Annotated in this window: 63 protein-coding genes and 2 tRNA genes (2 of these 65 only partly in view); 25 read left to right on the forward strand and 40 right to left on the reverse strand. The window is 61.7% G+C overall.

The window, feature by feature from the left end:
- Positions 1-1122: the 5' portion of a tubulin/FtsZ family protein gene (locus ACYJ11_RS09330; RefSeq protein ID WP_005536054.1), read on the reverse strand. 60 nt of this gene lie to the left of the window's left edge; only the first 1122 of its 1182 coding nucleotides appear in the window; its start codon is at positions 1120-1122; its stop codon lies beyond the left edge, outside the window.
- Between the two features lie 137 nt (positions 1123-1259).
- Positions 1260-2159: a complex I NDUFA9 subunit family protein gene (locus ACYJ11_RS09335; RefSeq protein ID WP_461647586.1), complete on the reverse strand. Its 900-nt coding sequence runs from the start codon at positions 2157-2159 to the stop codon at positions 1260-1262.
- Positions 2160-2298: 139 nt separating this feature from the next.
- Here ACYJ11_RS09335 and tmk point away from each other — a divergent pair, with 139 nt between their 5' ends.
- Positions 2299-2886 (forward strand): dTMP kinase, encoded by a 588-nt coding sequence (gene tmk / locus ACYJ11_RS09340; RefSeq protein WP_461647587.1) that lies wholly within the window; start codon positions 2299-2301, stop codon positions 2884-2886.
- On the opposite strand, the gene ACYJ11_RS09345 is transcribed toward tmk, so the two are convergent.
- Both ACYJ11_RS09345 and ACYJ11_RS09350 read right to left on the reverse strand, forming a co-directional pair.
- Complete coding sequence (locus ACYJ11_RS09345; RefSeq protein ID WP_461647588.1) at positions 2883-3203, reverse strand: hypothetical protein; 321 nt, start codon at positions 3201-3203, stop codon at positions 2883-2885. The two genes, tmk and ACYJ11_RS09345, sit on opposite strands and share 4 nt — an antisense overlap.
- 52 nt (positions 3204-3255) lie before the next feature.
- The gene (locus tag ACYJ11_RS09350; RefSeq protein WP_461647589.1) at positions 3256-3486 is read right to left on the reverse strand and encodes an Lrp/AsnC family transcriptional regulator; all 231 of its coding nucleotides are present in this window, start codon (positions 3484-3486) and stop codon (positions 3256-3258) included.
- 140 nt (positions 3487-3626) lie between these two features.
- On the opposite strand from ACYJ11_RS09350, the gene ACYJ11_RS09355 reads away from it, so the two are divergent.
- Together ACYJ11_RS09355 and ACYJ11_RS09360 are read left to right on the forward strand one after the other, a co-directional pair.
- Positions 3627-4313 (forward strand): potassium channel family protein, encoded by a 687-nt coding sequence (locus ACYJ11_RS09355; RefSeq protein WP_188977785.1) that lies wholly within the window; start codon positions 3627-3629, stop codon positions 4311-4313.
- Positions 4314-4315: 2 nt separating this feature from the next.
- Positions 4316-4546, forward strand: a complete 231-nt coding sequence (locus tag ACYJ11_RS09360) for an Lrp/AsnC family transcriptional regulator (protein WP_170098488.1) — start codon at positions 4316-4318, stop codon at positions 4544-4546.
- A gap of 41 nt (positions 4547-4587) precedes the next feature.
- Here ACYJ11_RS09360 and ACYJ11_RS09365 read toward each other — a convergent pair whose 3' ends face one another.
- The 14 genes from ACYJ11_RS09365 to ACYJ11_RS09430 all read right to left on the reverse strand — a co-directional run bounded on the left by ACYJ11_RS09365 (position 4588) and on the right by ACYJ11_RS09430 (position 17925).
- Positions 4588-5100, reverse strand: coding sequence for a DUF5813 family protein (locus tag ACYJ11_RS09365; protein ID WP_461647590.1), 513 nt, complete (start codon positions 5098-5100; stop codon positions 4588-4590).
- A gap of 358 nt (positions 5101-5458) precedes the next feature.
- A tRNA-Leu gene (locus ACYJ11_RS09370) sits at positions 5459-5543 on the reverse strand.
- 142 nt (positions 5544-5685) lie between these two features.
- Positions 5686-6210, reverse strand: coding sequence for a DUF7529 family protein (locus ACYJ11_RS09375; protein ID WP_461647591.1), 525 nt, complete (start codon positions 6208-6210; stop codon positions 5686-5688).
- A gap of 37 nt (positions 6211-6247) precedes the next feature.
- Positions 6248-6655, reverse strand: coding sequence for a DUF7555 family protein (locus ACYJ11_RS09380; protein ID WP_461647592.1), 408 nt, complete (start codon positions 6653-6655; stop codon positions 6248-6250).
- Positions 6648-7985 carry an ABC transporter ATP-binding protein gene (locus tag ACYJ11_RS09385; protein WP_188977792.1) on the reverse strand — a complete coding sequence of 446 codons (1338 nt, stop codon included), beginning with the start codon at positions 7983-7985 and terminating at the stop codon, positions 6648-6650. The genes ACYJ11_RS09380 and ACYJ11_RS09385 overlap by 8 nt, the downstream gene beginning before the upstream one ends.
- Positions 7978-9189, reverse strand: a complete 1212-nt coding sequence (locus ACYJ11_RS09390) for an ABC transporter ATP-binding protein (RefSeq protein WP_461647593.1) — start codon at positions 9187-9189, stop codon at positions 7978-7980. The genes ACYJ11_RS09385 and ACYJ11_RS09390 overlap by 8 nt, the downstream gene beginning before the upstream one ends.
- Positions 9186-10643: an ABC transporter permease gene (locus ACYJ11_RS09395; RefSeq protein WP_461648428.1), complete on the reverse strand. Its 1458-nt coding sequence runs from the start codon at positions 10641-10643 to the stop codon at positions 9186-9188. The genes ACYJ11_RS09390 and ACYJ11_RS09395 overlap by 4 nt, the downstream gene beginning before the upstream one ends.
- Positions 10643-11683: an ABC transporter permease gene (locus ACYJ11_RS09400; RefSeq protein WP_188977798.1), complete on the reverse strand. Its 1041-nt coding sequence runs from the start codon at positions 11681-11683 to the stop codon at positions 10643-10645. The genes ACYJ11_RS09395 and ACYJ11_RS09400 overlap by 1 nt, the downstream gene beginning before the upstream one ends.
- Positions 11684-11795: 112 nt before the next feature.
- Positions 11796-13643, reverse strand: a complete 1848-nt coding sequence (locus ACYJ11_RS09405; protein ID WP_461648429.1) for an ABC transporter substrate-binding protein — start codon at positions 13641-13643, stop codon at positions 11796-11798.
- A gap of 267 nt (positions 13644-13910) precedes the next feature.
- Complete coding sequence (locus ACYJ11_RS09410; RefSeq protein ID WP_461647594.1) at positions 13911-14252, reverse strand: ferredoxin; 342 nt, start codon at positions 14250-14252, stop codon at positions 13911-13913.
- 54 nt (positions 14253-14306) lie between these two features.
- Positions 14307-15095: an MOSC domain-containing protein gene (locus ACYJ11_RS09415; RefSeq protein WP_461647595.1), complete on the reverse strand. Its 789-nt coding sequence runs from the start codon at positions 15093-15095 to the stop codon at positions 14307-14309.
- Positions 15096-15134: 39 nt separating this feature from the next.
- Positions 15135-15683, reverse strand: coding sequence for a peptidylprolyl isomerase (locus ACYJ11_RS09420; RefSeq protein ID WP_424330166.1), 549 nt, complete (start codon positions 15681-15683; stop codon positions 15135-15137).
- Positions 15684-15849: 166 nt separating this feature from the next.
- Complete coding sequence (locus tag ACYJ11_RS09425) at positions 15850-16782, reverse strand: alpha/beta fold hydrolase (RefSeq protein ID WP_461647596.1); 933 nt, start codon at positions 16780-16782, stop codon at positions 15850-15852.
- Between the two features lie 57 nt (positions 16783-16839).
- A complete protein-coding gene (locus tag ACYJ11_RS09430; RefSeq protein WP_461647597.1) occupies positions 16840-17925 on the reverse strand; it encodes an anthranilate phosphoribosyltransferase in 1086 nt (361 codons plus the stop codon).
- A gap of 109 nt (positions 17926-18034) precedes the next feature.
- Between ACYJ11_RS09430 and ahbB the strand changes: the two genes are divergently transcribed.
- The 3 genes from ahbB (at position 18035) to mptA (ending at position 20771) form a co-directional block, all read left to right on the forward strand.
- Positions 18035-19072 carry a siroheme decarboxylase subunit beta gene (ahbB, locus tag ACYJ11_RS09435; RefSeq protein ID WP_461647598.1) on the forward strand — a complete coding sequence of 346 codons (1038 nt, stop codon included), beginning with the start codon at positions 18035-18037 and terminating at the stop codon, positions 19070-19072.
- Positions 19073-19145: 73 nt separating this feature from the next.
- Entirely contained in the window at positions 19146-19745 is a 600-nt protein-coding gene (locus ACYJ11_RS09440; RefSeq protein ID WP_188977809.1) for a response regulator, read from the forward strand.
- Between the two features lie 96 nt (positions 19746-19841).
- Entirely contained in the window at positions 19842-20771 is a 930-nt protein-coding gene (gene mptA / locus ACYJ11_RS09445) for a GTP cyclohydrolase MptA (RefSeq protein WP_005536020.1), read from the forward strand.
- A 174-nt stretch (positions 20772-20945) separates the two neighbouring features.
- Here mptA and ACYJ11_RS09450 read toward each other — a convergent pair whose 3' ends face one another.
- Entirely contained in the window at positions 20946-21752 is an 807-nt protein-coding gene (locus ACYJ11_RS09450) for a TrmB family transcriptional regulator (RefSeq protein ID WP_005536018.1), read from the reverse strand.
- 76 nt (positions 21753-21828) lie between these two features.
- Entirely contained in the window at positions 21829-23442 is a 1614-nt protein-coding gene (locus tag ACYJ11_RS09455) for a DUF255 domain-containing protein (protein ID WP_461647599.1), read from the reverse strand.
- Positions 23443-23523: 81 nt separating this feature from the next.
- Between ACYJ11_RS09455 and ACYJ11_RS09460 the strand changes: the two genes are divergently transcribed.
- The 4 genes from ACYJ11_RS09460 to ACYJ11_RS09475 all read left to right on the forward strand — a co-directional run bounded on the left by ACYJ11_RS09460 (position 23524) and on the right by ACYJ11_RS09475 (position 27276).
- Positions 23524-24900, forward strand: a complete 1377-nt coding sequence (locus ACYJ11_RS09460; protein ID WP_461647600.1) for a cytochrome P450 — start codon at positions 23524-23526, stop codon at positions 24898-24900.
- Positions 24901-24973: 73 nt separating this feature from the next.
- Positions 24974-25531, forward strand: coding sequence for an FxsA family protein (locus tag ACYJ11_RS09465; protein ID WP_461647601.1), 558 nt, complete (start codon positions 24974-24976; stop codon positions 25529-25531).
- Positions 25532-25612: 81 nt separating this feature from the next.
- Positions 25613-25686 (forward strand) — tRNA-Ile (locus ACYJ11_RS09470).
- Positions 25687-26418: 732 nt separating this feature from the next.
- Positions 26419-27276, forward strand: a complete 858-nt coding sequence (locus tag ACYJ11_RS09475) for a hypothetical protein (protein ID WP_461647602.1) — start codon at positions 26419-26421, stop codon at positions 27274-27276.
- A 145-nt stretch (positions 27277-27421) separates the two neighbouring features.
- Here ACYJ11_RS09475 and ACYJ11_RS09480 read toward each other — a convergent pair whose 3' ends face one another.
- Positions 27422-27850 carry an arsenate-mycothiol transferase ArsC gene (locus tag ACYJ11_RS09480; RefSeq protein WP_461647603.1) on the reverse strand — a complete coding sequence of 143 codons (429 nt, stop codon included), beginning with the start codon at positions 27848-27850 and terminating at the stop codon, positions 27422-27424.
- A gap of 189 nt (positions 27851-28039) precedes the next feature.
- On the opposite strand from ACYJ11_RS09480, the gene ACYJ11_RS09485 reads away from it, so the two are divergent.
- Positions 28040-28201: a DUF7560 family zinc ribbon protein gene (locus tag ACYJ11_RS09485; protein WP_154021003.1), complete on the forward strand. Its 162-nt coding sequence runs from the start codon at positions 28040-28042 to the stop codon at positions 28199-28201.
- Between the two features lie 102 nt (positions 28202-28303).
- Positions 28304-29170, forward strand: a complete 867-nt coding sequence (locus ACYJ11_RS09490) for a DUF4013 domain-containing protein (protein WP_461647604.1) — start codon at positions 28304-28306, stop codon at positions 29168-29170.
- Positions 29171-29212: 42 nt separating this feature from the next.
- On the opposite strand, the gene nreA is transcribed toward ACYJ11_RS09490, so the two are convergent.
- The gene (gene nreA, locus ACYJ11_RS09495; protein ID WP_188977832.1) at positions 29213-30502 is read right to left on the reverse strand and encodes a DNA repair protein NreA; all 1290 of its coding nucleotides are present in this window, start codon (positions 30500-30502) and stop codon (positions 29213-29215) included.
- A gap of 100 nt (positions 30503-30602) precedes the next feature.
- On the opposite strand from nreA, the gene ACYJ11_RS09500 reads away from it, so the two are divergent.
- Genes ACYJ11_RS09500 through ACYJ11_RS09510 form a run of 3 tightly spaced genes read left to right on the forward strand, consistent with a single transcriptional unit; the run spans position 30603 to position 32189 of the window.
- Positions 30603-30998, forward strand: a complete 396-nt coding sequence (locus tag ACYJ11_RS09500) for a hypothetical protein (RefSeq protein WP_461647605.1) — start codon at positions 30603-30605, stop codon at positions 30996-30998.
- A 47-nt stretch (positions 30999-31045) separates the two neighbouring features.
- Positions 31046-31642, forward strand: a complete 597-nt coding sequence (gene rnhA / locus ACYJ11_RS09505; RefSeq protein ID WP_188977836.1) for a ribonuclease HI — start codon at positions 31046-31048, stop codon at positions 31640-31642.
- Positions 31635-32189, forward strand: coding sequence for a DUF7108 family protein (locus ACYJ11_RS09510; protein ID WP_188977838.1), 555 nt, complete (start codon positions 31635-31637; stop codon positions 32187-32189). Before rnhA ends, ACYJ11_RS09510 begins: the two co-directional genes overlap by 8 nt.
- A gap of 84 nt (positions 32190-32273) precedes the next feature.
- Here ACYJ11_RS09510 and ACYJ11_RS09515 read toward each other — a convergent pair whose 3' ends face one another.
- A complete protein-coding gene (locus ACYJ11_RS09515) occupies positions 32274-32633 on the reverse strand; it encodes a PadR family transcriptional regulator (protein WP_004593840.1) in 360 nt (119 codons plus the stop codon).
- 297 nt (positions 32634-32930) lie between these two features.
- Here ACYJ11_RS09515 and ACYJ11_RS09520 point away from each other — a divergent pair, with 297 nt between their 5' ends.
- From ACYJ11_RS09520 to ACYJ11_RS09530, 3 genes are all read left to right on the forward strand, one after another.
- Complete coding sequence (locus tag ACYJ11_RS09520; protein ID WP_004593839.1) at positions 32931-33464, forward strand: inorganic diphosphatase; 534 nt, start codon at positions 32931-32933, stop codon at positions 33462-33464.
- 130 nt (positions 33465-33594) lie between these two features.
- Positions 33595-33720, forward strand: coding sequence for a hypothetical protein (locus tag ACYJ11_RS09525; RefSeq protein WP_268238767.1), 126 nt, complete (start codon positions 33595-33597; stop codon positions 33718-33720).
- 86 nt (positions 33721-33806) lie between these two features.
- The gene (locus ACYJ11_RS09530; protein ID WP_461647606.1) at positions 33807-35150 is read left to right on the forward strand and encodes an alkaline phosphatase family protein; all 1344 of its coding nucleotides are present in this window, start codon (positions 33807-33809) and stop codon (positions 35148-35150) included.
- 47 nt (positions 35151-35197) lie between these two features.
- Here the strand turns inward: ACYJ11_RS09530 and ACYJ11_RS09535 are convergent, their stop codons facing one another.
- Both ACYJ11_RS09535 and ACYJ11_RS09540 read right to left on the reverse strand, forming a co-directional pair.
- Positions 35198-36271: a tubulin/FtsZ family protein gene (locus ACYJ11_RS09535; RefSeq protein ID WP_170098465.1), complete on the reverse strand. Its 1074-nt coding sequence runs from the start codon at positions 36269-36271 to the stop codon at positions 35198-35200.
- 127 nt (positions 36272-36398) lie between these two features.
- A complete protein-coding gene (locus ACYJ11_RS09540; RefSeq protein ID WP_461647607.1) occupies positions 36399-36668 on the reverse strand; it encodes a MarR family transcriptional regulator in 270 nt (89 codons plus the stop codon).
- Between the two features lie 141 nt (positions 36669-36809).
- On the opposite strand from ACYJ11_RS09540, the gene ACYJ11_RS09545 reads away from it, so the two are divergent.
- Positions 36810-37340 (forward strand): SRPBCC family protein, encoded by a 531-nt coding sequence (locus ACYJ11_RS09545; RefSeq protein WP_188977846.1) that lies wholly within the window; start codon positions 36810-36812, stop codon positions 37338-37340.
- A gap of 15 nt (positions 37341-37355) precedes the next feature.
- Here the strand turns inward: ACYJ11_RS09545 and ACYJ11_RS09550 are convergent, their stop codons facing one another.
- Positions 37356-38021: a halocyanin domain-containing protein gene (locus ACYJ11_RS09550; RefSeq protein WP_188977848.1), complete on the reverse strand. Its 666-nt coding sequence runs from the start codon at positions 38019-38021 to the stop codon at positions 37356-37358.
- Positions 38022-38148: 127 nt separating this feature from the next.
- Here ACYJ11_RS09550 and ACYJ11_RS09555 point away from each other — a divergent pair, with 127 nt between their 5' ends.
- Entirely contained in the window at positions 38149-38898 is a 750-nt protein-coding gene (locus tag ACYJ11_RS09555; RefSeq protein WP_188977850.1) for a hypothetical protein, read from the forward strand.
- A 214-nt stretch (positions 38899-39112) separates the two neighbouring features.
- On the opposite strand, the gene ACYJ11_RS09560 is transcribed toward ACYJ11_RS09555, so the two are convergent.
- Together ACYJ11_RS09560 and ACYJ11_RS09565 are read right to left on the reverse strand one after the other, a co-directional pair.
- Positions 39113-39304: a DUF7333 family protein gene (locus tag ACYJ11_RS09560; protein ID WP_004593831.1), complete on the reverse strand. Its 192-nt coding sequence runs from the start codon at positions 39302-39304 to the stop codon at positions 39113-39115.
- 149 nt (positions 39305-39453) lie between these two features.
- Positions 39454-40203 carry a hypothetical protein gene (locus tag ACYJ11_RS09565; protein WP_461648430.1) on the reverse strand — a complete coding sequence of 250 codons (750 nt, stop codon included), beginning with the start codon at positions 40201-40203 and terminating at the stop codon, positions 39454-39456.
- Between the two features lie 78 nt (positions 40204-40281).
- Between ACYJ11_RS09565 and ACYJ11_RS09570 the strand changes: the two genes are divergently transcribed.
- Positions 40282-40587 carry a MazG-like family protein gene (locus ACYJ11_RS09570; RefSeq protein ID WP_461647608.1) on the forward strand — a complete coding sequence of 102 codons (306 nt, stop codon included), beginning with the start codon at positions 40282-40284 and terminating at the stop codon, positions 40585-40587.
- Here the strand turns inward: ACYJ11_RS09570 and dnaJ are convergent, their stop codons facing one another.
- The gene (dnaJ, locus tag ACYJ11_RS09575) at positions 40588-41742 is read right to left on the reverse strand and encodes a molecular chaperone DnaJ (RefSeq protein WP_188851879.1); all 1155 of its coding nucleotides are present in this window, start codon (positions 41740-41742) and stop codon (positions 40588-40590) included. It lies immediately after the preceding gene.
- Between the two features lie 111 nt (positions 41743-41853).
- Here dnaJ and ACYJ11_RS09580 point away from each other — a divergent pair, with 111 nt between their 5' ends.
- Positions 41854-42369 (forward strand): hypothetical protein, encoded by a 516-nt coding sequence (locus ACYJ11_RS09580; protein ID WP_461647609.1) that lies wholly within the window; start codon positions 41854-41856, stop codon positions 42367-42369.
- Between the two features lie 84 nt (positions 42370-42453).
- Here the strand turns inward: ACYJ11_RS09580 and ACYJ11_RS09585 are convergent, their stop codons facing one another.
- Positions 42454-42762, reverse strand: coding sequence for a HalOD1 output domain-containing protein (locus ACYJ11_RS09585; RefSeq protein WP_005535983.1), 309 nt, complete (start codon positions 42760-42762; stop codon positions 42454-42456).
- A gap of 615 nt (positions 42763-43377) precedes the next feature.
- Here ACYJ11_RS09585 and ACYJ11_RS09590 point away from each other — a divergent pair.
- Complete coding sequence (locus tag ACYJ11_RS09590) at positions 43378-44187, forward strand: TrmB family transcriptional regulator (RefSeq protein ID WP_461647610.1); 810 nt, start codon at positions 43378-43380, stop codon at positions 44185-44187.
- 36 nt (positions 44188-44223) lie between these two features.
- Here ACYJ11_RS09590 and ACYJ11_RS09595 read toward each other — a convergent pair whose 3' ends face one another.
- The 9 genes from ACYJ11_RS09595 to ACYJ11_RS09635 form a co-directional block, all read right to left on the reverse strand.
- Positions 44224-44541 (reverse strand): DUF7344 domain-containing protein, encoded by a 318-nt coding sequence (locus ACYJ11_RS09595; protein ID WP_421643367.1) that lies wholly within the window; start codon positions 44539-44541, stop codon positions 44224-44226.
- 461 nt (positions 44542-45002) lie between these two features.
- Positions 45003-46913, reverse strand: a complete 1911-nt coding sequence (gene dnaK / locus ACYJ11_RS09600; RefSeq protein WP_170098453.1) for a molecular chaperone DnaK — start codon at positions 46911-46913, stop codon at positions 45003-45005.
- Positions 46914-47078: 165 nt separating this feature from the next.
- Entirely contained in the window at positions 47079-47759 is a 681-nt protein-coding gene (locus tag ACYJ11_RS09605) for a nucleotide exchange factor GrpE (protein ID WP_188977864.1), read from the reverse strand.
- A gap of 75 nt (positions 47760-47834) precedes the next feature.
- Positions 47835-48026, reverse strand: a complete 192-nt coding sequence (locus ACYJ11_RS09610) for a DUF1328 family protein (protein WP_461647611.1) — start codon at positions 48024-48026, stop codon at positions 47835-47837.
- Positions 48027-48071: 45 nt separating this feature from the next.
- Positions 48072-48692 (reverse strand): hypothetical protein, encoded by a 621-nt coding sequence (locus ACYJ11_RS09615; RefSeq protein WP_461647612.1) that lies wholly within the window; start codon positions 48690-48692, stop codon positions 48072-48074.
- 59 nt (positions 48693-48751) lie between these two features.
- Entirely contained in the window at positions 48752-49642 is an 891-nt protein-coding gene (locus ACYJ11_RS09620) for an RNA-guided pseudouridylation complex pseudouridine synthase subunit Cbf5 (RefSeq protein ID WP_461647613.1), read from the reverse strand.
- Between the two features lie 4 nt (positions 49643-49646).
- The gene (gene cmk, locus ACYJ11_RS09625) at positions 49647-50225 is read right to left on the reverse strand and encodes a (d)CMP kinase (protein WP_004593818.1); all 579 of its coding nucleotides are present in this window, start codon (positions 50223-50225) and stop codon (positions 49647-49649) included.
- A 45-nt stretch (positions 50226-50270) separates the two neighbouring features.
- On the reverse strand, positions 50271-51161 hold the full coding sequence (locus ACYJ11_RS09630) for a DUF106 domain-containing protein (RefSeq protein WP_461647614.1): 891 nt from the start codon (positions 51159-51161) through the stop codon (positions 50271-50273).
- Positions 51162-51248: 87 nt separating this feature from the next.
- Positions 51249-51899 carry an adenylate kinase gene (locus tag ACYJ11_RS09635; protein ID WP_461647615.1) on the reverse strand — a complete coding sequence of 217 codons (651 nt, stop codon included), beginning with the start codon at positions 51897-51899 and terminating at the stop codon, positions 51249-51251.
- Between the two features lie 104 nt (positions 51900-52003).
- Between ACYJ11_RS09635 and ACYJ11_RS09640 the strand changes: the two genes are divergently transcribed.
- Positions 52004-52456 carry a peroxiredoxin gene (locus ACYJ11_RS09640; RefSeq protein WP_421643372.1) on the forward strand — a complete coding sequence of 151 codons (453 nt, stop codon included), beginning with the start codon at positions 52004-52006 and terminating at the stop codon, positions 52454-52456.
- A 36-nt stretch (positions 52457-52492) separates the two neighbouring features.
- Here the strand turns inward: ACYJ11_RS09640 and ACYJ11_RS09645 are convergent, their stop codons facing one another.
- A complete protein-coding gene (locus tag ACYJ11_RS09645; protein ID WP_170098445.1) occupies positions 52493-53368 on the reverse strand; it encodes a homoserine kinase in 876 nt (291 codons plus the stop codon).
- 123 nt (positions 53369-53491) lie between these two features.
- Here ACYJ11_RS09645 and ACYJ11_RS09650 point away from each other — a divergent pair, with 123 nt between their 5' ends.
- A protein-coding gene (locus ACYJ11_RS09650) for a sensor histidine kinase (RefSeq protein WP_461647616.1) crosses the window boundary here: on the forward strand, positions 53492-54433 show its 5' portion. The gene runs 1287 nt beyond the window's last position; only the first 942 of its 2229 coding nucleotides appear in the window; the start codon lies at positions 53492-53494; its stop codon lies off the right edge, out of view.

Consider the following 54433-nt stretch of genomic DNA (forward strand, 5'->3'; position numbering starts at 1 on the left):
GCTTTGGTTACGGATATCGTCGATGTTGTCCTGAGCCTCGATGGCGACCTGCTGGAGTTCCTTGATGCGGGGAACGTTGTGGACGCCGGCCAGCAGGATGGACGCGGCCACTTTCGGGGCGTTGGTCGGATAGTCGCCACCGCGGACCTCCATCGAACCGGTCTGCTCCTCGAGCCACTTCCGGCCGCGCTCGATTCCCTTCCGGTTCAGGTGCTCCGGCGGCCCTGCCATCACGAGCAGGGCACGCTCCGCACCCTCGATCTCACAGGGAAGCGTCAGCCGGCCGAGTGCGGCTTTCCGGACGAGCGATGTGATACGGTTCGTCGTGTTCGCCGTGTCCATCCCGTCGTCGGACGAGTCGTCGCCCTTGAACCGCGAGAGCAGACCGCCGCCGCCGGAGGATACCTCGACGTCCTCGGAGGCGTAGCCGACGGTGGACACGCCGCCACCGTCGAGCGTGTTGATGATCTCGGAGGAGTCGACGACGCTTTCGGCGACGTTGTCACCGGCCTCGATCTCGCCGGCCCCGAACAGCACGCCGAAGCGCCGGACGATCTCCTCGTTGATGTGGTCGTAGCCGCCCTCGACGGATTCACCGGTCTGTCGCCAGGCGTCGTTGTCGAACACCATCAGGTTGTCCACCTCGCGCACGAACGTCTGGAACGAGCGAGCGGCGTTGAGGGTGTAGATGCCACCCTCGTCGCTGCCCGGCAGGACGCCCAGCCCGTACACCGGTTCGGTGTAGATGCGCTTGAGGTGTTTCGCGACGACCGGCGATCCGCCCGACCCCGTCCCGCCGCCGAGCCCGGCGACGATGAGGAAGGCGTCGACTTCGTGAACGGGGATGTTGTCGATCGCACCCTGCACCTCGTCGATGTCCTCTTCGGCGATCTCCGCGCCGAGTTCGTTGTCCGCACCCACGCCGTGGCCCTTGACGCGAGCCTGACCAATGAGTACTCGATTCTCTTCCGGAATGTGTTCTAGCCCAAGCAGGTCTGCTTTTGCTGTATTGACCGCAACAGCAGAGCGGACGATTCCCGAGCCGGTCTCTTTGTCGTACTCGAGGAACTTGTCCACAATTTTGCCACCGGCCTGCCCGAAGCCGATCATCGCCAGTTTCATTATATAGTTCTCCGCTTAAAGGGTCAAAGAGCGATAGCGAGTATAAGTGTTTTGCCCGGATCTCAGCCCTGAAAGCCAGGATTGAAAATCAATACTAGCTAACATAACTCCATTTAGGGGGTGACTACTGCCGACACTTATCCGCGGAGGTATCCGCTGAGTGTCGTTAGAGATCCACTACTGGCGCCGAACGCGTCGATTTCGTTCGTTGCCGGAGTGTTATCGAATTTGAGTGAGCGGTACTGGTCGGCACCCATCGGGAACCCGACGCTCCCCAGAACAGAGAGACCGACCTTCGCTAGCGGCATCGGGAGCGGGACGATGCTTACCGACGATCCCTCGGCATCGTACACCTGATTGGTCACGTCCCTGAGCGTCAGCACTTCCGGTCCACCGACCTCGTAGGTCTCGCCGACGTGCGCCGCGGATTCGATGCTATCGACGAGCATCGGCACGAGGTCACCGACCCAGATGGGCTGGAACTTCGTCTGTCTGCCGCCGCCGGGAAGCGGATACAGCGGGACGCCGGGCGCGAACATCCCCTTGAGACGCTTCGTGAACGAGACGAACTCCCCGCCCTCACCGAAGACGACCGATGGTCGGAAGATGGTCCAGTCCAGCGAAGACTCCGTAACGACCTGTTCGGCCCGGCCCTTCGACCGGATGTAATGCGTGTCGCCATTGGGGTCTGCACCCAGTGCGCTCAGCTGGACGAACCGTTCGACGCCGTGTTCCTCCGCGGCCTGCACGCTGTTTTCGGTCCCGCCGAGATGGATGCGTTCGTGCATCTTGTCCCCGCCATCCGGCTTGAACAGGGGCGACAGTGCGACCAGGAAATACACCGCGTCCTGATCTTCGAACGCCCCCTCGATGCTCCCGTAGTCTGTGACATCTCCGGCGACGGTTTCGACGCCGTCTGGTAGCGTCGCGTCCTCCGGTGATCGGGACAGCGCAGTGACGGTGTGTCCTCGCTCATCGAGTTCGCGGCACAGGTGTTGTCCGATGAAGCCAGTCCCGCCGACGACAAGTACATCCATAGGCTCCAGTACGGTCGGTAGAACCGTAAAGGTGGGCGTATTTCTTTGCCCGACCGGCCCGCAGTCCGGTCACTTGTGTCAGCTTACGGATACACTGTCGGGTCGGGGCGCTTACGTCCCCCCACACGGATTGTGAGGTATGCTCGTCACGCTCGAAGGACTGGACGGGAGCGGCAAGACGACCGTGTGGGAACGGCTCCGAAGCGACGACACGGTCCCAGATGACGCCGTCTTCACGCGCGAACCGACCGACACCTGGTACGGAGACGCCGTCCAGCGCTCCATCGACGACGACGACGCGGACTCGCTGGCCGAACTGTTTCTCTACACGGCCGACCACGCCGCGCATCTCTCGAACACGGTCCGACCTGCGCTCGGCGAGGATCGGCTCGTCGTTTCCGACCGCTACAGCGACTCACGGTACGCGTATCAGGGTGCGACACTCGATGCGAGCGAGACGTTCGACGACCCACTGTCGTACGTCCGGGAAGTTCACGCCCCGTGGACCCGTCCGCCGGACCGGACCGTGTATCTCGATCTCGATCCCGAAACCGCCGCACAGCGAAGCGGCGCGACGAACAAGTTCGAAACCGCTGACTACCTTTCAACGGTTCGGGACAACTACGAGCGACTCATTGACGCCGACCCGGAGCGGTTCGTACGCGTCGACGCAACTGCCGATCCGGACACCGTGTACGAACGGGTCCGAGCGGCGATTCTCGATTAGTCCATCGACGCCGGCAGTTCGACCTCGTCAGGGGCGGGCATCCAGAAGTAGTCGAACGTCATCCCGGTGGCGAGTGGAATAACGACAGTCACGAGCATGACGGCGGTCGTGGACCCGAGGTTCGCACCGAGACTGAACACGCCACTCAACACCAGCAGGATGACGACCATGACGACCGGACAGAGGAGCAGCGAGTAGAGAATACTCCCCCACTGCGTGTGCAAGCGGACGCGGAAAAAGCGCGTCATGAGCGCCGTCACAGCACTGTTGACCAGCACGATGACGAGCAGACCGATAATACCGGCGACACTGACCATGTTCGCCGTAGGGCGGCAAGTCCCTTTGCGGTGTCGGAACAGCGTGGGGCGCTCACTCCAAACAGATGTACGTGCGCGTGTCAGCGACGCCGTTGAGATCCCGGACGTGGCCTGAAACCGACTGCATGATGTCGTACACCTCCGTGCCCGTTGCTTCGGCGATAATGTCGTACTGTCCGGCGACAATGTGTGCCTCGGTGATGCCTTCAGCGTCGCGAACTGCCGCAAGGAGTTCTTCGGATTTGCCGGCAGCCGTCTTGACCATAATGAACGCGCTGACCATATTGTGGTGTGTTGTGTCATGGCACGAAAAAGCTTCCGTCAGGGAAAAACAACGGCTGTATTGTTTGATAGCGTGGTCAAGGCGTCCGGTGGTTCCACCGGGTGGGTACTTTTATTCACCCCCGACTCATAGGGGTGTGTATGCGATTCGTTATCGTGGGTGCAGGTCGTGTCGGACTGCGGACGGCTCGCGTCCTGCAAGAGAGTGGCCACGAAGTTGTCCTCATTGAGCGCGATGAGAACGCAGTTGAGCGCGCACGAACGGCTGGCTTCGAGGTGATCGCGGGCGACGGCGCTATCGAGGAGACGCTCGGCAACGCCGATCTCGAAGCTGCCGACGCGCTCGGCGCGCTCACCGGCGACCTGAACGACAACTTCGTCGCCTGTATGATCGCCAAGGAACACGGCTGTCGAACCGTTATGCGTATCGACGAGGACTACCGCGAGGAGATTTACCGACGCTACGCCTCCGACGTTGACGAGATTATCTACCCCGAGCGGCTGGGCGCTATCGCCGCCAAGAACGCGTTGCTGGGCGGAAACATCCGCGCAGTCGCCGACATCGCACAGAACCTCCAGCTCGTGGAATTCACGATCCAGCGGCAGTCGCCGATGGAAGGGTACACGCTGTCCGAACTGGAGCTTCCGTCGGATTCTCGGCTGATGGCTCACGGGAAAGGCGAGGCCCCGCTTGCCATCCCGAATCCGGACGAAACGCTGGAGGCCGGTGACAGAGTCGTGATACTGGCCGACTTCGAGACGCTCTCGGATGTCCGAAGTATTGTCGTTGGCGAATCAGAGCCCGCAACCGCGCTCGGAGGTGCCTGAATATGGTCGTTGCCTACGTGATGGTCAAAGCCCACACCGGTGACGCGGACCGTCTGAAAGACGACATCGAAGCCGTCGACGGCGTTGTCGAGGCCCACATCGTCGCCGGTGACGTCGACTTTATCGCAAAAGTAAACGTGGAGACGCCCGCCGAAGTCAAGGACGTCGCAGCGACACATATCCAGGAAATCCAGGGCGTTGAAACGACACAGACCTATATCGCGATGGATTGAGACGGAGCGCTCTCTCTGTTTCCGTGCCTGGAACCGTACAGCTACAGCGGCGTCCCGCCACGAGAGCCCTCGCTCCCGCCGGTACTCGCAGAGTTGAGTAAGTCAGCCACGACGCCGACGTAGTCGTAGCCGGGAATGACGCCCTCCACGTACGTCCCCTCGACGTACTCGACGAAGGTCTTGGCGACGTCCCCGGCCTGCCGTTCGCCACCCATCGTGTACTCGAACGTGACCACGACCTGCTCGCCGTCTTCGACGACGCTGTAATCGTCCAGTTCGACGGCAGTTCGGGTCGCTTTCGGCGCGTCTTCCAGCCGTCGTTCCAGCGTTTCGAGCCAGCCGTCGACGACGGCATCACCGACTTCGTCGCTTGTCGCGGCCTGTAGCGACGGCGCCTTGACCGTTACCTCGTAGTTCGTTCGCCACTCTTCGCCCTCGGTCGCAGTCACGCGGCCGTCGAAGTTCGTCGTCTCGACAGCGTAGCTATCTCCGGCTGGGACGAGCGCATCGTGTCGGCCGAACGCTTCGGCAACGTCGTCTGGCACATCAGTCATTACGCCAGCATAGGCCACAGACGTGCAAAAACGCGTCGTGTCCGGACACTCTCTGTCGTGTCACTACCGCACCCGAATCTGTCACCTACACAAGCTATGCCATATCTGTGACATGTCGGACCACTGTGCGTGTCTCCGGTGAGCGATCAGCGTTGCATCTTGTGACCGTTTGCGGCGAACTGCTTCCGAGTTCTGCTGGACGGTGGGTCGCACCACGCTTGCACTGGTCTTCGTGTCCACTTGTCGCAGAATGCGAGGGATGGGATTCGAACTCGAATGCAAACGCTCGCGTTGCTCGCGTTTTCGTAGTTCGAATCCCACTACGACATTCGCTGCTCACGGATTGTTCGCAACAGAATGCGAGGGATGGGATTCGAACCCACGGACCCCTACGGGAGCGGGTCTTAAGCCCACCGCCTTTGGCCAAGCTCGGCTACCCTCGCGCAGATTGAACTCTGCGGGGGCTAGTGAATGGTCCTTTCGGTCTTGGACTGCGAGGTGGGCACCGCCCCCCATCACAGTTACGTCGGTGAGACTCGACAGCGATCGTGACACACTGATTCGACTGTCACCTCCTCCGGGTCCCTACTCTTCGACCGGGAGTCTATCGATCGGAAGGAACTTCGTTCGGTCCGCGTGGTCGAACGTTGCGACCGGTGTCCCGTCGAGTTTCCTGAGCAACGTCTGGAACGTCGCACCGTCGTTCGCAGCGGTAACTGCGTTTCCGGCGTCTCGGAGTTCGTACGCGCCAGCGATGAACAGCGACGCGGCGTCCGGGTCGAAGTACTCGACGGCCAGAAACACCTGTTCTCCGACTGTCCGCCGGTACACGTCGTACGCTTCGAGGGGATTCGATTCGACCAGCCGCGTCACGTCCTCGGCCTTGTTGCCCGGAATGACGAACACGAGTTCGAGTCCGTCACCGTCGTCGACTGTCTGCAGGCCCGCATCCCCGGCTGGGACGACGACGGCCTCACGGCCGTTAGAACGCCGCTGGTCAGCCAGTGCCTGTGTCTCTTCTAACGTCTGTTTCCACGATGCCTTGCGGTCGTCCGAACCGGCGGCAAGCCGTTCGAGGTCGTCCGTCCCCTCGCCACCTGTCTTTACCATATCCTGTCGTTACGCCCGCGGGAGGTAAATGGTGGTGTCACTGGACGCCGAAGACGACCTCCATGCTCAGGGAGAGCCCGAGGACGAACAGACTCGCAACGAAGAGCTTCACCGGCGGCGAGAGTCGATCTTCGGGCGGGGCGAGCGTATCGAGCGGCGGGGCGACACGGGCCAGCGCTGACTCGAACGGCGTCCGCTCGCGCGCTGACACGCCAAACGACACGTCGGACCCGTCTGGCTCGTCGGAATCGATAGAGGGCGCACGCCACAGCGTGACCGAGGCGTAGCCGAACAGCGCGAACCCGATAAAAAACAGGACGAACTTCACTGTCACCCAGCCACCGCCACGGAGCGGCGAGAGCACGCCACCGATAAGCGTAGCTGTGAGCGTTACACCGAGGGCGTACCACAGCAGATCGAGTACCTTTCCCGCCAGGTTATCCATCGTGCGTGTCGTAGCCACGTTGGCGGAGTTCGTCGCCAGGGGAGACGTGCTCCTGTGCATGCCGGTGACAGAAGCTCATCTGCCTGTCGTCGACATCGTAGTACTGCGGCGTTTCGGTGTCACACTGACTGCCGAACACTTCTCTGAGGTAGGCACGAGCGGCGTCGGGGTCGCCATCACTGAGATACGTCGCCGCCTGCTCGACGTGCTCCTGTACGTCTGGCGGAAGGGTCACGTCGTCGAACTCCTCTTCGACGATCTCCTCGCTGTCGGCCAGCGCGGTGTCGAACCCGAGCCGCTCCTTGAGCCGCTCACCGACCGACTGCTCCGCGCGGGACCGCTCGCGAATGACGTCACGGAACTCTCGGATCCGATCCCACACTGCATCGCTAGCGTCTATGTCCTCTGGCCGAATCCGGACGGGACACCGCGTTGCGAAGGGACATCCTTCCGGCGGGTCCCGTGGACTCGGTGGTGATCCCGGCAGGGTAATCCGGTCCACCTGAACCGTGGGGTCCGGTTCCGGAATCGCCGACAGCAATGCGCGCGTGTAGGGGTTTTCCGGGCTTTGGAACAGCTGTTCCGTCGGCCCGACCTCCATGAGGTTCCCGAGATACATCACCCCGACGCGGTCACAGATGTGCCGAACCACGCTCAGGTCGTGCGCGATGAAGAGATACGTGAGGCCGAACTCCTCTTGCAGTTCCTCTAGCAGATTGAGTATTTGGGCCTGAACGGACACGTCGAGTGCCGAAACGGGCTCGTCGAGGACGACGAACTCCGGTTCGAGTGCGAGTGCGCGAGCAATGCCGATTCGCTGTCGCTGTCCGCCGGAGAACTGGTGGGGATACCGGTAGTAGTGCTCCGGCATGAGCCCGACCTGGTCGAGCAGTGTCCGCACCTTCTCCCGACGCTCGCGGGCCGTGCCCTGTTCGTGAACGTCCAGCGGTTCGCGGATGATCTCGCCGACAGTCATCCGGTCGTTGAGGCTCGACTCGGGGTCCTGAAACACCATCTGAGCGTTGCGGCGCCACTCCTTGAGGTCGCCGCCGCTGAGTTCGGTTATATCCGTTCCATCGAAGGAGACCGCCCCGGACGTGGCCGTCTCCAGTTGGATGAGCGTCCGACCGAGAGTCGTCTTGCCACAGCCGGATTCACCGACCAGTCCGAACGTCTCGCCGCGTGCAATCTCGAAGTTCACGCCGTCGACGGCTTTTACCGGATCGCTTCCAAGCAGCCCGCCGTCTTCGTAGTACGTCTTCAGATCCTGCACATCAACCAACGTTTCGCCGGTCTGGTGGGACACAGTGTCGACGACTGATTCACTCATCTGAGCCACCCCCCTCACTGTGTCCGCCGGTGTCACCGGCACTGTGGCCGTGGCCGCCATCGGCCCGTGCGTCGCTGTCTTCGGGACCAGTATCCTCACTAGCTTTTCGGCGCTCAGCCGGCCAGTCATCCGCCGACAGTGCTTCGTCTGCTTCGACGCCTGTCTGGTCCGCGTTCTCTTCGTGCTGTGTCACAGTGTCGTCGGTAGGCATATCTTCGGGGTACAGGAGACACGCGGCAGTGTGGTCTGCTGATTCGCCGACCTCGACGTGGGCGGGATGGACCCGCTCACACTCGTCGAAGCCCTTCGGGCACCGACTGACGAACCGGCAGTACGACGCCGATTCGTGCGGCGTCGGTACGTCCCCTTCGATAGTGGGTAGCCGATCCGTACTGGGGTTCCGGCCAGGAATGCTCTGCAGGAGTCCCTGCGTGTATGGGTGGTGTGGGTTCGCGAACAGTTCCTCTACGGGTGCTTGCTCGACGACTTCGCCGGCGTACATCACGGCGACGCGGTCGGCGACCTCCGCGATGACGCCCATGTCGTGCGTAATGAACATGATACCGATGTCACGCTCCGTCTGGATTTCCTGTAACAGGTCCAGTATCTGGGCCTGAATGGTGACATCGAGTGCTGTCGTCGGCTCGTCACAGATGAGCAGATCTGGGTCACAGGCCAGTGCCATCGCGATGACGGCTCGCTGACGCATCCCGCCGGAGAACTCGTGTGGGAACTCATCGACACGCCGTGCCGCGTCGGGGATGCCGACTGCACGCAGCAGTTCGATGGCCTCCGACTTGGCCTCAGCGCCCTCCATATCGCGGTGGAGCTCCAGCGCCTCAATGATCTGGTTCCCGACAGTGTACACCGGGTTGAGCGAGCTCAGTGGGTCCTGAAACACCATCGCGATGTCGCCGCCACGAACTGACCGGTATTGCTTCTCCGAAAGCGTCGTCAGCTCTCGCCCGTCCAACCGTATGGACGACTCTTCGCGGATTTCGCCCGGACTGTCGACCAGTCCCATTATCGAGCGCGCGGTGACGCTCTTACCCGAACCGGATTCGCCGACGATACCGAGCGTCTCGCCGCGTTCGATATCGAATGAAACGCCGTCGACAGCGCGGATCTCCTCTTTATCACTGTGGAACACGGTCCGGAGGTTGTCAACGGCCAGCAGCGGCTCGCCGTCTTCGGTGTGGCTCATCCGCCACCACCTCCGGCGGCCGCGCCAGCTGCACCGCCTTCAGCACCCTCGCTCTGTGGGTCGATAGCGTCACGAATCCCGTCGCTCAGCGCGTTGAACCCGGTGACAACCAGCGTAATCAGGAGCCCCGGAATGAGCGAGATGTGCCAGGACTGGCTGGCGACGTACTGTTGCCCGATGTTTATTGCTCGCCCCCACTCAGGAGTCGGGGCGGTAATCCCGAGTCCGATGAACGAGAGGGCAGAGACGGAAATAATGACGCCACCGAGTGTCAGGGAGGCGTAAACCAGGAGATAGCCGAGGATATACGGAGCCATATGTTTCCGCATAATCACAGTGGGTCGCTGGCCGTAACTCTTTGCCGCGTCGACCCACTCCTGTTCACCGACCTGTAACGCAGGGCCACGTACCGCTCGCCATAGTCCCGGCCAGCGTATCAGCGCAAACAGGAGGATGAACAGCATTGCTCCGTTGTACAGCTCCGCTATCCAGTGGTTCTTGAACACCACTGTCGCAAGAATGACCAGCAGTAATGCTGGCATTGCCTGCACGGAGTCACTGGTCAGTACCACGATGAGGTCGGCCACCCCCTTGTAGTAGGCGGTAACTAATGCCAGCGTCGTCGCGATAAAGCCTGCAATCGCCATCGACCCGAGGCCGATGAACAGCGACACCCGTGCGCCAAAGGCGAGGAAGGTGAACAGGTCCTTACCGCTGACGAGCGTTCCGACAGGGTGGAACCGCCCGAAGTCGTCGTAACTCCAGATCCCGACGTTGCTGTCCCCGCTACCGCGGGAGGCGGAACCGAGGTTCGCCTCGCCGATAGTAATCGTTTCGACCGTCTCCGTGTCCTCGTTGTAGTACTGCATATCGTAGGAGTACGGTCCTTCAATATTCTCTTCGGCCGTCGTTGGGCCGATAACCGGTGCGAACGCGGCCATCGTAACGAAGAAGACGACGACAGCGAGTCCGAACAGACCCCAGTAGTGGCTTCGAAGTCGGTCGATGACGTCGTCAGTTGGCGTCCAGTCAGCAGCACGATAGTGCCGACGGAAGAGCACGTAGCCGTACCACAGCCAGCCCAGCAGGACTGCAACGTATGCATACACCAGCAGGAAACGGATGAGCCATGCGTACTTCGGCTCGAGGCCGAGGAACGTGCCCTGCCAGGCGCTCCCGTCGTAGTACCCCCGGTTGGGTATCAGTTCTCGGCTCAGCAGATGTGGCAGTTCGCCGAAGTAGGCTGAGGCACTGGCGAACGCCTCGGCGCCGGGTGCTCCCGGGAGCAACCCGAGCCCAGCGCCTATCGCGCCAAGCAACCCATCGAGGTACGTTGGTCCCTCAAGCAGTAACAGGACACAGAGGATAGCACCCCACAGCAGCGCCGGCCCGGGGTGTGCCTTGAGCCGGTCCCGCAACGGCTGATCGATGTCTTCGGTGGGTTCTGTCTCCATCATGCGTCGTACCCCACGCGTGGATCGATGATTGTGTACGCGAAGTCCTGTACGATATTCAGCCCGACGATGAGGAGGATGAACAGATACATCAGTGTTCCAACAAGCGGCAGGTCACCCTGCTTTGCCGCCTTGACGAACAGCAGGCCGATGCCATTAATCGAGAAGACAGTCTCGACGAGCACTGACCCGCCGATCAGGATGAACGCTTCGGCAGTGATTACCGGTACGAGCGGAATCAGCGCGTTCCGGAAGATGTGCTTCCAGACCAGCACCCGCGGTGAGACGCCTTTGGCCTTGGCTGTTTCGACGTACTTCGAATTGATCGTTTCGAGAACGGCAGTTCGGCCGATACGCATCTCCGTACCCATCGACGCGGACCCGAGCACCAGTGCGGGCGGCAGTATCTGCTTTGTCGCTTTCGCGAGGTTGGTCCATGCCTGTCCCGGGTCCGTTATCAGCCTCGCGGGATTCCTCAGCACGGCGAGGTTCGGCGAGGTGACGACGTTCGTCTCCACGATGAAGCTGGTCCAGCTGAACCCAAACAGCTGTTCCGACTGCGAGAGTACCGTCACCAGAATGACCGCGAGCCAGAAGTTCGGCATCGCTCGCCAGACAATCCCACCGAAGGAGGCGAAGTAGTCCGAGAACGTATTGGGATTCAGGCCGGCGTAGAAGCCGAGCGGAATGCCGATTCCGAGGGCGATCAGGACTGCCCAGAATCCGAGCCAGATCGTCCGCGGTGCGTAGCTGATGATGAGGTCGACGGCCGGCGTGCCGGAGTTGATCACCCACGACTGGCCCAGATCGAACAGGAACAGGTTTCCCATAAAGTCGAAGTACTGTTCCCAGAGCGGCTCATTCAGCCCCAACCGTTGCTCGATCTGTTGAATCGCGCGAGCGTCACCTTTCGGACCGAGGATCGCCGCTGCAGGACTGAGCGGCCCCAGCCGGATAATTGCGAACGTTACTGTCGTTCCGAATATAATAACAGGGATTGACAGTACCAAGCGCTTGAGCATATACGTAGCGCGGCTCATGGCTTAGCTTGTCTCCGTTGTACGGGTACTTGTGAGTTCATAATCTCTGAGGGCTGCGAAGTTGTTCCCGCCACCAACCGTGACGGGGACGATTACGCCAGCAGGGACGCGATTACTCTCTGTCTCCGAGCGACACAGTGTTCATCTTCTGTCGGCTCGGTCCCATCCCGGCTGGCGGCGTAAAGTCGACGTGGTCGTACCAGAACAGCTCAGTCAGCTCGTGATACACCGGCAGCATTGCGACGTCTTCCCAGTTCGCGTTCTCCATCTCGACGTACGCTTCGTTCCGGGCGGCCTGGTCCTCCTCCGTCGGTGCCGGGTTGTCGGCGATCATCTGGTACGCCTCGTTAGCCTGCTGGGCGGCGTCGCCGTTCTCCGGCTGCCAGTTGACGTACGAAATCGGGAAATCGAGGCTCGTATCGGTCTGCGGCGGGTTCAGCAACTGGAGGAAGTTGTCCGGAGCGGGCCAGTCGGCGACCCAGCCAAGCGAGTACATCTCTAGCTCGCCGTTGCGACCGCGTTCGAGGAGCGTGTTGAACGGTGCCTGATTGACTTCGAGGTCGATGAAGACGCTCTCAAGCTGGTCCCGAAGAATGCTCGCGGTTTCGCTCCAGACGCCGGACTCGTAGATTGTCAGCTCGATAGCGACACGCTCGTTTTCGCCGTAGCCAGCCTCTTCCATCACTGAGCGGGCCTCTCCGAGCCGGCTGTCGTCGTAGCCGTACGGGTACTCGTTTTCGGCGCGGTCGTTGTAGTTCTGGGGGCCGCCGGGGAAGATGGATTTCGGCGTGAAGTTGTATGCGGGTTCGCCGCGCTGTTTGAACACCTGCTCGACAACGGTGTGCTGGTTCATCGCGTACGCGACCGCCTGACGGACTGGCTTGGGCACGCTGGCCATATTAAAGCCGAGATAGAACACGCCGATGTTCGACACACCGGAGTAATTGGCCGTGGCGCCGTTGCGCAACTCACCGTAGGTTCCGTTCTGACGACCCTGGTCGTCTTCCTCCTCGACGGATACCTTCCCGGGGTCGTACTGCGCCGTGGGGAGTTCGAAGATGTCGGCGTTGCGGTTCATCGCGTAGTTGTACTGGGCCGAGTCGTTCTCGATGACCGCAAAGTGGACGCCGTCGACGCTCGGGCTCTCGCCGTAATAGTCGTCGTACGCGCTTACCCTGGCCTCAGTGCCGGAGTCCCACGTATCGAACTCGAATGGCCCGTTCCCGACCGGGCTCGAACTGGAGAACTCGGCCTGTGTCATCTCGCCATCGTACCCTTCGATGTCGCCGACAATGCCCTCAGGAACTGGGGCGAAAGAGGTGTACGCAAGCATTTCCAGCGTGGACGCAAACGGCGATTCCAGCTGGATTTCGAGCGTCGTTTCGTCGACAGCTTCGACGCCAAGCGTCCCCGGCTTGTACACTTCCTGCTCCTCGCCGTCGACCGTCTCGGTCGTCGTTTCGTGTGTCACGCCCAGCGAGTCTAGAACGAAATAGGCACGACTGGAGTTGTCAGATGCAGTCAGCCGCTCGAATGAGTAGACAAAGTCACTGGCGGTTACGGTGTCCCCGTTGTGGAAGGTCGCATCTTTCAACTGGAACGTGTAGGTCGTGAAGTCCTCAGATACTTCATAGTCTGCAGCCATGAGCCCCTCTACAGCGGGCTGCGCGTCGGGATAGTTCATCAGTGGGTCGAACATTTGCTGGATGACAATCCCTGACGCGGTGCCCGTCGACTCGATCGGGTCCATCGTCGTCATCGTACCCGTGTTGATCCGCCAGAGGTCCCCCTCTTGTTTCAGGTCGGTCCCGACGTCGCCCCCGCTGGAGTCCGTTGAGTCCATACCGCCGCCAGTTCCTTCTTCTGCTCCCTCAGTCTCCTCACTATCACTGGAACATCCCGCCAGCGCTGCGGCCGCCGCAGCACTGCCCGTTGCTTTCAGAAACGATCGCCGTTCCATGCTACTTGAACGTGGCATATTGATACCCAAATTGCCCCCTACAAATAGAAGTTATGTCATACAGTAGCTTGAAATATTAAACTGCTCGCATGAAGAAATTCAGTTTATTATCTATAGTAATCTTACATGATATATCCTGTAACGGCTATTCTCTGGATAGGGAAATCCACCCCCGCAGAACCGATTTTTCGGAGTCTCTGACCGCACGCACGGGATACTACGTGGATTGATAGATAGCAGTAACCGCTGTCGCGAGCAGCAACTGTGCTACCAGTCGACGGAGAGTGACCCGTCGCCGTTCGGGTCCGGGGCGATTTCTTCGTTCGTTCGCCGGTCGACGACGTGGATGATGCCACGGTCTTTCTTCGCCGGGCAGGCCTCCGCGGCCGCGACGTTGTGATCGAGATCCTCCTCGTCGATGAAGTAGGTCTCGGGCTTGGCGATGCCGGTGTCCAGATCGAGCGTCCAGTTGCGCGACTTCTCGGCGCACTTGCCCGCGCCGAAGCACTTGTTGGCCTCGAAGATGATCTTGTACGGTTTCTCCTCGATTGGGGGGCCGTCCTGTTCGCCGATTTCGCTCGGGTCGACGTGGTCGTCCGCGTCTGCCATTACACTCTGTTCGAGGCGGACCGCCTTTCGATTGTCGGTCTCGCTGCCGCTCCTTCACGACGTTTCGACTGCCGGCACGACCTCGACAGCGTCTCCGACGCCAAGGTCCGAACCGCGGTCGGCCTCGGGAACGCGGGCGATGAGCATTAGCGTGTAAAAGTGATCGAAGGCGTCGCGGTCGGCCCACTCCGGAAACGTCTCTTGCCGGCGTTCGATGAACTGTTCCCGGAATTCCGGTGTTTTCTCGCCGGTGTCGGGGTCCCGCTGAGGGACCACGCAGCGACCGCAGGGAGTCACCCCTTCGAAGCGAACGCCGCCGGCCCGGAAGGCAGGAGCGTCCGCGCCGACGAAGCGGTCCTCCCAGAACGCCGGGACCCCGCCGATTTCCACGTTCGCCCGGAGTCGCCGTCGCAGCCCGGCAACGGTCACGTCGTCGAACCACGACGCTACGGTTTCCAGCGTCGCGGTGCTGATGACTGACGGCCCCATCTCCCGGCGGTCGACGTAGCCAAGCGTCTCGTCGCGCTCGACGGTCAGGTCCACGTCGAAAAACGCGCTGAGCCACTCGGTTGCCCGCGAACGGCCGCGCTCGTCCCGAAGTTCAAATGACGCGCTGTCGTCGTCGATGGTGACCGACAGCGTTCCTGTTTCGGGATCGTAGCCGGTGTCGATGTCGTGGACGCGGTCGGTCCGCTTCCCGTTGACCACGTCGCCATCGGCGTCGAACATGGCGAACTCGCGGTCGTGCGCCAGTGTGCCGCCCGGGCGGATCGATACCGATTCGCAGTCCATGCCGTCCAGCGCCTTGACGGGGTAGACGGTGAGTCGCTCGACGTGTGCCACTATCGGCTACTCGGTCGGAACGACGAAAACGTTGTGTGGTTACCGGTGAATCTCGACGGATTCCAGAAGCATCTCCTCGGTCGGCGCGTCGTTGCGGTCGGTGTCGACGCTACCGATGGACTCGACGACCTCCATCCCGTCGATGACCTTCCCGAAGACGGCGTGTTTGCCGTCGAGGTGGGGCTGAGCGTCGAGGGTAATGAAGAACTGCGAGCCGTTGGTGTTCGGGCCGCTGTTGGCCATGCTGAGGACGCCCGGACCGTCGTGGCTGAGTTCGTCGTGGAACTCGTCGTCGAAGGAGTAGCCGGGGCCGCCGCGGCCGGTGCCGGTCGGGTCGCCCATCTGGATCATGAAGTCCTCGATGATCCGATGGATGTCGATGTCGGTGTACAGCGGATCGATGCGTTTCTCGCCGGATTCCGGGTCTTCCCACGCGCCGGTTCCCGGGCCGATTTCGGTTCCGTCGTAGTCGTCGGCACCCTCGGCCAGGCCGACGAAGTTCTCGACGGTGGTCGGCACGCGCTCGTCGTACAGTTCGACTTCGATCTCGCCCTCTGTTGTGTGGAGGGTCGCAGTCAGGTCACTCATACTCAATCGGAGGGAAGCCCGGCAGAAAAGCCTGCCCACTGACCGAGAGTTCAAGTACTGAAACGAGGCCATCGCCGCCATGGCTTGAGTAGCTGTCGCGTGGCGAGTCGCGGGAGTCCGACACGTCGCCACGCGAGCGAGAGTGTCGGCTGTTCGCTATACCGAGCTACGGCAGGTGTGACAGCAGCAGCTCCGACACCTGCTCGGGGGCGTCGAACTGGACCCAGTGGCTCGCCGCCGGGAGCCGCTCGACCCGACAGTCCGGAATCCATTCTTCGAGGTCCTGCGTTAGCGCGAGAGAGAGTGCGTCGTCCTGCACACCCCAGACAAGGAGCGTCGATGCTGTCACCGGACGGTCGCCGACGCCCCCCTTCGTGACAGTCAGCTTTGCGTTCCGCCGGACGAGCGCCCGGTAATAGTTGACTGCGGCCGTGCGTGCGCCCGGCTGCCCGAGCGCCCGCTTGTACCGCCGCACGTCAGTCTCGGTGAACGCGTCGGGACGAGTCGGCCCATCAGTGAGAATCCGTTCTAACATGGCGAAATCGTTCCAGCCGAGGCTGGCCTCCGGCAGCACGGGAAGCTGGAAGAACAGCACGTACCAGGACCGGAGCAGCTGGTCGACAGAGCGGCGGAGCTCTCGCTCGTACGCCGTCGGGTGGGGTGCATTCAGGACCGCGAGCTGGTCGACGACATCTGGCCGGTCGATGGCGGTCTGCCAGGCGATTACACCGCCCCAGTCGTGACCGACGACATGGGCCTGTTCGCGGTCGAGGGCTGAGACGAGGCTAGCGACATCGGCGACCAACTCGTCGATATGATACGCGGCGACGCCGTCGGGCTTGTCAGAGTGGTTGTAGCCCCGGAGATCCGGTGCGACCACGCGGTAGCCGGCGTCCGCGAGCGCCGGAATCTGATGTTTCCAGGCGTACCAGAACTCCGGAAAGCCGTGTAACAGGACGACGAGGTCACCGTCCGGCGGGCCGGCGGTCACGGTGTGGAGTCTGATACCGTTGGTATCGACCAGCTCGTGGACCCCGGGCGTCTCCGACGCGGGTACCGTCCACGCAGTGCTGTCACGAGCGCTAGCGTGTTGTCCCATCAGAACGACTTCGCCCGCTCGGTAGAAGTGGGTTCCGCTCTGCCCGCCGTCGCCGGATTAGAAGGCCCGAAGCTCGTCGAGTGTCGCCGCTGCGCTACCGTCGGCAATTGCCTCACGGGCCTGCTCAAGACCGTCCTGAATGCTATCAGCGTCCTCACGGGCATAGATGCGGAGCGCGGCGTTGAGCGCGACAGCGTCGGCGAAGCCGTCCTCGCGCTCGCCGGCCAGCACGGCCTCGGTTATCGCCGCCGACTCCTCGGCCACGTTCTCGACCTGCAGGTCCTCGCTCTCGATGTCCATTCCGTACTCGCCGGTACGGATCTCAAAGTCCGCGATGTCCTCGTCGTCGGACTCGTCGCCGGCGACGGGCCATTCGGCAACGATGGTCTCGCCGGGGCGAACGTCGTCGTAGCCCTCCATGCCCTGGAAAAACAGGGCACGCTCGACGCTGCTGGTCTCAGATTGGGTGAGCGTACGGACCATCTTCTTCGCGAAGGCCAGATGGTAGAAGCTGCCCAGATGCACGCTGGCGTTAGCCGGGTTCGCGAGCGTTTCGACAGTGTTGACGAAGGTCCGGACGCCCATGTTGTCGCGGCGCTCGAACAGGGCGTCGATGCCGGGGTTGAATTCCGGCTGATAGTAGAAGCCAAAGCCGACCTCATCGACCATGTCGGCGCTTTCGCTTGGCTCGATTTCCGTTCGGACTCCCAGTTCGTCCAGTACGTGCTTGTAGGCGTCCTGCTTCTGTGTCGGGACGCGGTCGCCGGAGTGGACGACAACGGGCGTGCCCGCGGCGGCAGCGACGACACCTGCGCCGACGCCGAGAATCGCGGACCGGCCCTTGCCGTCGTAGTTGGCCCCGCAGTCGACTGGGTCGGCGTCCGGCGTGGCTGTCTCGACCGACTCCTCGGACATCACGTCGACGTACGCACCCAGCTCTTCGGGGGTGTTGCGTTTCCAGCGGTTGGCGAGCCAGAACGCGCCAAGCGTCGTGTGGTCGGGTTCGTCGCCGAGGATGCGCTGGAACGCCTCCCGGGCCTGTGTGCGGGACATATCGTCGGCCGATTTGTGACCGGAGCCGACGACTTCCGTCATGAGTCGTTTGAGCGGCCATTCGCCGTACTCCCGGGTCGCTTGCGCCATGGAAACGTGTTCGGGCCAGAGTTCAAAAGCCCCTGCGTTTCGTTCTCAATCTGTGGGAACCGACCGCCTTCCCGAAAGGGATACACGACTACGCTCCTAATCGAACACAATGAGTCTCAAGTCGGGTGAGTGGCGCGAGCAGATCGATGGGGTAGACGCTGCGCTCATCGACGAGTTCCAGAGTGACTTCCCGATTCAGGAACGTCCCTTCGAAGCTGTCGGTGACGCGCTGGGAGTCCCGGCAGGGGAAGCACTCGACCGGGTCAAAACGCTCCGCGAGGACGGTATCTTCCGTCGGTTCGGCCCGGTCCTCAATCCGCCGGTCATCGGCTCTTCGACGCTGGCTGCCGTCAGTGCCCCGGAGGACCGGTTCGACGAGGTGGCAGAGATAATCAATGGGTATCGACAGGTGAACCACAACTACGCTCGCGACCACGAGTGGAACATGTGGTTCGTTGTCACTGCAGGCTCCCGACAGCGGCGCGACGAGATCCTGTCCGATATCGAGGAGCGAACCGGCTGTTCGGTACTCGTCTTGCCGATGTTGACCGACTACTACATTGATCTGGAGTTTCCTGTTGTCAACGGTGACCGGTTCGCCCGGGAGAGTCTGGAGACGACCGACGCTACTGCGACCCGAATAAGCGAAGACGCCGCCGCGGACCTCTCGGAACTGGACCGGCGGTTGTTACTCGAAATTCAGACCGGCTTCCCGCTCGTCGCGACGCCCTACCGGGACGTGGCAGACGCTGTCGATGCCGATGTCTCCGAAGTGCTCTCGGCCATCAGGCGGCTCAAGAAAGCCGGCTGTATCAAGCGTATCGGCTGTGTCGTGAATCACATCGTCACCGGGTTCGACAACAACTGCATGGTCGTCTGGGACGTGCCGGACGACGCTCTCGACGAGCGTGGACAGGCAGTTGGCGAACTCCCCTATGTCACGCTCTGCTATCACCGGCCACGCCGCCCGGAGCAGGACTGGCAGTACAACCTCTTTACAATGATCCACGGACGCGAAGCGGACATCGTGGACGAGAAGATAGACGAACTCGCGACCGACCACCTCCCGTACGACCACGGCCGGCTGTACTCGACGGAGACGCTCAAACAGACTGGGGCACGATACGACGACATCGTCGGCCAGTAACCGTTCTCAGTCAGGGTGTCCCGGGAACGGTGGCCGGAACCCTTTTCCAATTATACTGTAAACATGCTAGCTAATGACAAAGGGTCGGCAAGCGACAATCCTCGTTGTCGACGACGAACCAGCCGTGGCCGACGTGTACGCGGACCAGTTAGGGGACCGGTACACAGTCGAGACGGCATACAGTGGTGAGGCCGCCCTTTCGAAGCTAGATTCCGCAGTCGATGTTGTCCTGTTAGACCGACGGATGCCGGACCTCTCCGGCGACGAGGTACTGTCGGCGATCCGTGAGAAACGCTACGACACGCGCGTAGCGATGGTGACCGCAGTGGACCCCGATTTCGATATCATCGAGATGCCCTTCGATGACTACGTCTTGAAACCGGTGTCGAAAGAGGACCTCTTTCAGACGATCGAACAGTTGCTCCTGTACGCCGATTACGAGGAACGCCTGCGTGAGTGCTACTCGCTCACGGCGAAATACGCTGCACTGGAATCGTCGAAACCACAGACGGTTCTCGATGAGAGTGAGGAGTTTACTGCACTGGAGGCTGAACTCGCGGAGGTCCGGGCGGAGCTTGACGAACTCACGGATTCGTTCGACGCCGCGGACTTCGAGTTGCTGTTCCGGAATTTCGAGACGGACAAATCAATGCCGGACAACACGCAGCTTTGACCCGGTTCGGAGCGGGTCGTCTCTGCGGTGGCGATGCTCACGGCGACTTCCCACCCTTTCGAAAGCACTAACCGATTCTCTTCCATAGGAAGGGCAATGAGTCAGCAACTCCCGGACGTGCAGGCGTCGAGTCCGGACGTAACGGTCGGTCTCAATCGCGTCGGTGTGACGGGCGTCGAGAAACTCGTCAAGCTGGGGCGGCGCGACCGCGACCCCATCGTACTCATGGCGGAGTTCGAAGTGTTCGTGGATCTGCCGTCCTGGCGAAAGGGGGCCGACATGTCCCGCAATATGGAGGTCATCGACGAGACGCTGGAAACCGCCGTGTCCGAGGAAGCCTATCGGGTCGAGGATGTCTGTGGCGACGCCGCCGAACTTCTGCTTGAGAAACACGATTACACGACGAAAGCGGAGGTCCGGATGGAAGCTGAGTACGTCACCCACGAGTCCACGCCGGCGTCGGAAATGGCGACACAGTCGACCGCCGACATCATCGCCTCGGCGACGGCTACCGAAGACGGTACGAGCGAGGAAATCGGCGCTCGCGTCACTGGGATGACTGTCTGCCCGTGCTCACAGGGGATGTCAGCCTCCCGCGCCCGCGAGACGCTCCAGCAGCTCAACGTCGATGACGACGTCATCGAGGAGTTCCTCGAAACCAACCCACAGGCTGGCCACTCACAGCGGGGCCACGCCACGCTCACCGTCCAGAGCGATGGCGCGCCCGAGGTTGACTTGAACGAACTCATCGAGGTCGCCCGGGATTCGATGAGCGCCCGCATCTACAACCTCGCGAAGCGGCCCGACGAGGACCACATGACCTACGAGGCCCACAAGGACGCCAAGTTCGTCGAGGACTGCGTTCGCGCGCTCGCCGAGGGCGTCGTCGACACGTTCCCGGATCTGCCCGACGATGCCGTCGTGACGATGAAACAGTCCAACGACGAGTCCATCCACCAGCACAACGCCCACGCCGAACGCGTAGCGCAGTTGGGAGATCTGCGGCAGGAAGTCAGCGAGGACTGAGCGCAGCGAAATCCTCAGAACGTCGAAGGGGCGGGAGACGCTACCCGTCTCGGTTGCAAACGCCGAAGCCGTGAGCGTAGCGAAGTTTTCGGACTCTTGAGTGGAACACGCGGAGATCCGCGGGAGTGCGAAGGCTGTTTGCGGCCCGATTTCTCCCCGCCTCCAGTGTTCCAACTACGGCGGCCCGACTGGTTTCGCTTCGGCCCACTGTTCTTCGAACGCCTGGCTAATATCGGCAGTGAAATCGGAGTCTTTCATGTCGATGACACCGAAGGTTTCCTCGCGGCCAAGCGGGTGCGGGACCTCGATACAGACTTCGACCCCATCGAGTAGCTCGAACGTAGTCCTGATGTTCGGACTGGCGCGGGCGCTGTAGTTGTCGTAGTGGAAGAGGCGCTCGTAGTACTCGCGGTTGGCCTCCTCAGGAAGGCTCTCGAACAGGTCCGGTCGGACGAGCAGGGACACCTCGACGCCCCGTTCCAGCGCCGCTTCGAGTTCGTCGACGATGCGCTCGGTGCCGGAGAGAATGTCCACCTGACGAGCGGGTGCTGAACCGACCATGATAATCTCGTCGTCGGCGGCGGCCAGCCGTTCGAGTAACAGGTCAAGCGAGTTGTCGGGGCCGACGGCGGCCGTCCAGAACGGTTCCTCGACGGGATCTGCCGACTCTAGCTGTGAGGAGAGGTCGTCAACGATCTCCTCGTACTGGCCGACCTTCTCCTGAAGTTCGCGCTTCTTGTCTTCGAGTAACCGATCGAGGGCCGTGTCCGGCTCGACCGCGACGTATTTCTTGGGCCGGCTGGCGGTCTGGCTGCGGACCAGATTGTACGTTTCGAGGCTGTTTAGCACATCGTAGATACGGCCCATCGGCACGTCGCTGGCCCGTGATAGTTCCTTTGCCGTTGTCGGTCCTGTTTCCAGAAGTGACCGGTATGCTCTGGCTTCATATTCGGAGAGTCCGAGATCTCTGAGACTGGACATACCCATACATCAGGGTACGTGTGCAAAAACTTGTCGGGGGTTTACCGTTTGTCCACGTTTGCGGCCGTTGTTCGTGTCAGCGCTCGCCAGTTAGCGAGGCTTCGAGGTCGGTCGGTGTCGTCCCCTCGGCGACGATCGCGTCCCCGTCGAGGAGCCGTGCTGTGCCGTCGCCGTCCGGCTCCGGGACAACGGTGGTCTCGTGGTCGGCCAGCCGTAGCGCCGCACGGTGGAGGTCCGTTCCGGCTTCGGTGCCAACCGTGAGCGTCTGTGGCTGCTGAAGACGGGCTGCGACGCCGGCGTAGCCGGCGACCTCAACGCCCATCCGTTCGGCTGCGCCGGCGAAGGACTCGACGGCCGAAAGCGCCGCATTACGGTATCGGTCCTCGCCAGTGAGCGCTGCGAGGTCGACCAGCGCGTCGGCCAGTTCCACCGTCGCGTCGAGCGGGTGGAGCGAGTGGTCACAGAGCCCAGCGCCGCTGGTGGGACCATCGCGGAACGCACCGCCGTCCTGCTGGCGGTTTTCGATTGTCCAGTCTGCGATAGCTTCGGCTGGCCCCGGCTCACCGAGGACCTGCCAGCTCGTCGTCAGGCCCTGGAGGAGCTGAGCCTGGTCCAACAGCAGCCCGGTGTCGCTGTCCGCGCCGTCGTAGTGGGCGACCTCGCCGCCGTCGACGAGAGTATCACAGACGGCGTTCCGGGCGCGACTGGCGTACTGCTGGGCGCGCTCGTCGTCAGTGTAGGCTGCGACCCACAGCAGGGCATCGATGGCGAGCCCGTTCCGGTCGGCGAACACCGTCTCGTCGACGTTGGGTGACACTGTCCCTTCGCGTTCAGTCGGCTCCAGCCGGTAGTACTCGTCCGAGCCGGCCTGGCTCGCGGCGAACGCGTCGCCGGCCCACAGCGTCGTTGTGAGGTAATCGACGGTCCGCTGTGCGGCGTCCCGGTACGCTTCAGTCCCGGTGTACCGGTAGCCGTGAGCGAACGCCCGGACCAGAGCGGCGTTCTCGTCCAGTAGCTTCTCTCTGCGGGGATTCCCCCAGCTACGCTCCGTCGAGTACCGGAAGAAGCCGCCGTCGTAGGTGTCCAGCAGGTGTGTCCGAATCGCTTCGAGGGTCCGGGTAGCCTGGTCTCGCGCCCGGACTAGGGCAAACTCCACGGTCCGCGGGAGCGGAAACTTCACATCGGTTCCCCAGCCGCCGAACTCGTCGTCGAACGCGCCAAGCAGTTGCTCGACCATGTGTTCCTCAATGCGCGGACGGAGCTCGCCGGCCGGCGGCGATTCGTCCTGTAGCTGCCGCGGAATCGAGCCCGCCGCTGCGCCCTGTGCGTCCCACGACTCCCGAACGGAGTCCAGAATACCGCGGAACCCGTCCGGCCCGAGGAACGTCGCGCCGGTGATGACCTCACCCTCCGGGGTGAGAAACACTGTCGACGGGAACCCGCCCATCGTGTACCGCTCTCGGACGCGTGGATTGCGGTCAGCGTCGACGCGGACCGGGACGAACCCGTCGTTGATGTTCGCCGCGATGCGCGGTTCACCGAACGTACCCCGGTCCATCGCCCGACATTCCGCGCTCCACGGAACCGTCAGCGCCAGCAGTACTGGCTTCCCCGACTCGGCGGCGTCCTCGAAGGGGGCTGTGCCCCACTCGCGCCACTCGACCTTCGTGTCGCGTGCGTATTCGTCCATACCGGGTGTGGGCGGTGGGCGTACAAAGGCCCTCTCACTCTCGGCGAAAGACCGATTGGCGGCGCGGTCCAAGCGTGGGCGATGGATACCCAGCAGGCGATTCGCGAAACCCGGGAACCGGTCACGCCGGGCGACCGGCCGCCCCGTCTCGGTCGTGTCCCGTTCATCGACAACACCGCCGCGATGTTGCGTGACCCGCTCGGGTTCTATGACCGCGCCGGTGCTCACGAGGCCGACGTGGTGGGGTACAGCGTCGCCGGGACGACGGGCTGTTTCGTCTGCCATCCCGATCTGGTCGAGCAGGTGCTGGTAACCGATGCCGACGCCTACGAGAAGGGACAACTTCTTCAGGACACCCTCGGCCAGTTCATCGGCGAAGGGCTGTTCCTGCTGGAGGGCGAGGAATGGCAACGCCAACGGACGGCGCTCCAGCCAGCGTTCTACCGGGAGCGAATCACCGCCTACGGCGACACGATGACCGAGTTCGCCGATCGGACGGCGGCGGGCTGGAGCGACGGCCAGCGTCTCGACGTACTCCCACATATGCAGTCGCTGACGCTGAACATTCTCGGCAAGACACTGTTAGACGTGGATATCGAGACCACTGCGGACGCGCTGGAACCGCTACTCGACGCGTTACGCAAGCGACTGGACCCGCGGTCGCTGTCGGCGTACCTCCCGCTGTGGGTCCCGACGGCGACGAACCGCGCTGTCAACAGCTCGCTGGCCGAGTTCCAGTCCACGCTCGACGATGTTATTGCTGCCCGCCAGCGCGAAGACGAGAACGCTCGCGAGGCGCGCGACGACGTACTCTCCCTGCTGCTCTCGTTCGATGACGAGACGATGGACCGCGAGCGACTGGGTCACCAGCTCCTTACCTTTCTCGTCGCCGGCCACGACACGACGGCGCTGACCCTCACGTATGCCTGGTTCCTGCTGGCGAACAATCCGAAGTGCCAGCAGCGCCTGTACGAGGAACTCGATGCGACGCTGGGAGAGCGCCAGCCGACGCCTGAAGACCTGTTTGAACTGCCGTATCTCGATGCGGTGCTGAACGAAGTCCTGCGGCTGTATCCGCCCGCGTTCACGGTGTTTCGACAACCGACGGAGCCGGTGACTCTCGGCGGATACGAGCTCTCGACGGACGCTCAGCTCACCCTCCCGCAGTGGCTCGTCCACCGGGACGAACGGTGGTACGATGCGCCCGACGCGTTCCGCCCTGAACGGTGGGATGACGACCTCGAAGCGTCCCTCCCGGACTACGCCTACTACCCCTTCGGTGGCGGCCCGCGCCACTGCATCGGGATGCGCTTCGCCCGGATGGAGGCCAAACTCGCCCTATCAACTATCGCCCAACAGTACGCTGTCGAAGCGGTCACCGAACCGCCGCTCTCGCTGGCGATGCAGATTACGCTGAGTCCCACAGAACCGATCGAAGTCCGACTGCGGGAGCGCTGACCCGCGCCCTCGGCGGTCGACAGCCCGGTCCCGCTCTCGAAAGGCGTTTGGGGGCGGGCCTGCAAGCAGTCGTATGCTCCGGGTCATCGGGCTATTGCTGCTCATCCCGCTGTTCGACATCGTGTTGCTGGTGACGGTCGCGATACCGTTCCTCGGCCCTTACGTGACGGTCGCCCTCGTCGTCCTGACGGCACTGATCGGCATGCTGTTGGTCCGTGCCGAAGGCCGTGCGACGCTTCGGAAGATCCAACAGCGGCTCGCCGTTGGTGAACTCCCGACCGACGAACTCATCGACGGTGGCCTCCTCATCGCCGCCGGCGCGTTCTTCCTCACTCCCGGCCTGGTGACGGACTTCGTCGGCCTCCTGCTCGCGGTGCCGTTCACCCGGTACCCCGTCCGCGCCGCCACGCGTCGCTGGGTCGTCCAGCCGTACGTCGACGCCAAGACCGGTGGCTTCGCCAGCGGTCAAGTGTATGTTGGCGGCTTCCCTGACGACGAAAACGGCCCAGCTGGCCCCGGTCCGACTGGCCCAGAGGGTGGCCCTAGTTCGGGCTCTGGTTCCGGTCCCGGCACCTCCTTCGACCCAGACGAAGCCACTGACGTCGACTTCGACGACAGCGACGAAAACTGAAGCCCTGACGCGGTTTCACATCCCCAACCGGCCGCGAAACGTTACCCTTTTCAATACCCCTCGGGTACAAAAGAATGCGTTGGGCCAATAGCTCAATCAGGTTGAGCGCTCGGCTGATAACCGGGAGGTTCGCGGTTCAAATCCGCGTTGGCCCATCCCGAGTTCTTCCCGTTCCTTGCTTTACCAGAACCGAATCTACAGTGTTGTAGATTGTCTATTTCGGCGGAATTGAAAGATGCCGTTGAAGCAAGTTTCTGTCCGCTCGCAAGGGAACCTTGCGGCCGCCGCAGTCTAGCGGTCACTCCGCATCTATCCACAAACGAGCATTGACAAGAGCAGATGCACGTGGAATAAACATGCCCTCCACTCGACGCGGCTTTTTGACCGGGAGCGGTGTGATCATAGCGTCGCTATCTGGCTGTGCCAACTTTGGCTCCAGCACACCTCGTATCGCCAAGTTAGCGGTCACGCTCGAAAACCGAACGAGCGAAGACCAAGTGTTTCATTTCGCTGTTGAGACGAGCGAGGGGCTTCGGGAACGGGTAACACAGACGGTCGCCTCGAACACCAGCGAGACTGTCGTGAGAGAGCCGGAAGAGAAGTTCGAACCCGTAGCCATTCACGGTGTCGTCGATACTCACACAGCCCGTGGCGAGCTCCTCAGCAGCAGTGAAGCTGGAATACGCAAAATATGTCTACGGGTCACCTTCAGATGTAGCGCGGCCACGGAACCGACATTCCTGCAAGACACGGACATCCGTTGCTGACGGATCGATGGGGCGGTGAAGTTCACATTCACCGAAGCGGCATACAGTAGCGAATTATCCACGATCGCCAGAGAAACCTCATCCAGAAAGCTTTCCTTCCGATTGGCTGTCAGTAGCTGTATGCGACGACGCCAGTTCCTCGCAAGTGGAACAGCCCTCCTCTCGGTCGCTGTCGCCGGCTGTGGTCATCCCTCCGTCGTGCTGGACATGGATAACGCGACAGCGGCCGATATCGCCGACGAAGTTTCGATGTCGCCCGGCCCCGAGTCGACGGAGTACACGGTCGCTTCGGAGGCCATCGAAAACGGCTCTGCGACGCGCCGAGGGCGACACGAGCTGTTCGACCAGATTGATACCGTCCGGATCGACGATGCCTTCTACGACGTTTCGGAGACGGCACTCGAGAGTAGCGACGTGACGGTGTACGAGGTACGGATCGATTTCGATCCGGATGATTCGACGGCTGAGATCGGCGAAATCGCCTACGAGGAGCTACCGGCGGTAGACCGCCAGCGCCTTGACCCGATCATTTCGGACGACGACCCGCCCAGCGGGGACGGGTACGACGTGGGTGTCGGGTACGGCACTGCCGAAGAAGTGGGGAACGGCTCGGTGTTCGTTCCCGAGCAGCAGTACGATATTCTCGTCCACGACGGCGACCGCTACCGGGTGACGGTCAGCACACGAACGACGACGGAGACCGAATACCGATACGAGGCGACGGAAGTCGCGTCGGGTGTCGACTCGTTTGCTGACCAGATTCGAGACCAGTACTTGTTCACCCTCTCAGGCCTTTCTGAAGCCGAGCGAGAAGTCGTTGAAGAGGCGATTGACGGCGGCTACTTCGAGGATGACGAGGCCTTTCGGTCGGTCACTGACCGCATTCGGGAGCACGAGGGAATCGAGGTCACGGATAGCTATGGGACGTGGCTCCTGAGCTACGAACAGGTCGAGTATCTTACGTACGTTGAGTGGTAGTCTGCTGTCAAGGGCTGAGGCTATTCGGCCGATGCGTCGGACCGCTCTAACTTCAGCGTCTGCAGCAGGTATCGGTTATAGTAGCCACTGAAATCCAATGTACACCAGATCGCACGAGAGCAGTGCGCTCAGTGCGTAAATCGTTTCAATTGGTACTGCTGTCGGTGAACTCGTCGAACAGGTCGGCGACACGCTTCTCGATCTCATCACGGATTTCCCGGACCTGTTCGATTGGCTGTCCGTGCGGGTCCTCTAGCGCCCAGTCGCGCACTGCGACATCGGCGTCGAGTTCGAGCGTCGAACACCCCATTGTCGCAACGACAGTACACTCGTTGAGTTCGTCGTCCGAAACCGCTTGTGGGGCCCGGTCAGAGAGGTCGATGCCGAGTTCAGCCATCGCATCGACGACCCCCGGATGCACTTCGTCCGCGGGGTCTGTGCCGCCCGTCAGGATTTCGACCGCATCTTCGAGTCCGCGACGGGTGCGTTCCCGCTCGGCAAACGCTGCGGACATCTGGCTCCGGCCCGCGTTCTGGACGCAGACGAACCCGAACTTCAGCGGCGTATCAGTCATCGTGTAATCGTACCGAGCGAGTGGAATAATCCTTCCTAAGACAGCTATTGTGGGCTATATATGAGATCCTCCATCGTACGGCAGTAGCGGTTGGCGAGCTGACCCGCGAGCGGGACGCTCCCACGTACGTATAGCCCCTCCACATTGAGGGGGCAGTTCCTTGGTCTATCCAAGTCCGTGCCTGAATACATGCCGGAGTACCGCTTCACATGCCCGAACTGTGGTGCGTGTGCAACGGTCGACGATGGCGTCCGGGAGCGCCTGTTGGTCGTTGGATGCCCGGTTTGTGCCGAAGAAGTCGATGCCCCGGCGTTTGTCGAGGTTCCGCCACACAGCACCGATCGAACCTGAGCCACGCCGTTGCCCGTACTGAACTGGTCCAAGAACTGGGATGTCTGGCTCGTTTTCAATTATTACACAACTTATTTGAACCTATCTTAAGACTGACTGAACATGATAGAGGACGCACTTCGCTATCAGACACAGGGCGATGACTGGGCCAAACGCGTCGCACTCGGTGGGGTTGTACTGTTTTTCGGCTTTTTGCTCGTTCCATTGTTCACGTTCCAAGGATATATGCTCGAAGTAATGCGCCGTGTCCTCAGGGGTGAGACTGACACGCCGCCAGCCTGGGACGAACTGGATCTGGTCGACATCACCGTTGACGGGGTCCGACATACGGTCGTCGTTATTGGATACGGTTTGCTGCTCACTCTCGCACTTGCTATCCCGGGCCTGCTGGTGATCGGCGGTGGACTCGGCGGCTCGGAGGGGTTGCTGCTCGTCGGTTTTCTCGTCGCTGCTTTGCTCTACTTTATCGGAGTTCTTGCAATGGCAGTGATACTACCCGTTGCGACAGGGAACTTCGTCCGGGCTGACAGTATCGCTGCGGGCTTTGACCGTGATGTTCTCTCGTCTGTCGGGACAAGTCGAACAATGCTGATGGCCGTGGTGATGGCGTTTGCGGTCAACATCCTCGTCTCCGTTGGAGCGACCGTCCTGGGATTCACCATTGTCGGCTATCTCGCCGTTCCGTTCCTCGCGTTCGTCGGCCAGTCCGCGATCATGTATATCTGGGGGCGTGGCTTCGCGGACGCATACGAGGAGGCGTACGGCGAACCGCCGCTCACACCCACCACTTCGACTGGCGGGACACACGGGTCTGGCCCATCCACGACAGAGACCGTCTCGGGTGTGAACGATCCGGTGGATGATAGGTACGCCGACGATTCGGGCCGGAGCGACGACACTGACGATAGCGGATTCGGCACCTCAGCCTGGGACGATACCGGTGACGGTGACAGCGGACGACGCCGATAACGGTTGCTGGACACAGGTCGTTTACCACACCGCGAGGCGCTGTTAGAAATCGCTTAACTGCGACTGGAGCCCGGCGACGAGCTCGGACTTGCGACGTAACTGCCCGAGAGTGACGGGGAGCTGGTCGGCGATAGCCGTCAGCGTCTCCCGGAAGGACTGGGCGGTCCCGGGTTCCCCGTCGAAGGCATTCCGGACGCCCTCACGCACCTGCCAGACGCCGACCGGTGCCCAGTAGTCGTCGGTGATTTCCCGTAGCACCAGACACTTCGCCTGTTTGTCGCGCTCCTGTAGGTGTTCGAGGACGCCGAGTCGTGCCGCGTAGTACGCTCCCGCAGTCTCCTCGACGTAGGCGGTCCGTCCCTCGTATCCCTCGTGAGCGCTGGACATGTAGTAGCCCGTCTCCGGGCGCGGGTTCCAGACGCTCTGGGGCGCTTTCATCTCGACGAGTTCGAACTCCCAGCGACCGGGTGCGAGCACGACCCAGTAGCGGTTCCCCATGTACTCGTTGTACCACAGCTCCGGCTTGTCGATGGTGTCGGCGTTGCGCAGCGTACCACGGACGTACTGCCCGACCGTGTCGTCGACGGCAGTGATCGACCATCGCGTCGGCACCAGCGAGCGCTCGCTGGCCTGCCCGAGCGCACCTGCCGAGAGGATGGTGTTGATGTCGTACACGTCGAACCCACGGCGGTACAGGTACGCCATCGCGCCCTCAGCACGCCAGTCGTCGTCCGACAGCGTCTTCTCTACGGGTCGGGGCACGTGTGGGTTCTCCGCTAAGTCGGCACCAGTCGCGTGGGCACGCGGCCCCGTCGGCGTCCCAACGTCGTCGAAACTCACATCCATCTCGGGAGTCCCGTCGAGACCGACCTCCACGTCCACGGGATGATCCGCGATGGCGACTTCACGCTGGACGCCGACGAAGCCGTTCCAGACGTCGTGGACTCCGCCACCGCCGCGCCCGCCACCGGCGCTGACGGAATCGACTGATGTCGTCTGGGTGGAGTTCACCATACCGGTCCGGCGCTGGAGCACGTCCTCGATACCCAGTCCCTCCTGGTACCAGTCGCCGCTGGTCGCGAACCCAGCAGCGGCGGCGTCGGTATCGACCGGAGAGAGCAGGCCTGTCGAGACGTTGGGATACCCCGACCGGCCGACGAATATCTCTGGGGCCGTCGATCCGAACAGCGAATCACCCTGCACTGCTGCCTCGAACTGCTGCTCGACGTCTTCGAGGTGGTCGGTGATGGCGTAGGATTTCTCCGCCGCGAGACGCCGCCGCTGTGCGGCTTCATCCTCCTCGAACCCCTCGATGAACTCGTCGAGTTGCATCTGTCACGCCTTCGGTCCTCCCCGATAAGAACCTTTCCAGCGGTCCGTGGGAGAGCAACTCTTACAGGGTTGGATTGAGTAACAACAGGTGATATAAATCATGGTAAATACCACGAAGTGGTTCCTGCTCGGCGCAACGCTGGTCAGCATGGTTGTCATATTCGTCTCGGCGATCATTCCGGTCGCGTACCAGCAGGCACTTGTCAACCTTCTCGTCGGGGAACTCGCAGCCCTCACGCTCGCTCATTCCACCTACCGTGTCTCGTCGGGAAAACAGGTAAGCCCGCTTGCAGCGGCGATAGCCATTCTGTCCGGGATTGTCCTGTTTCTCTCACCAATCCTCATTGAGCCTGTCGACCCAATCCTGTCAATAATGTTTGCCGCCGGAACCGTTGTCACCGTTGGCGCGCTGGTCGGCGTTCTAGGTCGGTTCCTTGGTGGTGAAGAGGGTCGACAGACCGGTGCCGAGCGAATCAGCAGGAACGCCGGGAACTGACAGGCCGACCACAACGTCTATACCGACGGGTCAGCCACCCTCGGACAATGCCGGTCATCGAATGCGACGAGACGACGGCCCGCGAGCGCCTAGCGGATGCGGGACTCGACATCGAAGCGGGAAACACCGATCACGAGCGCTGGCGCGTCGACTACGGCGGCGCGACGGCGGTTGCCTACGACGGAAAAGTCGTCGTGCAGGGCGAGGAGTCCGCACAACTTGAGGCCCTGTTACGCGGCAATGACGGCGGGCGAGTCCATGCGTATTTTGATGGCGCATCGCGTGGCAATCCAGGGCCGTCCTCGGTCGGCTACGTGCTGGTCGACGACAGCGGGATTGTCACGGAGGGTGGGGAGACGATCGGTACAGCGACAAACAACCAGGCGGAATACAGAGCGCTCATCCGTGCGATCGAAGTCGCACGCGATTACGGATTCGACGACGTCCATATCCGGGGTGACTCAGAGCTTATCGTCAAACAAGTCCGTGGTGAATGGGATACGAACGACCCGGAACTGCGCGAAAACCGCGTCCGCGTGCGTGAACTGCTGACTGGTTTTGACGACTGGCAGATCGAGCACGTTCCGCGAGAAATAAACGACCGTGCGGACGAACTAGCAAACGACGCACTCGACGATGACTGACCTGCCGACAGACGTGACCGAACGGGCCGAACGGCTGACCAGACTCGCTCGCGAGGCAGTCGACGATGCCGAGGCCGACGCCTACAGGACCGAACGCGACGAAATCCTCGCCGAGTACGACTACACCGCTCGCATCAGGAACGACGGGACGGGTGACGTACTCGTCTGCCATCCCGTCGAATGGGTCGATGATGGCGTCATCCGTCCCGAGCGGGTCGACGATATCGACCGTGGCGTCGAGATACGACTTTCGGGTCCCGGCGACCCGGACGAGTGGGAAGAGATCGACGCTGCAAACCGGGCTGTCGTCGAAGCTGTGACCGAAGCGCACGGTGAGATACACGGCGCCAACGCGGAGCTGCTCGCCGATTTCATGGGCAACCACTACGCGAAACCGATCTCGGAGGCGACACCGGACGAAATTCAGGAGTTTCGGGACGACTACGTCCGACGGAACGCGTGGCCAACTGCGGAACAACAGTCAGTCCTCGACCGGTCGATCCGTCTTACTATCGAAGAAGCTGGTGGCCGCGCTCCCGACCTGTAACTGTCCGGTACACCTGCTGGTAATCAGTGTCTGTTTCGCGTTAAGAATTGATTAACAGTAGTTCGCAGGTGCCCAGGTGCGAGTCTACTGCTGTGCCGCGATCAGATCACGGAGTTCGTCGGCTCGACCGTCGTCGGAGATGAACTTCCCGAACACCCATCCGAGCTGGTCAAGGACTGCGTCCTTGCCCGACTCTGTCAGGGAGTACTGGTTCGTTCGCTTGTCGAGTTCGCTCTTCTCGACGAGTCCCATCTCGACGAGGTCGTCGAGGTTCGGGTACAGGCGACCGTGGTTGACTTCGTCGTTGTAGTATTCTTCTAGTTCGCGCTTGATAGCGAGACCATACCGCGGCTCTTCAGCGAGTATTACCAGGATATTCTGCTGAAAAGCGGTAAGTTCTTTTGCGATGCCCGGACTGTCAGTAACTGTTTGTGCCTCTGACATAGTTGAGTAAATGTCAGCAAGCTATTTAACACTTGTTAACCCTGGCGCACAACGCCTGCTGTGGGGCATTAACCCCCACACAACTAGCAGGTACAATAATATCGAGAAAGTTATATTATGTGGCTTCAGTTGAATTGAGTTTCCGATTAATCTGCTTTCAGATTGTCGTTTACAGGTAGTAAGTGTAATCTAAGAATATATCTATAGTTAGATATTATTGGGTTATATAGCGCATAATACCGAATAGCTACGGCTATTACGAAAAGATTTTTTGACGGCGTCGCGCAGTCGCCGGTGATGACGAACCTCTGGGAAGACCTGGAAACTGGACCGAACCCACCCGAAGAGATCTACGCTGTCGTCGAGTGCCTAAAAGGCGAGCGTAACAAGTACGAATACGAAAAGGACATCCCTGGTGTCGTCCTCGACCGTGTTCTCCACTCGAACGTTCACTACCCGTCTGACTACGGTTTCATTCCGCAGTCGTACTACGACGACGAGGACCCGTTCGACGTGCTCGTTCTCGTCGAAGACCAGACGTTCCCCGGCTGTGTCATCGAGGCCCGCCCCGTCGCCCTGATGAAGATGGACGACGACGGCGAGCAAGACGATAAGGTCATCGCAGTTCCGATCGAGGACCCGCGCTACGATCACATCGAGGACCTTGACGACATCCCGCAGCAGACCCTCGACGAGATTGACGAGTTCTTCTCGACCTACAAGAACCTCGAAGAGGGCAAAGAAGTCGAAACGCTGGGCTGGGAGGATAAAGAGGCTGCAAAGGACGCTATCGTCCACGCTCAGGAACTGTACGACGAAGAGTTCAACTGACGCTTCCGGTACCACTTTTTGCGGTTTCGTTCCACCGCCGCCGTATTTCCAGAAGTAATACCGGCAGGCGTCTCCGATTATGTATGAGCATGGGTAATTTTTTGCCCGTGTAACCACTATCGATACACGTATGACTACTGATGACACCGACGCGGCGCTGGACCACACGACTGTCGTTCCGCGAGTCGAGCGGCGGTCGACACCCGGAATCGCACACCTAACTGTGGTTCCGGAGAACGCGGACCAGCCGTCTTGACCTTGGGCTGTGTCGATGATATTGCCGCTTTCGATGACGCGACTCCGAAAAGAAGTTTCTTGTTCCTGACCTGACTAACGGGTTGTATGGGATTATTCGACCGATTGAAGGGCGACGATGCACCGCGTGTTGCCTTCTTCGGCATCGACGGCGTACCGTTCAGTCTCATTGACGAACACCCTGACGTGTTTCCGAACCTCACGGAGATGGCGTCGGACGGAAGCGCCGGCCCCATCGACAGTATCGTTCCTCCCGAGTCTAGCGCCTGCTGGCCGGCGCTGACGACCGGCGTTAACCCCGGACAAACGGGCGTCTACGGCTTCCAGGACCGCGAGGTCGGTTCGTACGACACCTACGTACCGATGGGGCGTGACGTGCAGGCAACGCGACTCTGGGATCGCGTCACTGACGATGGCCGCAATGCCACGGTGCTCAACGTACCGGTCACCTTCCCGCCACAGCGGAACGTCCAGCGGATGGTGTCGGGCTTTCTCTCGCCGGGCGTCGACAAGGCCGCCTATCCGGATGAACTCCGTGACCATCTTCAGGACAGCGACTACCGGATTGATGTCAACGCCAAACTCGGCCACGACGACGACAAGAGCGACTTCGTCGAGGACGCCCACAAGACGCTCGAAAAGCGTTACGAGGCGTTCAAGCACTACGTCGAACAGGACGACTGGGACCTGTTTTTCGGGGTGTTCATGACCACTGACCGGGTCAACCACTTCCTGTTCAAAGATTACGAGCGCGACGGCGAGAACCAGGAGGCGTTCTTCGAGTTCTACAAGCAGGTTGACGCCTATCTCGGCGACCTGCGCGACCGACTCCCCGACGACGTGACGATGGTCGTCGCCTCGGACCACGGCTTCACTTCCCTCGACTACGAGGTCCACTTCAACGAGTGGCTCCAGCAGGAGGGGTGGCTCGACTACGCTACCGACGACCACTCCGAACTCGGCGATATCAGCGAGGACACGAAAGCCTACTCGCTCATCCCCGGACGGTTCTACATCAATCTAGAGGGCCGAGAGCCGAACGGCAGCGTTCCCGAATCCGAGTACGAGTCCGTCCGTGCGGACCTCAAGGAGAAACTCGAATCGCTGGAAGGCCCCGACGGCAAAAAGGTCGCCGACCGTGTCGTGACCAAGGAAGACGCCTTCCGTGGCGACCACGACGACATCGCACCGGATCTCACCGTCGTCCCGAACCACGGATTCGACCTCAAGGCTGGATTCAAAGGCTCGGAGGACGTGTTCGGTGTCGGGCCGCGAAACGGGATGCACAGCTTCGACAACGCGACGCTCCTGGTCGATGACCCGGACGTTCGCATCGAAGATGCCGACCTCTACGACATCACACCGACGGTTCTCGACCTGCTTGACCACGACTTCGACCGCGCGAAGTTCGACGGTAGTAGTCTCGCCTGAGGCTGCCGTCCCAGTCGAGTGGTCCCGGTATCTGCGCCGAAAACAGTTTAGAACAGTCCGTCCAGTTCGTCGCTTGTGAACTCATCAGGGTCGGTCGTCCCGCCCTGTGAGTTCGCTGCTTCTGTGGCACGTTCCATGAATTCGTCGACCCGTTCGGACCGTTCGACGCCCGAAAGGACGATCAGCGACGCGACTTTGTCCGACCCGAGCGGGAAGTCCCCGCCCCGGACCTCCATACTCCCGGTCTGATCTTCCACCCAGCGGCGCGCTCGTTCGACACCTTTCCGCGAGAGACGTTCGGGGTCACCCGCGACGACGAGGAGAGCCGAGTCGGCCTTGACCGCGTTGGGCAGGCTCATGCTCGTAAGGAGGGCTTTCCGGGTGACGCTGGTGATGGTGTTGACGTTCTCGCTGGCGTCCTCGCTGGCTTCGGCGCTGGCGTAACCGATAGAGGCGATGCCGCCGCCCCTGAGCGTGTTGATGATCTCGGAGGAGTCGACGACGCTCTCGCCGACTCCCTCGACTGCCTCGCCGGAGGCGAACAGCAGGCCGACGCGCTGTGAGATGGCGTCGTTGACGCGCTCGAAGCCGGCGGCGACGCTGTCGCCGCTGCCCCGCCAGGCGTCGTTGTCGACGAGGAGGAGGGAGTCGGCCTCGCGGGCAGCGGTCTTGAGCGAGCGACCGGCATTGGCCTGATAGAGGCCACCTTCGTCTCGGCCGGGGAGAATACCGAGGACGTACACCGGCTTCTCGTAGATGCGCTTGAGTTCGCGGGCGAGCATCGGTGCGCCGCCCGAGCCGGTGCCGCCGCCGAGTCCGGCGACAACGACGATGGCCTCGGCCTCGGTCGTGATGCGACCGTCGAGTTCGTCGAGCACCTCGGTGGCGTTCTCTTGCATAATCTGTGCCCCGAGCTCGTTGTCACCGCCGACGCCGTGACCTTTCACCCGGTCCTGTCCAATGAGGGTTGTGTCGATATCGAGGTTCTGGAGGTCGGCCCGCGCCGTATTGACGGCGAGAGCACCCCGGACAGCGTCAAACCCCATGTCGTAATCGAATTGGGCGAGCGACTGGGTTACTTTCCCGCCAGCCTGCCCGACACCAATCAGGACGACTTTCATACCAGATGTCTTGTGAGGGTGACTAATCAACGTTGTCCTCACACTGTGAACGGACGACAAAGAGGATGAAACGGCCCTTGGTGTGGAATGCAGGACCCGGTTGCTAGACGTGAAGCGTGTTGGCTGGTTACTCGACCCGGAGCGTATAGATCCGTTTGCGCGCGTCGGCGAAGGAAAACCGGGAGTCGATGACGCCAACATCTTCGAGACGAGAGAGGGCGTACCGGACGGTCCGCGGCGGCAGCAGCGTCTCCTCGGCCAGTTGGCTCTGGGTCAGAGTCTCGTTGTACTCCAGGACTTTCGCGACGAGTTTCGCGCTCGGCGGGAGATCGCGGACTGCCTCCCATCCACTGTTCTCGCTGTCGGCATCAGCGGACTGGATATCGGATGCACTCATGGTACTACCACTGTATCCAATACAGAGTGATAATATTTACTGTTCGTAATTATGCTCTGTGGAAATCTTTCGGCAAAAAACGCGGCCGCGGACGGAGTCTATGCCCGAAAGTTTACCTTCGGTACATCCGGTGTCACAGACGTGGACGAAGTCGAGGTCAGCACGGTTGTGTATGTCCCACCCGAAGAGGTCTACGAGTTTCTGCTGGACTTTCCGGGCTACGCACGATATTCCGAATACCTCGACCGCGTGGTACAGGACGGCGACGGCTCGCCGGGGACGAACTACGACCTCGTGTTCTCGTGGTGGAAGCTCTCCTACACCGCTCGGTCGGAGGTGACTGACGTTTCGCCGCCGACGTGCATCGACTGGCGGATCGTCAAGGACATCGACGCCGAAGGGTACTGGGCAGTCGAACCTGACCCGGACGGCGTCCCAGCGGACGTGGAGACGGCGTCACGGGTGCGGTTTCACGTCGCGTTCGACCCCGGGTCGGCTTCCAGCAGTGCCGTCGACCTCCCCCGGCTCGTTTCGATGGACTGGGTTATCGAGAAAGTCAAACCGCTCATCCGCAAGGAGGCGACCAAAATCGTCGAACGTGTCGTCGAGGATCTCGAAGGGCAGGAACGGGATGTCGACCTGGAGATTCACGCTGGCCCGGATTCGGTGTAATGCGGCGACGGAGTGTTACTCGGGCGTCTCGTAGTCGCCGCCGTACCGGATGAAGAAGTACCCAAGTCCGAGCGTCGCCACCATCACGAACGAGGTTGCGACGCCGAGCGTCTTCGCGCTGTTTGGCACTTCCGGCGGGCCGGAGCTCCCGCCACCACCGCCGCCGGAGGACTTCGTCGGGTAGTCCGTCCCGACGACGATGGCTCCCTTCATCCCGAGGCTCTGGTGTGGCACGCAGACATAGGGGTAGATGCCGTCCTCCTCGAAGGTGTGCTCGTAGTTGACACCGGCGCTAGAGACGGCGCTCCCGGAGTCAAGCGGCCCCTCTCCGTCCGAGACGACGTTGTGGCCGCCGCCGTTGCCCGTCCATTCCCACTGGACGGTCGCGCCGTTGTCCACGTGAATCGCTGGCGGGCCGAAGCCGAACGATCCCCCGTTCGCATTCACGCCGACTTCTACTGTCGCGGTGTCTTGTCCGGTCGCATCGGCGACCGAGCCATCGAAGTTTCCAACCTGGTCGAGGAACCCGCCGAAATCCGGCGGCCCACCGCCGCCACCACCGTCGCCGCCTTCGGTACCTTCCTGTGCGGTCGCGGTGCCTGCTGCGGCCGACGCAGCCGTGGCCCCTGCCGCCGTCCGCAGGAAGCCCCGACGGGACACGTCCGCTCTACCGTCTGTCATACCTGACCGTTTGTGACTCCCCGTCCTGAATATGTCGGTTTCGGATCGGGCAGTACTCTTCACAGCGATATCACAACGGTCACGGCTGCCGTGAAACATTTAACGCCGGTAGAACGAAACCACCGGTATGTCTACCGGAAGCCACGGGGTCGTCGGCGGGGTCCGTATCGACCTCAACCGATTACACGAAACGTGGATGGAACTCGTGTATCCACGTCAGCGAAACGCCAACGACACCGTCCTCGGGACGTGGACGCCGGACTCTGCGACCGGGTTGGCTCTCTATCGACTCTGGTCTGCGCTCGGTGTCCCAGTCATTGCGCTGGTGTATCCGCTGGTCCTGTGTGGCGTCGTCCTGCGGTACCAGACTCGTCGTATCGACGGCACCGCGACGCGGCTTGGCGTTGTCGGCGTCATTCTCCTCTCTGTGCTTGTCTGGGGCGGCTTAGCGGCGCTCGCCCGGTTCGAGCCCGGGAGCATCGACCTCGTGTCGGGTGGATTCACCGCTGTCGCTGTCGCCGGCGGCGTCGCGACGCTGTCAGCCGCGCTCGCCGTCACGTTCCGGCGCGTCGGCGGCCGCGGGACGACGGTCGCGCTGGCATACCCGTTCGCTATGACGGCCATCTTCCTGCCGCCGGTCGTCGCGGCGCTGTACTCGACGACGGTCGCCTCGGTCGTCATTCCCGCAAGCGACTCCCTGTCTCGGTGGTTCCTCTACGAAGTGCTGGCCGCTGTCGGTGTCGCGGAGTTCTTCATCGAGAACTTCGACCGGGAAGGCATCGCCTACGTTATTATCTGGCTTGGTATCTCTATCCCGCTTGGGTGGGTGCTCGGTCTGCTGGTGACGCTTGCGGACTTCGTCCGCCCGACTGAGTGACTGCAATTCGACGACTCCGGCTCCGGCGACAGACCTATTCTGAATCCGACGGGAGACTCACCGAACACGGTCAATTTGTCGTTTGATAGAACCCCCTCACACACAGCCGAACCAGCCCGACATACAGCCGTGCTGGTAACCGAGTGAAGTTGAAATAGGAGTGGTTTAGGGTAGTGATTCCGTGACCATGCAGACCGTGTGGACCGAGAGATTGTTACGGACTGGCGCGGAACTCGCCGTGCTTCATCCCAAAGAAGAACGCGATGACCGAGAAGACGATCATCGAAGGCAGCACCATCATGAACACTGTCGAGCGACCCATCACACCCATAGACATGAATGCCACCGTCGCGACGGCGACAATTACAACGAGTGGGGCTACCGCGGTCTTGAAGTCAAAATCCATACGTTTCCTTGTAGCCGGACAGATAAATTCTTTAAGAAAGCAACAGCGTCCATCAGCTGACTGACCAGCGATTCCGCTTTGCATCCGCACCAACACGGCGACTACCACGTACCCGCTACGCACATTGGTGACGAACGTCTGCCGGATTGCTACGACGGTGTCGCGTCGCCCGGCCGAACAACGGTTTCCTCGGGCGCATCCCCCTCGGAAACGGCGATATCCGAAGCCTCATCGCCACCGAATACAACCGTCGCACCGGTCCGCATCGGTGCAAGCAGTCCGGCGACGACCGCGCCCGCAGTTGTCATCGGTGCCCGGAGCGCGACGGTCGTCTCCGCGTCGATATCGTAGTCGGCGACGACCCGGCCGCTCTCGGCCATGAGTTCGCCGTGCGTGTACGTTCTGTCGGCCGCCAGTACGTCGTCCTCGGGCGAAACTTCGCCCGGCGGCTGGAGCGGGTTCTCGCTCCACAGTTCCCGCTCGAACTGGGCGATGGTGGGGTCATCGACCGGGCCGCCGTAGGCCAGCCCCTTCGTTCCCGGTCCCTGCGTGTAGCGGTCGAGCCACGCAGCCGGTGCGATAAGTGCCGTCGCGTCGACCGCATTCGGCGGGTCCATATCCACGACTGCGCCGTCAAGCGCCGCCGCGAGGAAGGCAAGCAGTGCGTCCGGCGCGTCCCGGAGGTAGCCCGGCCGATCTTCGTCGGTCGGCTCTTTGGGACCGACGACGACGGCGACCCGCGTTCCGTGTCGGACGCCATAATGTCGCAGCAGATTCCCGCCTTTCCAGGCGTTCGTGGCGAAATCGGAGTAACTGTACGGCGCCGATCGCTCCGGGGAACGAAAGAGGACACCGTCGCGGTCGCGGGCCTGCGCGACAAGGTCACCGAGTACCTGCATACGTCGTCGTTCGGCCCCACCGATAAAAAACAGCGCGGCCACAAAGCCGATGTCGGTGGCCTCGTCCACGCTCTAGAAATGAAAAGACAGAAACAAGTCGCCGACGTGCTCAGGCACAACGACATCGACACACCGCCCGCCCACCGGCTGCTCGACGTGGTAGCTGAACTCGGCGATATCGCGGCCGAAGTCAACGAGACGACCGGCTATGGTACCGACTCGACGGCACTGTCGATACGGGAGGCGGAACTCGGCGACGCCCTGTTCGCGCTGCTCGCACTGTGTGAACGACTCGACGTCGACGCTGATACCGCGCTCGCAACGGCGCTTGCAAAATACGAGGGGCAGTCCGGGTCAAACGGGACGCCGGCGAGCGGCAACTGACTACAGCGAGTTCTTCAGTTTCTCGAAGAAGCCTTCCTCGACGTCGACTTCCTCGCCGCCGGCCTCCGCGAACTGCTCGAGAGCCTCTTTCTGTTCGGCGTTGAGGCTGTCGGGCGTGACGACCTGTACCTGAACGTAGAGATCACCCGTGCCGCGTCGGCGGAGTCGGGGCATTCCCTTCCCCTCTAAGCGGAACACCTCGCCGCTCTGGGTACCGCTTGGCACGTCGACTTCCACCTCGCCGTCCAGCGTCGGGACGGTGATGGTGTCGCCGAAGACGGCCTGCGGGAACGAGATGGCCTGCTGGTGTTGCAGGTCGTCGCCGTCGCGCTCGAAGTCCGGGTGATCGCGGACGCTCACCTCGATGAGCAGGTCGCCGTTCGGGCCGCCGTTTTCTCCAGGCGCGCCCTCGCGCTGCATCCGGAGCGTCTGCCCGTTGGCGATGCCGGCCGGGATCTCGACTTCGAGGCTCGCGTCGTTCTGGACGACGCCGTTGCCCCGACAGGTCGAACACGTCTCGTCGTACAGCGTCCCCTCGCCGTCACATCGGCGGCAGGTCGTCGTTTGCTGGACCCGCCCCATCGGCGTCTGCTGGACCTGCGTCGTCTGACCCTGCCCGTTACACTCCGGGCAGGTCTCCGAGTCGGCCCCCGGCGGATGCCCGGCCCCGTCACAGTCATCGCAGGCTTCCGGGCGGGTGACGTCCAGCTGCTTCGTCGCGCCGTTGTAGGCCTCTTCGAGGTCGATTTCCAGTCGCGTCTGGAGGTCCTGGCCCTGTCGCCGTCGGCTACCGCCGCGCCCGCCGCGGCCACCACCGCCGAAGAACTGGTCGAAGATATCCTGCATATCGAAACCGCCAGCACCGCCGCCGAACGGGTCCCCACCCATCCCGCCGCGGCCGCCGCCACCGCCAGCGCCGCCGCGCTTCTCGGCCTGCTCGAAGCGCTCATGGCCCATCTGGTCGTACATCTGGCGCTTCTCCTCGTCGGTGAGGACCTCTTTGGCCTTCTTGGCCTGCTTGAACTTCTCTTCGGCGTCGGGGTCGTCGCTCACGTCCGGGTGGTATTCCCGGGCTTTCTCCCGATAGGCCTCCTTGATCTCGTCTTCGGAGGCGTCCCGAGAGACACCCAGTATCTCATAGAAATCCTGACTCATTCGTTGTACAAGGCTTAGACGATTGAGCTACTTCAAAAGAACGGGTTGCCGACTAATCGTGTTCGACCCGTACCGGGGCGCTTATTTTCGTCCCGGGAGAGCCCTCCAGCAATGAGTCTCGAGTCGTCGCGCGGTCGAGGTCTCGTCACGGTCGAGCGAGTCGCAGTCTGGGGACTCGCGGCACTGGCCGTCGCCGGGTTGGTCGCACTCGTCGTCGGTCCGGGCGCTGACCTGCGGACGGCGTCGCCGTCGGTCACTATCGACGGCCAGTTCGACGCCGAGACGGGGTCGGTGACGCTTACTCACGCCGGTGGGGACCGGCTCATGGACACCAGTACGCGCGCGCTGGAGCTCGTCGTCACCGACGCGGACCGGAACCGCTCGACCACGCTGACGTGGGCCGAGGCGGACCAGTTGCCCGTCGGCCCCGGCGATACGGTCGTCGTTGACGACCCGCGCGTGGACTCGGACGGCGACGGGAACTACCTCGATGGCGACGTCTCGGTCGGCTTCTATCTCGACAGCGGCGACACCGTCGCAGTCCGCTGGACCGGCCGGCCACTCGGTGCGCCGGACGAGCGGACAACGACGCTCGACACAGTAACGCTTGGGAACGAGACTGGCTGACCGTTTCCTCTCACAGGTGTCCGCTAGAGCATCTTCGGGAAGCGTCTCCTCTCGTTGGCGGCGGTGCTCCTGTCCCGTGTGCAGTCACAAATGAACGGATCCGGTGCGGACATACACGTCCCCGGTTCCCGTTACGGTCACTGCGTATTCGCCCAGTTGAAACGAGAGCGAGACGGCACTGTCTGGCTCTGCCGAATGGACAAATAGTTGATCGAGCGCGTCCGGATCGAGCGTTTCAATGAGGGGCGATAGCTCTATCGCCTCTTGCTCAGCCGCAATCGCGACCGTTTGTACGACCGCCACTGACGGTGATATCGAGCCCCAGTCGAACTCCGCGTGGAGCGTGTCCGGGCCATCAGATGTTCGGTCGGGCCGCCTATCGGACCCACTCATTATTAGAGATATATCGATCAATCATATTAATTCTACTGTCAATTTATCAGTCGGAATAGTGACGTATAAAATAGCTATCTGATTATCGAGTAAACAGCGGTACTGAGTTTTCAACGTCGGATGTGAACTATCATTTATGACTAAAATCTTATATACTAGCTATCGGCTAAACTTGTGTTTCAATGTAGACTGTTTCCACGAGACGTACCGCTGCAGATGGCGAAACAATTGCTGTGGTGTATCTGGGACAATTGTTCTGGTGGACTCTCAGTCTAGACATACTGCTTGCGGACAGCGTGTACAGCTTTCGTGAAAGTGGCACGCAGCAGATGTGGTTGGGACACATAGGATGCCGCGTGCCAACTATCTCTACTCCGGACCGATGTATAACAGTTGTGTGATTAACTGAGTAAACAAGGTATGGGACCGAAGCACCGACACACAGATGAGCACTTGCGATAGCTGACATCCGGATCGCCATAATACGCTACGGAACTGTACTGAGAACAGCTAATTCGGTCGAGAGACGACAATGTGGTAGTAACAACGTCTTTTACCTGTGAGCATCATCTTCCTACATATCCTCGGCTTCCACCGAGATGAAGGTTGGGACACATGACATCTGATGCAACACACGAAGAAGCGATAAGTTTACTCCAGGAGTTGGGCCTGAAAGAATACGAGGCGAAGTGTTTTGTGGGACTTTCTCGGATGTCCAGCGGCACGGCCAAAGGATTGAGCGAGGTAACTGAAGTCCCGAGAACGCGCGTCTACGACGCCGTCCGGATTCTCGAAGCGAAGGGGCTGGTCGAAGTCCAGCATTCGAGTCCCCAGCAGTTCCGAGCCGTCCCACTCTCCGAGGCCACCGAAACGCTCCGCGATCAGTACGAAGAGCGTGTCGAGCGCCTCCAGTCCGCACTGCGCGAGATGGGACGCATCGAACCCGAAGACGACGAGGCCGAGTTACAGGAAGTCTGGTCGCTCTCCGGGTCCGATGCTATCGAGAACCGCGCCGCGGCGATCAGCGAGGACGCGACCGACGAAGTGGTTCTCGTCATTGGTTCCGAAGCGGTCCTCACCGACCCACTGATTGCGCAACTCAACTCGCTCGACCCGGGTGCAGACCTCATTATCGGGACTGGGTCCGCTTCGATACGGGACCGCGTGGAACAGGAAATTCCACACGCCACCGCATTCCTGTCGGAACTGGACTGGCTCCACGGCGAAATGATACCTGAGGAAGACGCTGCTGTCGGACGACTCCTGCTCGTCGACCGGTCGGCAATGCTCGTTAGCTCAATCGACCCACAGACTGGTGACGAACAGGCAATCTTCGCGACCGGACTCAGGAACGGACTCATCGTCATCGCGCGCCGCCTCCTCTCGCAGGGCGTCGTCGAAATGACGCCAACCGAACAGGACTAGCGAACGACGGGATTGAATCTTTGCCCTCCCTCTATCTCACTCGTCGTAGCTCTCGGACAGAAACGCAAGGAGCGGTCGGACCTGCTCGTACTGCGGGCCACGCGTTACCCGGTGGGTTTCCCGGTCCCATTCGATGAGCCCCATCTCCGCCAACTTCGGGAGATGGCGGTGATAGAGATTCGCCGGGATTGCCGGCTCTCCCACTGGTGTCCGACTGCCGTCGAACTCCGAGATGGACGGCCGCCATCGCTCCGTGTCACGTATCGCTAAGAGTATCCGCCGACGATCCTCGTGTCGCACCGCGTCGAGATGGGAACTCAGCCGCTGCGCCTGAGTCTGCTTCTGGTCGCACACTGTGCCGTCGTACGCTCGACTATCTGATATATATACACTATTTTCATTATCTTGTACTGTTCTGATTATGAGGGTCACCATCGCTAGGCTAACCCTACTAATGCTCCGATCGCTGGGCTACAAGCATCGTCACGGCGATGTGTCCACTTACGGCGATCACCGATTCAAAGTGATGGAACCCAGATATGTGATGGATAGATGACCTTTCTGACCCAAGCCGCTCGTTTCGCGAGTTTGCTACTACTCAGCACACTCGTGGCCCTGCCTCAGTACTTTCGTCCGAGCAGAAAATACGTGCCGATTGCTGTTGAACGTCCGTCAGATCACGTCTGACGGGCTGATGAAAACGACTTATTCGTCGTCGTCTTCGTCGAACTGAAAAATATCGCTTCGCTCGCTTTTTCAGACACCGATAGGCTCACTACGTTCGTCTATCGAGCCGACGACCCGGACTCGGCCTTTCAGTCCTCGTCCTCGTCGTCGACGTCTTCGAAGTCGGCGTCGACGTACTCCTCGCCCTGCTCGGCCGCGCCGCCCGCTGCGCCGCCCGGACCGGCAGCACCGCCGGGGCCGGCCCCGGCTGCGCCGCCCGGACCAGCGCCCGCAGCACCACCTGCGGCCTGCTGGGCCTGATCCTGATACATTTGTTTGCCGATCTCCTGCAGTTCCTCGCTCAGGGTCTCGGTGACCTCCTCGTAGTCCTCCTTCGTGGCGTCCTCGTCTTCGAGGACTTCCTCGACGTCCTCGATTTTCGCCTCGATATCAGACTGGAGGTCGTCGTCGATTTCCTCCTCGTTTTCGTCGAGGAGCGTCTCGGCACGGCGGACGGATGCCTCGGCCTCGTTGCGCGCTTCGATGCGCTCGCGGCGCTGCTCGTCCTCTTCGGCGTGCTGTTCGGCCTCCTGTTGCATTTCCTCGATCTGGTCGTCGGAGAGGCCAGCACCGCCTTCGATAGTGATGTCCTCCTTGTTGCCCGAGCCCTTGTCTTCGGCTTCGACGTTGACGATACCGTTCTCGTCGATGTTGAACGACACCTCGATCTGTGGCGTGCCTGCGGGTGCCGGCGGGATGCCCGAAAGCGCGAACGCGCCAAGCAGCTCGTTCTCCTCGGCGATTTCACGCTCGCCCTGGAAGACGCGGATCTGGACCTGCGTCTGGTTGTCCTGAGCGGTCGTGAAGATCTTCGACTCCTCGGTCGGAATGGTCGTGTTTTTCTCGATGAGTCGCTCGAACAGGCCGCCCTTGACTTCGACACCCAGTGACAGCGGCGTCACGTCGAGCAGGACGATGTCGTCAACGTCACCGCTCAGGACGCCAGCCTGGATGGCTGCGCCCAGCGCGACAGCCTCGTCGGGGTTGACGTTCTTCTTCGGCTCCTGTCCGGTCATCTCCTCGACCTTGTCCTGCACCTGTGGCATCCGCGTCGAGCCGCCGACGAGGATGACCTCGTCGATGTCGCTCTTGGTGTAGTCGGCGTCGGCAAGCGCCTGCTCCGTCGGGCCGACCGTGCGCTCGATGAGGTCCTCTGTGAGAGACTCGAACTTCGCACGCGTGATCTTCTGTTCGAGGTCCAGCGGACCGTCGTCCGTGGTCGCGATGAACGGGAGGTTGATACGGGTTTCTTTCCGCGAGGAGAGCTCGATCTTGGCTTCCTCGGCGGCCTCGGTCAGGCGCTGGAGGGCCTGCCGGTCGTCGCGGAGGTCGATGCCGTGTTCGGCCTCGAACTCGTCGGCGAGGTAATCGATGATGGCGTGGTCCCAGTCGTCGCCACCGAGGTCGTTGTCCCCGTTGGTCGCGACGACCTCGTAGACGCCCCCACCGAGGTCGAGAATGGAGACGTCGAAGGTCCCGCCACCGAGGTCGTACACGAGGACGGTCTGGTCGGACTCGTCGTCGAGGCCGTAGGCCATCGCGGCCGCGGTCGGCTCGTTGACGATGCGCTCGACCTCGAAGCCGGCGATCTCGCCGGCGTCTTTGGTCGCCTGACGCTGTCGGTCGTTGAAGTACGCCGGGACCGTAATAACGGCCTTCTCGATCTCGTCGCCGAGGTACTCCTCAGCGTCGTGTTTTATTTTCTGGAGAATCATCGCCGAGACCTGTTCCGGCGTGTACTCCTCCCCATCCAGTTCGACCGTGTAGTCGTCTTCGCCCATGTGGCGCTTGATCGACTGGATGGTCTCGTCGGGGTTCTTTATCGCCTGGTTCTTCGCCGGTTTCCCGACGAGTCGCTCGCCGTCGTCGAACGCGACGACGGACGGTGTTGTCCGCTCGCCTTCGCCGTTGACAATGATTTCAGGGTCGCCACCTTCCATGACCGCGAACGCGCTGTTCGTGGTCCCAAGGTCGATACCCAGAATCTTGTTGCTCGCCATCTTACCCGCTCATAGCGGATTCGGCCGGTTAAAAGTTGCTAGATGTGCTGATGCGAAAAACGGGCGAAGGGGCCTCCTCCGGGCGGTTTTATACTCGGCGGCCTTCTCTGACCGGTGATTATTTAATGTACCGCAATACGACCGCTGCACCGCCAGCGGTGGCCACTACTCCTCGCTGACAGTGACCTGTGCCTCACGCAGTACCTTGTCGGCCATCTCGTAGCCCGGCCGGTGGACATCGGCGATTGTCCCGTCCGGCTGGTCGCTGTCGACGCGGGCGAGCACCTGATGCTGCGTCGGGTCGACATCTCCGCCGGGTTCGGGATCGATAACCTCGACGTTCTCGGCGTCGAGCACGTCGTCTAACTGGCGAAGCGTGGATTCGACCCCTCCCCTGATATCAGTATCTTCGTCCTGGTCGAGTGCGCGCTCAAGGTTATCTCGAACGTCGAGCAGGCGCGTCACGAGGTCCTCGGTGGCACGCTTCTGTTCCTGTTCGCGACGCTTGTCCATCCGCTTCTTGTAGTTCTGGAACTCCGCTTGCTTGCGTTTGAGCTTCTCCTCTAGCTCTTCGATGGTTTCGTCCTGCTCGTCGACCTGCGATTCGAGGCTGTCGGCTCGCGTCCGCAACCCAGCGAGCTCCCGGGCGATGTCTTCGGGGTCCGACTCGGCGACCCGGTCGATCAGCTCGTCGTCGACATCGAACTCACCAATGTCGACCTCGTCCGTATCGACATCTTCGGGCGCGCCCTCGAGATCAGCGTCGACGTCGCCGTCCGCTTGCGCCTCGCTTGCGGTCGACTCCTCCGTCGCGGCCGTGTCGTCGGCTGCGTCCTGCTCGGTCATACCCAATAGAAGTCGTCACGTGGATAAAAGGATTCAGAAACGGCGTGGCAGTGATACTGTCCGGCGGAGTCGGCGTTACAGGATGAAGCTAACAACCATCAGGACGAGGAAAACGACGACGAGGATCTTCGCGATTCGCATACTGAGCCCCGCTACACCGCTCAGTCCAGCCAACCCGGCGACGACCGCGAGAACGAGAAACAACAGCGCCAGTTCGAGGAACCCACCGCCGGCCTGGAGCGGGACCGCAGTCAGTAGGTGCTTCATGACTGTGTGTAGCGCCCCTCTCTCAATTTATTATACACCTGCTAATCAGGGATCGACAGCGAACGCGCTCGGGTCGTATTGGAACCGTGTGCGATAGGCCACCCACTCGTCGAGTTCTTCGAGACGGTACTTGCTGAACGCCGGGTTCCGCACCAGCTCCAGCTCAGCGAGCCGTTCCTGAACCGGGTCGAACAGGGTCGTCCAGTCGAGTTCCCGGAGCGACTCGTCCGGCTCCGTCTCGCTCTTCGTGAATGTCAACCCGTCGTCGGTTCGCTCGATAGTCCCGTACTGGTACCGACTCCAGACGGTGTACTCCCCGAACGGAACGGTTTCAGTCGGTGGCGGCGGTCGGCGGTACTGCGCCTGAAACCGCTGGTGTTTCTCACCGCCGCCCCACAGCACTCCGCGGGTAAGAAGTTTGATCCGCTGGTTGGCGTCCACGCCGCTGTTGTAGACGATGCGTGCATGCTCATACTCGCTGGACTGGAACTGCTCGGCGACGCCGTCGTCGTGGTGGATATCGATCTCGTGTTGATACGGCAACGGCGTTCGGAGGGCGCGTTCGAGCACTGAGACCGTCTCCTCGCCACGACGCAGGTCGTCGTACGGTCCCGTGCCACGCCACTGCGCCGGGTCGGCCTCGTCGGGATCGACCCATCGGTCCATGCTAGTAATACGTGGGAGACGGTCTTAGTTTTTCCCGCAGGGCAAATGGGTCGACGCTTTCACACCAGCACACGGTCGAGTTCGACAACGAGGCCGCTGTCGGCGTCCGGGTCCTCGACGAGCGTTCCCAGACAGACTGCCGCGCCGTCGGGCGTGACAGAGACGACCTGGGAGCCGATTTCGGGCACTGCGTCGCCCACTTCGGCCGGACTCGCTTCGATGACACCCGGCGCATACACCGGCGCACCCTCGGCGACTTCGCGGGCGGCGCTGGGCGCAATCGTGACCCGCGGCAGGTGGACCAGCGCGCGTTCTGCGGGCTGGATAATCTCGCGTAGTTGTGCGTCGTCTCCCTCGTCGGCGAACGCGAGCGCGTCTACGAGGTCGTGCATCGTCCACAACGATCCGTCGTCGAAGGTTCCCGTCGCTGTCCGGCGGAGGTCTCCCATGTGCGCGCCGGTTCCCGCCGCCAGCCCGATATCGTGACACAGTTTCCGGATGTACGTACCCGAAGCGCACCGGACTCGCAGGAGCAGTCGGCGCTCGCCCTGTTCAAGGATCGTCAGTGAGTGAATTCGGCGGGAACGCAACTGGCGCTTGACTGCGCTCTTTCGCGGTGGCTTCTGGTAGATGTCGGTCTCGAACTCGGCGACGATATCCGCAATATCGGCCGGGGCCTGGTCATGGAGTTCCAGCACGGTGATGTACTCCTTGACGGCGCTATCGAACACCTGCGCCATCCGAGCGGCGTCACCGAGCAACACGGGCAGACAGCCAGTCACCTTCGGATCGAGCGTCCCGCCGTGAGCGACCCGGTCCTGGCCGGTAGCGTCCCGAATCCAGGCCGCGACCTGGTGGGCCGAGGGTCCCGGCGGCTTATCGAGGTTGACGACGCCGAAGGACCGAAGCGAATCGAGATCCCGTTCGTCGGGCGGGGCACGGAGCGTCATCGGCTCAGAACTCGTACCGGATGTTCTCGACAGGGGCCTTCCCCTCGTCGCCGTCTGGGCTGTACGACTCGACGGCGTGCAGGGTGACGCTCAGGACGCCTTGCGGGTCCCAGCGAGCGGTGTTGACCGACAGGTCGTAGATAGAGAGGTCGTCGAAGTCGATGTCGTAGTAGTCGCTGTAGCGCTGGGCCTCGCTTTCGCCACGCTCCCGGGTTTCGGTCTTGGCCTGTTCGAAGGGCTTGTTCTCCCGCGTCGCGATGCGGTCGGCGCGCACGTCCAGCGGCGCAGTCAGCCACAGTTTCATGTCAGCGTACTCGCCCGCCATCCAGCCGGCGAGCCGGGACTCTAGCACGAGGTCGTCGCGCTCGGCGGCGATGTCCCGGAGTCGGCGGTCCAGATCGCGGTCTATCTGATCGTCTTCCTCGGCGGCCTTGTTCAGTTCCAGCGGCGTCATTCCGCGTTCTTCGGCCAGCGAACGGAAGATGTCCCCGCCGCTGACGTGCTCGTAGCTCAGGGCGTCGGCCAGACTCTTGGCAAGTGTGCTCTTGCCGCTACCGGCCGGGCCGGAGACGGTAATCAACATAGAAATGTTCGGGAGGCCCCGATAGAAAGGGCTGTCTCTTCGCGCCTAGCTGGTCGGCGTCGTCTCGACGTTGAGCGCTTTCCGGATGATCTGGGTGAACGACAGCGAGCAGAGGAAGTACCAGACGATCCACGCCTGGACCGGGCCGGCGACGCTGTTGCTCCACGCTTCGACCTCGCCGAAGATGGGGAGCGTAATCACCGGGCTCGCATCGACACCGGCTCCGAAGACAATCCAGTAGAGCCAGAGGAACAGCGGGATGTTGACCAGCATGATCCACACCATCGGGCGGAACTGCTGTTTGAACATCCCCATCTGATCGGTCATCAGCTCCATCTGCTCCTCTTCGAGCCGGTCCAGCGCCTCCTGGTCGTCGCGCTCCTTCGCGGCTTTGCGGCGCTCTTTCAGGTCTTCCATCTTTTCCTGATGGTCACCCATCCCCGACATATCCATGAGGTTGTCCTGCAGAATTGTCGAGGTGGTCCCGGTGATGATTGCAAGCACCAGGATAACGACGTAGAACGGCAGCATGTCGTTGAGCGGCCCGAGGACGATATTGATGACGTCGCCCGCGACAACGTCCCGGACGGAGGTCATCGAATAGCCGGCAAACAGGCCGAGCGTCCCGAGGCCGGCGAGCTTGTCCCACTTCGACCAGCCGCCGCCCCCGTCATCGTCGCTCGGTGCTGCGTCGGACTCTTCGAGCGCCTCGCGGACGCCTTCGGGGTCGTCGATAACGAAGCCATCGCCATCGGCATCGATGAGCAGGCCGGACTCGATGAGCCGGCCCCACTCGCCGCTCGTGAGGTCGTCGCTCACGTCGCTCCAGGTGACGGCCCCGTTCTCTTCGGCTGCAGCGAGTACCGTCGAGAGCGCATCAGTCATTTCCTCGCCGTCTTCGGCGAGTCGTTCTACCTTCGGCGCGGTACGTGCCATTGTGTGTGTTTGAGGTGCGACGGCATATCAACGTTTTACTCTGACTGTCTCGACGGTGTCGGTCTCGAACGGTCGTTCCGTCGCGTTTCAGGCCGTGTGTGCGTCGACAGCGTCCTGAATCTCGCTCCAGACTTCGTCGGGTGTCTGCTCGCCATCGACGGCGACGAAGCCGTCGTGGTCCTCGTAGTGATCGATGACTGGCGCGGTGTTGTCGTCGAACACGTCCAGTCGGTTGCGGACGGACTCCTCGTTGTCGTCGTCACGCTGGATGAGTTCGCCGCCACATTCGTCACAGACACCGTCTTCTTCGGGCTGATTGAACTCGACGTGGTAGTTCGTGCCACAGTCGTCACAGACCCGACGACCCGTGAGTCGGTCGACCAGCTCCTCGCGGGACACGTCCAGCGAGAGGATCACGTCGAGGTCGGTCATCCCTTCCAGTTCCTCGGCTTGTTCGAGGTTGCGCGGATAGCCGTCGAGCACGAACCCGTCGGCCTGCGAGAGGGCTTCGTCGACGATAGCGTTGACCACCGCGTCGGGCACGAGGTCGCCTGCCTCCATGTATTCGCGAGGCGTGTCGTACTCGGTGTCCATGTCGCTGATGTCCATGTCCTTGTTCGCCCGGAGTGCGTCGCCCGTCGTGACGTGTTCGACGCCGTACTCCTCGGCGAGGTTGGCGCTCTGGGTTCCTTTGCCGGCTCCCGGCGGCCCGAGAATCAGGATTCGCGGATTCGACATAGGCAGGGTTTCCAAGGGGTCCGTTAAATGGTTGTCCAAATCATGCTGGCGGGTCACGCTGCCGCCACCCAAAGGTGTGTAGGCGTTCCGGGCGAACACGGGATATGCTCGAACCCGGCGCGCCAGCACCCGAGATCAGCGTACAGAACCAGTTCGGCGAGACCGTCTCGCCTGACTTCGAGGAGCCGACCGTAGTGTACTTCTATCCCGAAGATTTCACCGGCGGCTGTACCATCGAGGCCCGCGACTTCCAGGAACACCTCCCGCAGTTCCGCGAGGGTGGCATCACCGTCTACGGCGTCTCGATGGACGACGTGGCGACCCACGACGAATTCGCTGAGGAGGAAGGCCTACTGTACGACCTGCTCGCTGACCCCGACGGGACCGTCGCCGAAGCGTTCGGCCTCGACACCAGCGGCGGCCGGACGGACCGCCGGACGTTCGTGCTGGCCGACGGCGAGGTCAAGTCCGCCTACGATCCGGACCTCTCGAACCCCGAGGGCCACGCCGAGGCAGTGCTCCGGGACGTTCGAAACGAGTACGTGCAGGGCGGATAGACAGCCACAGCACGTCTGTGGTACTGATCGCCAGTTCTAGAACACTTCCGCGCCGCGGCCGATACGCGTCTGGTAGACGCGGGCGTCGACCCCGCGCTCGCCGAAGGCGTCCAGCATCGTACTCGCGATCTTTCGGCGGTCCTCCTCCGCACACGCGGCGATGACGGTCGGGCCAGCTCCGGAGATAGTGACGCCGGTGGCTCCGGCCGCCAGTGCAGCCTCGCGGACCTGTTCGTAGCCGTCGATGAGCTTCGCGCGGGCCGGCGTCACCACGGTGTCGTGCATCCCCTGACCGACGAGCTCGGGGTCGTCGCGGTGCATCCCGGTCGTCAGCGCTGCGGCGTTCCCGACCGTCTCGACCATCTGGTCGACGCGGGCGGTCTCCGGGACGACATTCCGAGCGTCCCGCGTCGAAACCACGATATCGGGCAAACACGCGACGAGGGGAATATCGGCGTCGACCTGCGTGACGCCCTTCTCGGTTGCGATGGTGAACCCACCCATAATCGAGGGGGCGACGTTGTCGTCGTGGGCGTCGCCCGAAACGACGGCCTCGCCCTTGGCGGCGATGGGGACCAGTTCCTCGCGGGAGTAGCCGCGGTCGTACAGCTCGTTCAGTCCGACGGCCGCCGCGGCGGCGCTGGCGGCAGAGGAGCCTAGGCCCGATGCGGGACGGACGCCCTTGTCTATCTGAATGTGGGCCGGCGCATCGAGTGCCTCGGCAACCGCGCCGACGGTGTTTTTGTCGGGGTCCTCCGGGATGTACTGGCTGCCAGCGCCAGTCACTTCGATGGTGACCCGGTCGGCCTTCTTCAGGCGGACGACGTCGGCCGGACGCTCCAGTGCGACACCGAACACGTCGAAGCCGCTCCCGAGGTTCGCACTGGTAGCCGGCGCCCGGACTGTCAGCATGCCTGCGAATTTCAGCAGTGTAGGCAAAAAGGTAGCGAACCGACACTGTGGCCGTTTCGCAGTACTGAGAACGCGGCCCAAAGGCATAATACGGGGAAACCTGACGTTGGAATAGGTATCGTTATGGATGTCGACATCGCCACGGTCGCCATCCTCGGGAACGCGGGTGGGGCGCTCATTGGTTTTACAGTTGCGGTTATTGCTGGTCGAAACCGAGACGTTCTAGGTCATCGCCAGTACGGCTGGCTTGCGCTGGCTGGCGGATGCTGGTGCGCCATCTCCATTGTGAAAGTCATGGCCGGTGGTCCAGAAGTGGCAGAGACGGCTTACTTGATAGCGCGAACCGTATCGTCGCAGATAATCGCCATTTGGATTATTTTTGTGCTTGTCTACACCGATCGCCGCTCGTGGCTCCGCCCCTCCCGCCTCATTCCGGTACTCATTATGGCGAACGCAGACGTGCTGCTGCTGTTGCTTGGTCAGGGCCGCTTCGGTCAGGCGACGGTTGTCCCCATCACTCAGAACGGCGTGACGTTGCTCGCTATTCAGCGCGGGGCTGCCTTCGCGGCTACTCTGACAATTTCTTATATGCCGGCGCTGCTCGGGTACGGGTTTCTCATTGAATTTCTGTCCCGGTCAGAAAATATCTACCGGCGTCAGACTGCGATAATCGGCGCTGGAGGTGCTTTGCCGATGATTGTCGCCCTGCTGTACGACTTCGGATACACGCCCCATCCTGGTATCGATTTCACCCCGGTCGTGTTCGTAATTAGTATGCTGTTCGTCGGGTGGGCGCTATTCAGGGACACATCTCTGTCTGTGACGACGCTGTCTGGTGATACCCTCGTCGATAATCTCCCCGACCCGGTCATCGCCCTTGACGACGACTGTGTCATTATCGATTACAACGCCGCCGCGGCCAGCGCGCTGGATCATCCGGACCCTGACGGAGAACCACTCGATGACCTTGCCCCGGAGCTCGCTGGCCACATTGAGCGCGGCGAGGTGTTCTCGTTCGGGGATTCGTTCACCTACTATAACCCACAGACGACGAGTCTCACCGAC

The sequence above is a fragment of the Haloarcula sp. H-GB5 genome, assembly GCF_054850705.1.

Bases quoted from the DNA above. Each gene is read 5' to 3' on its own strand.
- ACYJ11_RS09380 (WP_461647592.1), bottom strand. From the start codon at position 6,655: ATGGATAACCTGGCGGGAAAGGTACTCGATCTGCTGTGGTACGCCCTC.
- dnaJ (WP_188851879.1), bottom strand. From the start codon at position 41,742: ATGAGTCAGGATTTCTATGAGATACTGGGTGTCTCTCGGGACGCCTCC.
- ACYJ11_RS09405 (WP_461648429.1), bottom strand. From the start codon at position 13,643: ATGGAACGGCGATCGTTTCTGAAAGCAACGGGCAGTGCTGCGGCGGCC.
- ACYJ11_RS09565 (WP_461648430.1), bottom strand. From the start codon at position 40,203: ATGCAGGTACTCGGTGACCTTGTCGCGCAGGCCCGCGACCGCGACGGT.
- ACYJ11_RS09550 (WP_188977848.1), bottom strand. From the start codon at position 38,021: ATGACAGACGGTAGAGCGGACGTGTCCCGTCGGGGCTTCCTGCGGACG.
- ACYJ11_RS09475 (WP_461647602.1), top strand. From the start codon at position 26,419: ATGCGACGACGCCAGTTCCTCGCAAGTGGAACAGCCCTCCTCTCGGTC.
- ACYJ11_RS09440 (WP_188977809.1), top strand. From the start codon at position 19,146: ATGACAAAGGGTCGGCAAGCGACAATCCTCGTTGTCGACGACGAACCA.
- ACYJ11_RS09585 (WP_005535983.1), bottom strand. From the start codon at position 42,762: ATGAGTGGGTCCGATAGGCGGCCCGACCGAACATCTGATGGCCCGGAC.
- ACYJ11_RS09610 (WP_461647611.1), bottom strand. From the start codon at position 48,026: ATGAAGCACCTACTGACTGCGGTCCCGCTCCAGGCCGGCGGTGGGTTC.
- ACYJ11_RS09490 (WP_461647604.1), top strand. From the start codon at position 28,304: ATGATAGAGGACGCACTTCGCTATCAGACACAGGGCGATGACTGGGCC.
- ACYJ11_RS09580 (WP_461647609.1), top strand. From the start codon at position 41,854: ATGAGTCTCGAGTCGTCGCGCGGTCGAGGTCTCGTCACGGTCGAGCGA.
- tmk (WP_461647587.1), top strand. From the start codon at position 2,299: ATGCTCGTCACGCTCGAAGGACTGGACGGGAGCGGCAAGACGACCGTG.
- cmk (WP_004593818.1), bottom strand. From the start codon at position 50,225: ATGTTGATTACCGTCTCCGGCCCGGCCGGTAGCGGCAAGAGCACACTT.
- ACYJ11_RS09430 (WP_461647597.1), bottom strand. From the start codon at position 17,925: ATGGCGCAAGCGACCCGGGAGTACGGCGAATGGCCGCTCAAACGACTC.
- ahbB (WP_461647598.1), top strand. From the start codon at position 18,035: ATGAGTCTCAAGTCGGGTGAGTGGCGCGAGCAGATCGATGGGGTAGAC.
- ACYJ11_RS09420 (WP_424330166.1), bottom strand. From the start codon at position 15,683: ATGAGTGACCTGACTGCGACCCTCCACACAACAGAGGGCGAGATCGAA.
- ACYJ11_RS09375 (WP_461647591.1), bottom strand. From the start codon at position 6,210: ATGGTAAAGACAGGTGGCGAGGGGACGGACGACCTCGAACGGCTTGCC.
- ACYJ11_RS09485 (WP_154021003.1), top strand. From the start codon at position 28,040: ATGCCGGAGTACCGCTTCACATGCCCGAACTGTGGTGCGTGTGCAACG.
- ACYJ11_RS09400 (WP_188977798.1), bottom strand. From the start codon at position 11,683: ATGAGCCGCGCTACGTATATGCTCAAGCGCTTGGTACTGTCAATCCCT.
- ACYJ11_RS09635 (WP_461647615.1), bottom strand. From the start codon at position 51,899: ATGTCGAATCCGCGAATCCTGATTCTCGGGCCGCCGGGAGCCGGCAAA.
- ACYJ11_RS09520 (WP_004593839.1), top strand. From the start codon at position 32,931: ATGACGAACCTCTGGGAAGACCTGGAAACTGGACCGAACCCACCCGAA.
- ACYJ11_RS09355 (WP_188977785.1), top strand. From the start codon at position 3,627: ATGCGATTCGTTATCGTGGGTGCAGGTCGTGTCGGACTGCGGACGGCT.
- ACYJ11_RS09350 (WP_461647589.1), bottom strand. From the start codon at position 3,486: ATGGTCAGCGCGTTCATTATGGTCAAGACGGCTGCCGGCAAATCCGAA.
- ACYJ11_RS09570 (WP_461647608.1), top strand. From the start codon at position 40,282: ATGAAAAGACAGAAACAAGTCGCCGACGTGCTCAGGCACAACGACATC.
- ACYJ11_RS09530 (WP_461647606.1), top strand. From the start codon at position 33,807: ATGGGATTATTCGACCGATTGAAGGGCGACGATGCACCGCGTGTTGCC.
- ACYJ11_RS09410 (WP_461647594.1), bottom strand. From the start codon at position 14,252: ATGGCAGACGCGGACGACCACGTCGACCCGAGCGAAATCGGCGAACAG.
- ACYJ11_RS09385 (WP_188977792.1), bottom strand. From the start codon at position 7,985: ATGAGTGAATCAGTCGTCGACACTGTGTCCCACCAGACCGGCGAAACG.
- dnaK (WP_170098453.1), bottom strand. From the start codon at position 46,913: ATGGCGAGCAACAAGATTCTGGGTATCGACCTTGGGACCACGAACAGC.
- ACYJ11_RS09560 (WP_004593831.1), bottom strand. From the start codon at position 39,304: ATGGATTTTGACTTCAAGACCGCGGTAGCCCCACTCGTTGTAATTGTC.
- ACYJ11_RS09465 (WP_461647601.1), top strand. From the start codon at position 24,974: ATGCTCCGGGTCATCGGGCTATTGCTGCTCATCCCGCTGTTCGACATC.
- ACYJ11_RS09345 (WP_461647588.1), bottom strand. From the start codon at position 3,203: ATGGTCAGTGTCGCCGGTATTATCGGTCTGCTCGTCATCGTGCTGGTC.
- ACYJ11_RS09460 (WP_461647600.1), top strand. From the start codon at position 23,524: ATGGATACCCAGCAGGCGATTCGCGAAACCCGGGAACCGGTCACGCCG.
- ACYJ11_RS09365 (WP_461647590.1), bottom strand. From the start codon at position 5,100: ATGACTGATGTGCCAGACGACGTTGCCGAAGCGTTCGGCCGACACGAT.
- ACYJ11_RS09450 (WP_005536018.1), bottom strand. From the start codon at position 21,752: ATGTCCAGTCTCAGAGATCTCGGACTCTCCGAATATGAAGCCAGAGCA.
- ACYJ11_RS09510 (WP_188977838.1), top strand. From the start codon at position 31,635: ATGACTGACCTGCCGACAGACGTGACCGAACGGGCCGAACGGCTGACC.
- ACYJ11_RS09395 (WP_461648428.1), bottom strand. From the start codon at position 10,643: ATGGAGACAGAACCCACCGAAGACATCGATCAGCCGTTGCGGGACCGG.
- ACYJ11_RS09605 (WP_188977864.1), bottom strand. From the start codon at position 47,759: ATGACCGAGCAGGACGCAGCCGACGACACGGCCGCGACGGAGGAGTCG.
- ACYJ11_RS09640 (WP_421643372.1), top strand. From the start codon at position 52,004: ATGCTCGAACCCGGCGCGCCAGCACCCGAGATCAGCGTACAGAACCAG.
- ACYJ11_RS09455 (WP_461647599.1), bottom strand. From the start codon at position 23,442: ATGGACGAATACGCACGCGACACGAAGGTCGAGTGGCGCGAGTGGGGC.
- ACYJ11_RS09480 (WP_461647603.1), bottom strand. From the start codon at position 27,850: ATGACTGATACGCCGCTGAAGTTCGGGTTCGTCTGCGTCCAGAACGCG.
- ACYJ11_RS09335 (WP_461647586.1), bottom strand. From the start codon at position 2,159: ATGGATGTACTTGTCGTCGGCGGGACTGGCTTCATCGGACAACACCTG.
- ACYJ11_RS09515 (WP_004593840.1), bottom strand. From the start codon at position 32,633: ATGTCAGAGGCACAAACAGTTACTGACAGTCCGGGCATCGCAAAAGAA.
- ACYJ11_RS09535 (WP_170098465.1), bottom strand. From the start codon at position 36,271: ATGAAAGTCGTCCTGATTGGTGTCGGGCAGGCTGGCGGGAAAGTAACC.
- ACYJ11_RS09425 (WP_461647596.1), bottom strand. From the start codon at position 16,782: ATGGGACAACACGCTAGCGCTCGTGACAGCACTGCGTGGACGGTACCC.
- ACYJ11_RS09540 (WP_461647607.1), bottom strand. From the start codon at position 36,668: ATGAGTGCATCCGATATCCAGTCCGCTGATGCCGACAGCGAGAACAGT.
- ACYJ11_RS09555 (WP_188977850.1), top strand. From the start codon at position 38,149: ATGTCTACCGGAAGCCACGGGGTCGTCGGCGGGGTCCGTATCGACCTC.
- ACYJ11_RS09620 (WP_461647613.1), bottom strand. From the start codon at position 49,642: ATGACGCTCCGTGCCCCGCCCGACGAACGGGATCTCGATTCGCTTCGG.
- ACYJ11_RS09500 (WP_461647605.1), top strand. From the start codon at position 30,603: ATGGTAAATACCACGAAGTGGTTCCTGCTCGGCGCAACGCTGGTCAGC.
- ACYJ11_RS09630 (WP_461647614.1), bottom strand. From the start codon at position 51,161: ATGGCACGTACCGCGCCGAAGGTAGAACGACTCGCCGAAGACGGCGAG.
- nreA (WP_188977832.1), bottom strand. From the start codon at position 30,502: ATGCAACTCGACGAGTTCATCGAGGGGTTCGAGGAGGATGAAGCCGCA.
- ACYJ11_RS09360 (WP_170098488.1), top strand. From the start codon at position 4,316: ATGGTCGTTGCCTACGTGATGGTCAAAGCCCACACCGGTGACGCGGAC.
- ACYJ11_RS09645 (WP_170098445.1), bottom strand. From the start codon at position 53,368: ATGCTGACAGTCCGGGCGCCGGCTACCAGTGCGAACCTCGGGAGCGGC.
- ACYJ11_RS09390 (WP_461647593.1), bottom strand. From the start codon at position 9,189: ATGAGCCACACCGAAGACGGCGAGCCGCTGCTGGCCGTTGACAACCTC.
- ACYJ11_RS09615 (WP_461647612.1), bottom strand. From the start codon at position 48,692: ATGGACCGATGGGTCGATCCCGACGAGGCCGACCCGGCGCAGTGGCGT.
- mptA (WP_005536020.1), top strand. From the start codon at position 19,842: ATGAGTCAGCAACTCCCGGACGTGCAGGCGTCGAGTCCGGACGTAACG.
- ACYJ11_RS09525 (WP_268238767.1), top strand. From the start codon at position 33,595: ATGACTACTGATGACACCGACGCGGCGCTGGACCACACGACTGTCGTT.
- rnhA (WP_188977836.1), top strand. From the start codon at position 31,046: ATGCCGGTCATCGAATGCGACGAGACGACGGCCCGCGAGCGCCTAGCG.
- ACYJ11_RS09590 (WP_461647610.1), top strand. From the start codon at position 43,378: ATGACATCTGATGCAACACACGAAGAAGCGATAAGTTTACTCCAGGAG.